The sequence below is a fragment of the Catenulispora yoronensis genome (genome assembly GCF_039531695.1).
GTDB lineage: Bacteria > Actinomycetota > Actinomycetes > Streptomycetales > Catenulisporaceae > Catenulispora > Catenulispora yoronensis.
This window is the reverse complement of sequence record NZ_BAAAQN010000009.1, coordinates 55,228-112,379: the sequence shown is the minus strand read 5'-3', so window position 1 is coordinate 112,379 and position 57,152 is coordinate 55,228. Positions and strand designations below refer to the sequence as shown.

The window sequence follows — 57,152 nt, the reverse complement described above, 5'->3', positions numbered from 1 at the left end:
CGCCACCTCGCGCCGGGCAACACGACCACGCTGCCGACGTCGACCTGGCTGGAGACCTTCCCCTTCGGCGACCTGGACCATCCGACCGAGCGGCAGATCGCCCCGGACTTCGACTTCCTCCAGGCCCCCTCACCCAGCGGGCACTACATCGGCGTCTACGAAGGGCTGGCTCCGTCCGGACTGTTCGGGGTCCGGGTGGCGTTCGTCGCGACGCTCGACGCGCCGAACCATCCCTCCGACGTCTACACCGACGTGTTCGAGCCCTTTCACTGACCGCCGGAGCCGCGACTCAGGAGGCTGAATAACCCGTCTCGCGGACATGCGCGGGCAAGCTTTCGAGGTCTGCGAGCTGCTTGGTGAGCTTGGTCCGGATCTTGTCGATCGCCTCCGGACCAAGCGGCAGCCGCAGCGGCGAGGCCGGATCCTCGACCGCCAGGAAGATCTCCTCCGCGGCCCGGACCGGATCGTTGGGCTGATTGCCGTCCTGGGACGCGAACCGGCCACGCAACTGCCCGGCAGGTGAGTCGTGGTACGCGGGGATCGGCTCCGCGTACCGCATCGACCGCCCCGCGAAGTCCGTCCGGAACGGGCCGGGCTCGACGAGCGTCACGCGGATCCCCCACGGCGCCACTTCGGCGCTGAGCGATTCGGAGAGCCCTTCCAGCGCGAACTTGGCGGTCGCGTAGGCCGCGTGCCCGGGGTTCGCGACCTGGCCGCCGACCGAGGACATCTGCACGATGTGGCCCGAGCGCTGCTCACGCATGTGGGGCAGCACGGCGCGGGTGGCGCGCAGCACGCCGAAGACGTTGGTCTCCAGCACGGCGCGCAGGTCGGCGTCGGCCAATTCCTCGACCGCGCCGACGAGTCCGTGGCCGGCGTTGTTGACCAGCACGTCGATGCGTCCGTGCCGCCGGACCGCCTCCGCGACCGCGGCTTCGACGGAAGAGGGGTCGTGCACGTCCAGCACCAGCGCGTCGTCGAAGTCCTCGACGGCCTTCACGTCGCGCGCGGTGGCGACGACGGTGTGCCCTTGGCCCCGTGCGTGCTCGGCGATCGCCCGCCCCAGCCCCGCGCCCGCCCCCGTGATCATCCAGACCTTCGTCACCGGATCCACCTTCTCCCCATGATCGCCGCCGAGAATTTACCTCGAAGCTCAAGACAACTATACCTTGAGCCTCAAGGTAACCTCGTCGTATGGCACCTCCGGAACCGGACTCCGTGGCCCGCGAGCTCCCCGCCTGGCTGGCGCTGATGGTCGACGTCGACCCGTCGGTCGAGGCCGCGCGCCAGCGGATCGGGCGGCTCTCCCGGCTGTTCACCCGCATGCTCGACATGGTGGCGGCGGACCAGGACATGAGCCTCGGCGACTGGGAGGCGCTGTCCGTCGTGGTCCGCGCGGGCGGTCAGTGCACACCCACGCTGCTCGCGCAGGAGCTGGCACTGACCTCGGGAACCGTCAGCACCCGCCTGAACCGGCTGACGCAGGCGGGCCTGGTGACCGTCGTGGCGGACGCCGACGGGCGTTCCCGCCCGGTCCGGATCACGGCCGACGGTCATCGCCGATGGCAGGAAGCCACCGCGGCGCGGACGCGCGCCGAACGGGATCTGTTCCATGTACTGGAGCCCGATCAGCTGGACGCCTTCAACAGCACCTTGCAGACGCTGCTGGCGCACTACGAGACCGCCTTCGGCGAAGCCTCACGGCACGACCGCACAGGACGGAACAACTAGTCGGCCACGCCGGCCACCGCCGGCCGACAACCGACAACCGACAACCGACAACCGACAACCGACAACCGCGGGTCGCCCAGTTCGTTCATCAGCGCGGCATTCATAAGCGCGGCGTTCATCAGCGCGGCGGCCAGCTCAGGATCGTCGAGCTCCTCGTTCGAGCCAGCAGCTCCAGCGCGTGCGCCGCCGACCGCGGTTCCGGTACCGGCACCGAAGCCCTCGGCACCGCGGCCTCGGCCGGATCGACGCGGACCGGGCCGGCCTCGAACGGCCGGCACCGGACGACCGCCCGCCGGACCAGATAGTCGACGAGCCACTCCAGTGCGCGGCGCCGCTCCTCATCGGTTTCGTGCTCGGCGCACAAACGCGCGGCGCAGTCCCGTACGAGATCGTGCAGGTGATAGCGGCCCGGACTCGTCTCCAGCACGAGGTTGTCGTCGAACAACGACTCCAGGATCGCGCGCGCCCGGCCGGCCGACGTGGCGGACAGCACCGCCGCGTCCTCCGCGCCGAATTGCTGGCCGGGATACACGCCCAGCAAGCGGAAGACCCGAGCCTGCTCGTCCGAGAGATGCCGGTAGGACAACGCGAGCACCATGTGGACGCTGCCCTCGTCGGAGTCGAGGAACGAGGCCCGCCGCTCCTGATCGCTCATGAGCTCGCGCAGATGAGCGACCGACCAGCTGGTCCGTTCCCGGAACCGGGCGGCCGCGATCCTGACCGCCAGCGGCAGCCGACCGCAGAGTTCGACGATGGTCGCGACGCCGTCCGGGTCCTGCGCGGCCCGCTCGTGCCCGGCGATGCGGGCGAACAGCTCGACGGCGTCCCGCCGCGGCAGCGCGTCCAGTTGCAGGGTGACGATTCCCTCCAGCGCGGACAGCCGACGCCTGCTCGTGATCAGGACCAGCGAGGTCGGCGATCCGAGCAGCAACGGCCGCAGCTGGCGGGCGTCGACCGCGTTGTCGAGGATGATCAACGCGCGCTTGCCGGCCATCCGGCCCCGCCAGGCGGCGAGCCGGCCTTCGGCGTCCGGCGGGACCGCCTCGTCGGGCATGCCGCTCTGGATCAGGAGCGTGCGAAGCGCGGCCTCCGGCGCCAACGGCTCGATGCCGATCGCGAACCCGCATAGGTCGACGAAGTACTGTCCGTCCGGATAGGTGTCGGCGGCGAGATGAGCGAAGTGGACGGCCAGCGCCGTCTTGCCGACTCCGCCCATGCCGTTGATCGCGGAGATGGCGACAGCGGTGGACGTCGAGGACATGCTGTCGGCGAGAAGCCGGTCCAGTTCGGCGGCGCGCCCCGAGAACTCGCGTGGGTCGTGCGGGAGAAAGGACCCAGCTCGCGGCGTCCCGGCCGACGCATGGGACAGCGGCTGGGCGCCGCCCGAATCACTCGTATGCGGGCCCACCAGAATGCGCTCATGCAACGCCTTCAGCGAGTCGCTCGGATCAAGGCCGTGCTCCTCGGCGAGTAACCGCCGGCCCTGCTCGTAGACCGCCAGCGCGTCGGCCTGCCGCCCCGTGGCGTGCAACGCGGTCATGAGGCTGGCCCGCGAAGCCTCCCGCAGCGGATGGGAAGCGACCAGCTGGGTCAGCTCCCCGATCACCATCGCGCTGTCGCCCTGCCGGATCCGCAGAGCCATGAGCGCTTCGACAGCCGACAGCCGTTCCTCGTCCAACCTGGCGCGAGCCGTCTCGAAGTACGCCCCTTCGAGACCGGCCAAGGCCGTCCCCCGCCACAGCTGGAGCGCCTCGGTCAGCAGCCGCGAGGCGCCGACATCGCGGTGGGCGTCGCCGCTCCCGGCCGCGTTCACCAGCCGCTGAAAGCGGTGCACGTCAACAAGGTCCGCGTCGACGGCCAGCGTGTAGCCGGCCCCGCTGGTGACGATGTCGAGCGCCGTCAGCGTCCTGAGTCTGCTCCGCAGCAGCCCTATCGTGTTGTGGATCTGCTGCCGGGCCGACGCCGGCGCGGCCTCCCAGAGCAGGTCGATCAGCCACTCGGTGGCCACAGTCGCGTTGGCGTTCAGCGCCAACGCGGCCAGCACCCGGTGCGACCGCTGCCCGCCGAGGGGCACGTCCGCCCCCGAGCTCTCCAGCCTCAGCGGCCCCAACAGGCACAACTTGACGCCCACCCCGCGCCTCTCTCCTCGCGACGAAGGCGCCCAGCACGCGGCGCCTGTCGCACGATGATGGCGTATCAGGGTTCTGAGCAATACCTCTTATGACACGCCACGCGGCTGATTGGCGGCCGATCGGCGGCTGGTCGGCGGCGGGTCGGCGGCTGGTCGGCGGCTGATTAGCCACCGAGTAGCGTCCTGGTAGGGACCGGCCGCGGCAGTCCTCTATCGTCCCTCGTACCGGGCGAACCCGCCCACACGATGCGCGACGCCGTGCGAGCGTCCGAGGCTAGGAGACCGAACCACCTTGGTGCCCTTGGATTCAGCCCTGGACAAGTGCTGACCCATCCGGACCCTTTCGGCTCACCCGCCCGATCTCGCCGCCCCGGAATCCGCCGAGACCCGCAGACCCGACTCGTCGACCGCCTCGAAGTCGGCACCCGTGAGCGTGCCGAGCCGCTGGAGCTGGTCGTTGCTCCAGCGGTCGTCCGGCGTCCCGCTGATGTACCAGGCCGATCCGTTGTCCGCGACGATCGCGCCGTACGTCTTCAACGCCTGCGCGACCGCGCGCGCCTGCGGCGGGAGCGCGGAGATGTCGACCGACGCCTTCAGCCGTAGCCGCAGTCCCATCGGCGGGAGAGCCGGGTCCGAGCTGTTCGAGGCCTGATGCCGTGCGGGCCATATGTAGGCGTTCCGTGAGCGGGGAACCGTGATCCGCAGTGCGTGGTCGATGGCGCCGGCCGAGGCCTCGTCGAAGCGGGCGAGGCCGGGCAGGATCGGCAGGCCCGCGGCGTCGGCGGAGGTCCAGCCGGCGGGGCGCAGGGTGTCGGAGCGGAGCGCGAAGACGGCTCCCGAGCCGGCCGTCCAGGCGCCGGCGTGCGGCTGGGCGTCGTAGAGCTCGTAGTCGGTGCAGGTGCGGGGATCGAGCGCGATGACGTGGCGGTCGCCGGACGCCTGCGGTCCGCCTTCCACCGCGGCGTTCGCCGGGATCGGGTAGGGGCCCTTGTCGCTCTCGTCGGTGCTGTCGAAGGTGACGCGGGTCGCCGGGGTGCCACCGGGCACCAGGGTGATCGGGATGCCGATCGGGCCGCCGTCCCAGAGTCCCGCGCCGAAATCGGCGTGGACGTGTTGCGTGCTGCCGATGCTCGCGATGTAGGCCGCCGAGTGGGCGTCGACCGGGAGGCGGTCAACACGGGCCCGCCAGACGCTGTCGGGCGGTGCGACGGAGCAGCCGCCGAGTCCGGTGGCGCCGGTGTCGGCGTGCGGGGCCGAGGTTGTGGCCGAGGCCGAGGCCGATGTTTTAGCAGGAGTCTTGGCGGTCGCCGGGGTGGACGGCGACGTCGCGGCCGTCTTCGCCGCGGTGCTCGTTGTCGCGTCCGCAGCCGTCCCGGAGACCTGCGTCGCTGAGGTCTGCGACGCCGACGAGGCGCCCGAGGTACCCGCCGGGGCCGACGCCGCGTCCTTCCCGGACGGCGGCGACGAGGAGCAGGCCGCCGCCAACAACAGCAACGCCGTTCCCGCAGCAGCGGTGCGGACCGTTCGCCGGATTCCGAGCCGTCCTTCAGACATGGCGCCGAGCGTAGGTCCCAGCGTCCGGCGGCGCCAAGGCTTCGGCTAAACTCCGGTCCCCCTCTGGAGCAGCCCGGCGAGTTCTGACCGCTGGCGGACTCCGAGCTTGTCGAATACCTGCTCCAGGTAGCGGTCCACAGTCTGCGGCGCGATCCCCAGCGCCTCGGAGATCTGGCCGTTCGTCGCGCCCTCCGCCGCCAGCCGCATGACGCGCCGCTCCTGACCCGCCAACCGGGCCCCGGACAGCTCCACCGGAAGCGCCAGCAAGTCCAGCTCGGTCTCGGCCTCCTCCAGCCACGCGTCGGCGCCCATCCCGGTGAACGCCGTCACCGCCGCCGTCAGCAGCCGGTCGGCCGCGTCGCGTTCGCCGTCCTCGCGCAGGAACCGGCCGTAGGCGAGCTGGGTCCGGGCCTGCTCGAAGGCGTCGACGGAGACCGCGTGCGCCGCCATCGCCCGATCGAACCAGGGCCTTGCTTCGCAGGGCGACAGCACCTGCGCCTGACACCGGTAGACGACCGCGAGCGCGGCCTGCAAGCCGCCGGCCTCCGCCCGCGGCAGCTCCTCGGCCACCTCGGCGCGGGCCCGGTCGTCGGCGCCGATCCGGGTCAGCGCCTCGATGTAGTCGCCGAACGTCGGCATGAACAAGCTGTGCTCGACCATGCCGCCGGCGAGCAGGCGCTCGCGGACCCCGGACAGGACCGACACAGCTTCCTGATACCGGCCCTGGGCCAGGTCCGCGGAGCCCACCGCGGTGTTCGCGATGTCCCGGTAGAAACTGGCGCCTGTGGCCTCGGTCAGCTGTTCGGTCGTGGTCGCCAGGTCCCGGGCGCGGGTGAAGTTGCCGCGGACCACGGCCAGCCGCGCGGCCAGGGCCACGGCGAGCGGGGCGACCTGGCGCTGCCCGAGTTCGCCGCCGAGCCGCCGGGACTCCTCGGCCGCCTCGTGCGCGGCGGTCAGCTCGCCCTTGCGAATGGACAGCAGGACCTGCGGGATCAGCAACAGGGGCAGGTGTTCCTCGGCGCCGGCCTGACGCAGCAGGCGCGCGGTCCGGGTGACGTACTCCCCGGCCTGCCCGATCAGGCCCAGCCAGATCAGCACCATTCCGGTGCAGCCGACGGTCTCGAAGCTCTGCCGCCACGGATCGGCCTCGCGGAAGGCCGGGAAATAGTCGGCGATCACGGCCGCCGACTCCGCGGCCCGGCCGGTGCTGACGAGTCCGAAGGCGCTGATGGTGCGCGCGGCCGCGGCGCCGGTGCCGACGCCCGAAGGGGTCAGGGCGACGCCCTTCGCGCTGAGCCGGACGGTGTCGTGCAGGCGGGTCGCGGTGATCGCGGTGGCTCCCGCCGCGCCGAGGTAGGACGCGGCCAGGTCGGACTCGTGCTCGGCCAGCGCGTCGGCGTCGGCCTCGAACAGCTCCAGCACCTCCTCGGCCCCGGCCCGGGCCAAGGTGATCTGGTGCAGGACCCGGTTGGCCGCGTTGGTCACGTCCGGCGACTGCGCGTACCGCAATGCCTCGCGCGCCAAGACCTGCGCGGTCTCCACGTCGCCGGACACCTGCGCGCACTCGGCGGCGCCCAGCGACATCGCGGCCCTGGTCCCGGGTTCGGCGCTGAGCTCTCGGGTGCGCAGGTAGGCGCGGCGGGCCGCGGCCAGGGCCCCGCGCGAGCGGGCGGCGTCGGCGGCCTCGGCCAGCAGCGTGGCGGCCTCCTCGTCGCCGGGCAGCGCCGCCGCGGCCGCGTGCCAGGCCCGCTGGTCGGCCAGGAACGTCCCGCCGACCCCGCCGCCGTTGTCGGCCAGCCAGTCGGCGAACGCCCGGTGTGCCCGGCGCCGCTCGGCGATCGGATAGTGCTGGTAGGCGACGGAGCGGAACACGGGATGCCGCATCTGCCAGCGGTCCTCCTCCTCCCACACCAGATGCTCCATGCGGGCGAGGTCCAGGTCGAACTCCGAGATCCCGAGGCGCTCCATGGCGCCGGCGGTCTCCGCCAGCCCGCCGGTGTAGCTGGTCGCCACCACCATCAGAGCCCTGGTACAGCGTTCCGGCAGCCGCTTGAGCCGGGTGGCGAAGGCGTGCTCCAGCCGCGACCCGGACGGCACCACCTGATCGTCGTCCGGGTCCAGCCGGCCGCTCAGCGCCGCGTCGGCCAGTTCCAGCAGGGCCAGCGGGTTCCCCTGGCCGGCGCGGTGGATGTGCTCGGCCATCCGCGGCCCGACGCGCCGCGCCGCCTCCGCCCCGATCAGCGCCTCGGCCGCGGTCCGCTCCAGCGGCGAGAGCTCCACCGAGGGCACGTCCAAACCGTCGAACACGCTCGGCTCGCCGTTGCGCAGCGTGATGAGCACGGCGGTCGCGGCGTCCCCGAGGCGCCGCGCCGCGAACGCCAGCGCGTAGGCGGAGGCCTCGTCGGCCCAGTGGCCGTCGTCGAGGGCGATGAGCACCGGCTGGTGCGCGGCGACGTTCTGGAGCAGGACGGTCAACGCCCGCCCGACGGCGAACGCGCTGCTGCCCTCGCCGCTGCTCGCCGCCGCCCCGGTCGCCGTCAGCAGCGCCTCGCGCAACAGCTCCGGCAGCTCGTCGATCTCGTCGCCCAACGGCCGGCACAGGTCGGCCAGCACGCTGTACCCGATCTCGGCCTCGGTCTCGAACCCGCGGGCCTGCAACACCAGCATGCGCTCCGCGGCCCGTTCGACGGTCCGCGCCAGCAGCACGCTTTTCCCGATGCCCGGATCTCCGCGCAACAACAGGATCTCGCCGCTCCCCGAGCACGCCCGATCCAACGCCTCCTCGACGCGCGCGGACTCCCGATCACGACCCAAAAGCACTGCCCGCGCCCTCCCAGCACCACCCTCGCAAATCCTGGCAAACCAGGGTGCTCCCTAGCCTGGCATCCGCACCGACAACTTGCCAGGCTTCATCCGAACTCTTACCCGTCATGGGGCAATCACCCAGTGGGCGAGTGTGCCAGTCCTCAAAAAGTCCTCTTTGCCGAAGCAGTGCGAGTCGGCCCCGGACCACCGGCTTCCCCGGCCCGGTCCGCGCGCGGTCAAATGGCTGGTCACAAGCCCGAGCGGTATAATAAGTGACCGTCGTCACATTGCTTGAGGCTCGACGAAGCAGCGGTGAAGGTCAGGCGGTGAACCTCATGGTTCAACCGGCAGGGCATGACAAACGTGGAAAAGCCAAATGGCTCGCGCTTGTTCCTTTCGTCGTCGCGCTGCTGGTGATCGTCGCGGGCTCGCTGATGTTCGTTGTGGCGTCGGCCGAACCCTCCAGTACCGGCGCCTCGGCCAGCACCAATTGGGACCGCTTCTACGCCGCGCACGTCGGGACGGCCTATCGCTTCCTTGGCGCGTCCCTGGTCCTGGGCGTCGCGTTGTCGGTGGCAAGCGGCCTGGTCAGCGGCCTGCTGGTCAAGCCCGACGCTCCTGAGTGGAACGCGGCGTCGCTCCGCTACACCAAGTGCCTCGGCGTCGCCATCATTCTCCTGTCCGCGTTCGGCCTGCCCGGCTATGCGATGCTCAAGAACTTCACTCCGCTGAATACCGTCAGCGCGTGGGCCTGGCTGATCGTCATGGCCCTGATTCTCGCGACCTTCGGACTTTTCGCCTGGTCGCAGGACTTTCAGAGTGCCGATTGGTACCGGGGCAGCGACTGGCAGGTGTTCCGTCGCTGTCTCACCGCGCTCGGCATCGTGGTCCTGGTCGTCGGCTCCGGCGCCAAGGTCCCCAGCCTGGAGCACCCGACGCCGCAGTTGGTCGTCTGCTACGCGGCCATGTGCGTGCTGGGCGTCATCGTCACCGCGGTGTCGTTCGGCCAGAACCTCAAGGCTCAAGTCGAAGTCCGGGCCGGCGACGGGAAGCGCGACGAGGCCGCCACCGAGTACCTGCTCGCGCGCCTGACCACCCTGGGCCTCGAACAACAGCGGGATGTCAGTCCGGGCCTGCCTTCGAAGGCGCTCGGGGCGCTGGTCAACAGCGACCTCAGCGCCACCCCGGCGGGCCAGCTGGTGGGGACGATCGCGCACGTCGTCTTCGCCGTGCGGCCGGGCCTCACGTGGCGTCTGGCGGTGGCGTTCGTCGACGACGGCCGGCTGGCGATGACCCTGTCCCGCAACGGCCGGCTCGCCGACGTCGACGTCTTCGGCCGCCAGGACGTCGAGCTGGCGCGGATCGACCGGGCCGATCCGGACGCCGTCGACCGGGCCCGCGCCCAGCTGCTCACCGGTGCGGGCGCGTTCATCCTCCACCACCTCAGCCTCGTCTATCCGAAGTCGAGGGCGGGACTGGGCGGCGCCACCAAGTGGCGGAGCACCACCCTGCAAGTGATCGCCAGCAGCAAGTCGCTGACCAGCGGCGGGGAGAAGCCGCTCCAGATGCTGAGGCTCGCGACCAACATGGATCCCCGGAATGCGAACGCCCGGTACGAATATCTCAGAGCCCTCATCAAGCAGCGGCCCGGGAGCCGGTACGCGGCAGACCTCGCCACCCGGCTGGACGAACTGCGCGACGAGATCATCCCGGAGGACCCGGCGGCCGAGGTGACCTTGCAGTACCAGCGGCTGGCGCCGCAGATCCTGTACCGCAGCGCCTTCACCTGGCTCGCGATCGCGACCCACCATGCGCACGAGCACGGCAGCGACCCGGCACCCGACCTGGCGCGGGCCATGGCCTCGATCGACACGTTCAACCAGCGTTACCCGGCAGGAGAGACCACGGAGGACGAAGCCGTGGAGCCGCTGAGGCGGTACATCGCCAACCTGAAGTTGTGCGTGGAGGCCTTCGACGGCGAACCGCCCAGGCGGCAGCCGGACACGGTCAACGTGGCGTCGCCGTCGTTGGCCTACAACTACGCGTGCTTTGAGGCGCAGGCGCTGAACAACCGTCCCGCCAAGACTCGCGAAGCGGCGCTCACCAGGCTGTTCCGCGACTTGGCCTTCGCCATGAGCACCGAGACCGTGAAGGACATGGCCCGGCGCGACCTGTGCTTCCGGGACCTGCGGGAGGATCCCCGCTTCGTCATCCTCACCAGCCCTCCGCCGCCCCAGGACTTCTTGGGGCTGCCGCCGTTCGCGTCGTTCGCCGCACCTTTGGCAAAGGCCTGTCTCACCACGCCGTCGCTGGTCGAGGCCGCGACTCGTCGACCGGAGCAGCGGGCCGACCTGGCGACGTTCCTGAAGGTGCCGACCGCGACCGTCGATCGTATGGCGGGCATCGCCGGCATCGGGGCGGTCCACCAGGATCTCGCCGATGCCAAGATGCTCTATCTGTTGCAGCACACGGGTATCGAGTCGTTCTCGAACCTGCGGATGGCCGTGGTCCAGAACCGCATCGACTTCCTGGTGCGGCTGAGGCAGCTGGCCGAGCCGGCCGGTCTCACCGATCTACCCGGGCTGGTCGCGCCCGCGCAGTGGCTGCGAGCCGTGATCGACCGTCCCATCGCCGTGGACGAGCCGTCGTCAACGGGACCGGAGCACTGGTTGCTGGCGTAGGGCGCCGGAAGCTTGGCTATAGCCAGCCGCGCTCCCGCGCCACCCGGGCGGCGGTATGCCGCGACGAGCCGCCGGTCTTCTGCATCGCAGAGGACAGATAGTTGCGTACCGTGCCGGACGCGAGATGCAGCCGCGCACTGATCTCGCGGACGCTGAGCCCTTCCGTGGTGAGCCGCAGCGCGTCGAGCTCCCGCTCGGTGAGCGGGCAGTCGTCCATCATCGCGGCGGCCGACACCTCGGCGTCGATCCAGCGCTTGCCGGCGGCGACATGGAGGATGACCCGCTCCAGCTCGCCGGGATCGACCGACTTCAGCAGGAAGCCGCGGACTCCGGCGGCCAGCGCCATCCGCAGCACTCCGGCGCGGCCGTGCCTGGTGAGCAGGACGACGGCCTGGCCCGGCCGCGCCGCGAGGATGCGCCGGGCGGCCTCGATGCCGTCGATGCCGGGCATCTCCAGGTCGAGCACGACGACGTCCGGGGCGCGGGTCGCGGCGAGCGCCACGGCTTCGAGGCCGTCGGCGGCCTGCGCCACGACCTCGATGCGGCCGGAGAGACTCAGGAGGCTGACGAGGGCGGTGCGCAGGAGGGTCTCGTCGTCGGCGAGAAGGACGCGGATCGGGGTGTCGCTCGCGACGTCGTTGGTGGGACTGTTCGTGAGCCTGTGCGTGGGGCTGTTCGTGGCGCTGTTGCTAGCGTTGGTCATGGCGCCGTCTCCGTGGAGGCGGTCAGGTCGAGCCCGGCCCGCGCCGCCGTCGTGAACGTCTCCCCGGCCCGCGACGTCGTCAGCGTTCCGCCCGCCGCCGCGAACCGCTCACCGAGCCGTGCCAGACCGCTCAGGGCCCGCGCGTCCTCCGTGGCTCCGTCGTTGACGATCCGTACCGAGTCCGCCCCGATGGTGATCACGACCTGCTCGGCCTGCGCGTGCCGCAGCAGGTTCGTCGTCGCTTCGCGAACGACGAGACCGAACAGCTCATCGAGCCGGTGGCCGACCGGAACCGTCCCCGCGACGTCGAGCTCGATCCCGGCCGCCCGGATGAGCGACTCTGAGTTCGCCAACTCCCCAGCGAACGTGAGACGTCGCTGCCCATAGGCCAGCCGTCGCGTCTCGGCGATCGCGTCCGCAATGAGCTGCTCGGCTTCCCGCACCTGCGCCCGAGCCAGCCCGGGGTCGTCGGCCAGCAGCTGGTCGGCCAACCGCAGTTTCAGACGGCTGACATGCAGGGCCTGCCCCTGAATGTCGTGCAGGTCGGCGGCGATGCGATAACGCTCGCGGACGACCGCGAGCTCGGCCGTCGTCCGGCGGGCCTGGTCGATCTCCAAGTAGAGGCCGAACCCGAACCGGTTGACCCGGAACATGGCCACCGAGCCCGCGATCATCGCCACCACGAGGGCAATGTAGCCGCCGTCCGCACGGATCAGCACCGCGGGAAGTACCGCGAGAGCGACCCCGAGCAAGGTCCAGGACCACTGTGCGAACGCCGGCGAGCTCACCACGAGCCCGACCGACAGCGCGAAGGCGACTCCGCCGATCGGGCTGGCGTGGTTGCCGACGACGACGCAGTACATGGCGTAGGAGACGGCCAACGTCGCCACGGCAAGAACCCTCGGCGCGCCGTGCTCCCAGTACAGGCACTGCCAGCAGACCATGGCGCCGACTCCGAGCATCGCCGCCAGACTCCACAGCGAACGACTCTGCCCCGCGACGAGAAACACGTAGCCCGCGACGATGCCGACCAGAGCCCAGGTCGTGTAGCGACGCATTCGGGCAAGCGCCGGCACGTCGGCGTCAGCCTCGGCATCCGGACCGCCCGGACCGCCCGGACCGCCCGGACTGCCTCCCGCTCCCACGATCTCCGGCGTCACCAGGCCACTCTATGGTGACGGGACTGATCGCGAACCCCCTGGAATGTCACTGTCCGGCCTGACAAATGTCAGGTCAGGCGGTGTGTCCACGACACTACGCGGCGCTCGCCGCGACACCGATCGTGGACGTCATGAAGCCATCCACCCAGGACACCGTCATCGAGGCCCGTGGCGTGAGCTTCGCGTACCAGGCGAGGTCCGGCTCCGCGAAGACTCCGCATGTCGCGGTCCGAGACGTCGACCTGACCGTGCGCCGAGGCGAGCTCTACGCGTTGCTGGGCACCAACGGCGCGGGCAAGACCACCATGCTCGAAGTGCTTGAAGGCCACCGACCCGCGATGGCAGGCCGAATCAGCGTCCTGGGTGGCGATCCATCCGACCGGCGTCACGTCCGGCCCCGTATGGGGATCATGCTCCAGGATTCCGGGCTCGCCGCCGACCTCACCGTACGAGAGACGGTGGCCCTGGCCGGGGCGATCTCGGGCCGGCGGGACGACGTCGACAAGGTTCTGGAGCACGTCGGTATCAGTCATCGAAGTCGGACACGTGCCGCGCAGCTGTCCGGCGGCGAGAAGCGCCGCGTCGACTTCGCCATGGCGATCTGGGGCCGCCCGGAGCTGGTGTTCCTCGACGAGCCGACGACCGGCCTGGACCCCGCGTCGCGGGAAGCCCTGTGGTCGGTGGTCGACGAGCTCAAGAGCGACGGCACCGCCTTTCTCCTGACGACGCACTACCTGGAGGAGGCCGAGAAGCACGCCGACCGGGTCGGCCTGATGCACGCGGGCTCGATCCGGCGCCAGGGCACGCTCGGCGAGCTCACCGAAGGGGGTGTCAGCACGATCCGCTTCGTGCCGCCGGAGGCGGTCCAGGGCCTCCCGCTGCCCTTGGCAGGGACGGAGAACGGACTCGCGGTCATCGAGACGCGGGACGTCCAGCGGGACGTGGCCGCTCTGTTGGCGTGGGCTGCCGGCCACGGTCATGTGCTGCGGCGGTTCAGCGTCCGGGAGTCAGGGCTCGACGACATATTCCGGACACTCGGACGCAGGCCCGAGGGCCAAGAAGGGAAGAACAAGTGAACGCCATCGCCGTAGCCGAAGCGAAGATGCTCCTGAGGAACCGGCTGGTCACCAGCTGCGCAATCCTCTTCCCGCTCGCCTTCGGAGTGTTCCTCTTCGCGAGCAGGGACCCGCACAAGCCGAGCGGGGATATCGCCGGCGTGCAGGCGGTTCTGATGATCGCCATGGGCACCTACGTAACCGCGACGACCACCCTCGCCGCTCGGCGCCAGACCCTCTTCCTGAAGCGGATGCGCGGCGGAACCGCCTCCGACCTAGAGATCATCGCCGGCATCCTGCTGCCGGTGGTTCTAGTGAGCATGGCGCAGATCGGTGTGGTGTTCGGCGTGCTCGGCTCCTCGGACCCGCCTGCGAACCCGCTGCTCCTGATCGTGGCGATCCTGCTCTCCGAGGCCATGTTCGCGAGCCTGGCCCTCACCACCGCCGGCTTCTCGAACTCGCCGGAGCACGCGCAGTACACGACAGCGCCGATCTTCCTGGTGTCGACGGGCGCCGCTGTGTGGTTCCAGGCAAAGAGCCTCGGCGGGCCGAATGCCGTCCGGCGAGCGCTGCCCGGCGGCGCGATGGCGGAGCTGGTCTCGACAGCGTGGAACGGGAACGGCGGAAGCCTTGTCTCCGTACTGTCACTGCTGGCGCCGAGTCTGGCATGGACTCTCGCAGGCGTGCTTACCGCGCGCGCCTGCTTTCGCTGGGAACCTCGCCGCTAACTGCGTGAAAAGAACATAACCTGGGGATAACCTACATGTCGGACCTGACGTCTTCGAGACCGTCAGCTTCCTCATTCAATAGCTTTCGGTCGTAATCCGTCAGGAACATTTGCAGAGCTCCGCAATCCCGACAACCACGGCCGAGCACGAACCGGTACGTCGGACGCGGGCTGAAGAACTTGGGGCGATAGAACCGCAAGATGGGAACATCGCCCCAGTCTTTGCCGGTCCGTACCTCACCCAGCGGACTCAACCGCTCGGAGCCACACACCGCACATCGCATGGCGACACCTTACGACTGCTCGGTGACTTCGGAAGAGACCAGCGAATGCCCTGCCCTGGACACGATCTCTTGGAGTGCGAGCACGTGCCCTTCGAAGGCCGCACGCCCTTCCGCGGTGAGCCGGGCCGACGTCCGTGGCCGCTTGCCGACGAAGCTCTTGCGGATCTCGACGTAGCCGGCGTCGGCAAGCGTGGTGAGCTGCTTCGACAGCGCCGAGTCGGACAACGTGAGGCTGTCGCGCAGCACTGCGAAGTCCGCCCACGAGGTCGCGGCGAGGAAGGCGACCAGTGACAGCCGGGTCGGCGCGTGAATCAGCTCGTCGAACATAGGCGTCATCATCCCCGGCCGGCAGACCGGCGGACCAGGACCGCTTGCTCAAGCCGGACGAGCAGCTGCCCGCCGACGGCGAAGGCCACCGCCGCGACGGCGGCCGCGATCGTCACCGGATGCGGCACCTTGGCCGCCATCAGACCGAACGCGGTCGCCACCGCCACCCCGCCCAGACCCGCCACGAAGGCCACCAGGCCGACGAGCGTCCGCCATGCCATCCCGGGCCCGGCCAGGCTGCGGTGCGGCGCGGCAGCCCGAGCGGCGCGGGAGACGGGCAGGTCGACGGCGAGCGAGCAGACCACGAACAGGCCGACGCCGGACCACATGAGCACGGGCCGCCCCGACTCGAAAGCCGCTGTCTGCACGACGATCAAGGCGGCGTGGGTCCACCAGTTCCACGCCGGGATGACCTTCCGCCGGAGCACCTGCTCGCGCCGCCGGTCGATCTCGGTCAAGGCGCGCGCGGCGTCCGCCGGGTCGATCGGACCCACGGGACCTGTCGAATCGTTCGGACCGTCTGGACCGTTCAAGCTGTTCAAACCGTTCGGATCGCTCGGATCGTTCAAGCCGTTGGGATCGTTCATGTTTCCCCCTTGGAACTACTTTCCTAACAGGAAAGTACATCAGGGGTCGTGGAGCCGCAAGGACCTCAGAACTCACCCGCGAGCCCTGCCCGGATCACCTCGGCAGCCTGCCTCCGCCGCATCACGACGAAGTCGTGCCGGCCGTCGATGATCCGGATCCGGAACGGCCCGATGCTCAGCTCGCGCCACAACGCCAGATCGATCGGCAGCACGTCGTCGTCGGCCCCGACCAGGACGGTCAGCCGGCAGGACAGCGGTGGTCCGTCGACGTACTTGTAGCTCTCACAGAGTTGGAAGTCCGCTTGGAGCGCCGGCGGCAGCAAGAGGCCGTTGAGGGACTCCATGGCCCGCTCGACGTCCGACTCCGGCAGGCTGCTGACATACCTGCCCCGGCACGGTGCGTGCGGTGCGCCGTGCGCGGAGACGAACAGATGCTGTGGAGGTGGGGCCCCCAGAGCGACCAAACGGCGCGCCGTCTCGAAGGCGATCAGAGCGCCCAGACTGTGACCGAACAACGCGTACGGCCCGTCCAGGGCGTCGGCCATCACCGGCACCAGCTCGTCGAGCAGAGCGTCCATATCGCTGTGGACCGGCTCCTGGACACGGTCCTCGCGGCCCGGCAGCTGCACGACGGTCACCTGGGCCCCCGGCCCCAGTAGTTCCGACCAACCGCGGAACGCCGATGCCCCGCCGCCGGCCGGCGGGAGGCAGAACAACCGGACCCCGTCGGCCCGTCGGCCCTGGCTCCGGAGCCAGCGGGTCTTCGCAGTTTCGAGGACGGTGGTCATGGTCACCGGATCCGTCCGATGGCAGGGCTGATAAAAGCAAGGGCGGAGCACATCATTACATCCAGTGGCTGATTACCGGGGGGTATGGCCGACGCCTGCGGCGGTCGCGCATTCAGTGAAGAACGGATCGGTCCGTTGCGCATCGGTACAAATACTGGTGCCGACTCCGGCTCCACCCTACGTAATTATGCGAATCACCCTGATATGGCTACACGTCCGCTCTGAGCGAAATGGGTTCCGAGCTGGCACAACCGACCGCGACGCAAGTCATTTGGCTAAGGCTGCTGATATATGGTGATCGGTGAATCGGTGGACTGCATTCCCTGTAGATCACTCCAGGAGGCTCCCATGCCGACAACCCAGGACCACGACGTTCCGGCCGACCGCACCCGGCACCTGGTCGGCAGGGCCGCGGAGGTCAGGGCCTGGGACCGGGCCCTGGCGCGGCTGCGCTCGGGACGTGGCCGGACGATCGCGCTGGCCGGGGAGCCGGGCATCGGCAAAAGCGCGCTGATCATCCACCTCGCCGCCCGGGCCCGCGCGAGCGGCGTCCCGGTACTGAACCCGGTCTTTGACGACGGCCCGAACCCGGCGACGGGTTTTGAACGCCAGTGGACGCCCGCCGCATCGGGCAATGCCCTGGTCGTCGTCGCCGACGAGCTGCACCGGATCGATCCCGCGCAGCTCCCGGCCGTCGAGCGTCTCATCCGGTCGGCGGCCGACGCGCCGATGCTGTTGCTCCTCGCCTACCGCCGCCGCCAACTCGCCCCCGCGGTCGCCGCGGCCGTCTCCCGTGCGGTGGCCGCGGATCTGGCCGACGTGTGGGAACTGGGGCCGCTGTCCCGCGACGAGGCCCGCGAACTCGTCGGCGACCGGCCGGACCTGGACGCCGTCCACGAGACGGCCGACGGCAACCCGCAGTACCTCAGAATCCTGAGCGTCGACGGCGACCCGCACACGGACGCCGCGCGCGCCGTCGTCGGCGAACTCGCCGATCTGGATCCGAACGCCATGGCGACGGTGCAGGCCTTGGCGGTGCTTGGCGAACCAGCCCATCCCCAGCTGATCGCGACGGTCGCCGGGCTGTCGACCGCCGAGGCCCTGGACGCCCTGGATTCGTTGACGCGGCTGGACATCGTGCGGCCCACCGGCACGATCGCGCAGTTCGCCGTGCGCCATCCGACGGTCGGCGAAGTGATCTACCGGCACACCGACGCCGGGGTGCGCATAGCCACACACCTGCGTGCCGAGCGCGCGTTGTCGGACCAGGCCGCCCCGATCGCCAGGCGCGCCCACCACCTCATGCGCGCCGCCGACCCCAGCCGGCCCGAGCACACCGCGACGCTGATGGCCGCGGCGCGCCTCACGATTCACACCGCTCCGGCCGACGCGGCGCGCTACCTCCAGGCGGCGTTGCAGCATCTCCAGGCGGACTCGCCCACGCGGCGCGAGGCGCAGGTCCTGCTCGCCCGCGCGTGTCTGCTGACCGGGCAGGCGTCCGAAGGCCGTACCCTCGTCCACACGCTGCCGGCCATGGTGGACCATCCGACCGGCGACCTGACCGCCGTCGCCGTCGCCGGGCGCCTCGAACGCCAACTCGGACGGCTCTCCGAGTCCGCGGCCATTGTGCGATCGGGTCTCGCGGCCCTGCCCGACGATGACACGGAAGCCGTCGCGCTGCACAGCATGCAAGCCGACAATGCTCTGGACCAGGGTGACTATGCGCGGGCGCAGCAGCATGCTGACACCGCGGTCGCCTTGGCCCGTCGCAGCCTCGACCCGGTCGGGGAGTCGCTGGCCCAGGCCCAGGCGGCGCTCGCGCACTTGGCGTCCAACGATCTGGTGGCCGCGGAGACAGCCCTTGCCCAGGCGGCCGAACTCGTGGACGCCGCCTCGGACGCCGCGCTGCTGACGAACCTTGAAGCCGTCTATCAACTCGGCCTGAGCGAATCCACGTTGTTCCGGCTGGCCGACGCCGAACGCCATCTCGTCCGTGGCGCCTCACTCGCGCGGCGCAGCGGGCAGACGTATGTCCTGCCGATGATCCTGAAATCCTTGGCGGACACCCAATCCCGGGCCGGCACCGTCAAACGGGCCCTGGCCACCCTCGACGAGGCCGACCCCTACTTCGAGAGCGCCGCCAATCCGGCGACCAGGGCCATTCTGGCCATTGTCCGCGCCGCCGCGCTGGTGTGGACGAGCGAGCCGGACGCGGCACGGCAGGCACTGGCCTGGGCCGACCGGGCGGTGGCCTGGACCGAGGGCCACACCACGGTGTGGTCGATCGTGGTCCGGTGCCGCCGGGCGGAGATCGTCCTGCTCACCGGGGATCCGGTCCGCGCTGGAAGGCTGCTCCTTGAAGCCGCTGGCGGCCCCGATCTGCCCAACCTGGTTCCCGCGCGCAGAAGCCGTTCCTGCGACACGCTGGCGGAGGTGGCGATGCACGACAACGACCCCGCCGCCGCCGAGCACTGGGCCGACGTCGCCGAAGCTGCCCTGGAGCAGCTCCCGTCGGCGAGCAGCCGTGCTCTTGCCGCTCGCGCGCGTATGCGGGCCCAGGCGCTGCGTGGCGACCTCCACGCCGCGCTTGAGAGCGCTCAGCAGGCCATCGAGAACTTCACCACGAGCGGCGAGCGCATCGAGCTCTGCCGGACGCTGGCCGTGGCGGCGACGTTGTCCTCGGCTTTGGGCAACCACAGGCAGGCGCGAGACTGGCGTGAGCGGGTCTCGGCTATCGCAGAGCATTGTGAGGCGGTACTTCCGTTGACGGAGGCGGCGGTCTGGCAGCCCGTCGGCTTCGCTGAGAAGACGATCGAGCTGACGCCGTCCAGCGTCCTCACGGCTCTCACCACTCGCGAGCGGGAGATCGCATCGCTGGCCAGCACCGGCGTCACCAGCATCCAGATCGCCGAGAAGCTTTTCCTGAGCCGGCGAACCGTCGATGCCCACCTCGGACAGATCTATCGGAAGCTGGGCGTCTCCAGCCGGGCAGCACTGATCCGTACTGTGCTGGACGCCGAGGCGCGAGGCTGAACGCAGTAATGGATCAGAGCCCGACCACGACAGCTTCGACCTTGTCGCGTTTCGCAAAGAGCTGCCACACCGTCTCGGCGATCCCGGCGGGATCCAACGTCGGGACCTGGTCACCGCGATGCGCGCGAACCGCCGCGTGGATGTCACCGCCTTCGATCAGGCCGCCGATGGTTACGATGCCCGCGTACACGCCGCTGTCGACCAACGCCTCGTTGAGAGTGGTCACGTAGGTGCGCAGCGCCGCCGACGACAGGGCCAGCGCACCCATCATCGGCATCGGACGGACAGCGCTGAGGCCGCCGGCGAACAACAGTCCGCCGCTGCCGCGCTCCAGCATGGCCGGCAGCACCCCCGCCACCACGTCGAGCGCCGGGTACACCGACTCCATCGCGGTCCGCGCGCTGTCCGCGTCCGCGTGCTCGATCGACGTCGGCATCTTCGCGGGATCGAAGATCGCCGGTCCGTAGTAGAGCACGTCTATGGCCCCGAAGCGCTCTCGGATCCGGTCCAGGACGGCGGCGACCGAGCCGCGATCGGTCACGTCCGCGACGTATGCCTCCGCCACGATGCCGACGGACGCGAGCGACGCGAGGTAGTCCGGATGCCGCCGGTCCGAGCGCGAGACGAGCGCGACGGCATAGCCCTCGTCGCCGAAGCGGCGCGCGACCGACAGTCCGAGCCCCGGTCCGGCCCCGATCACCACGGCGGTGCCGCGCGTGGACCCGGGAAGCGGTTCAGCCAGTGTTTCCGCCATGCGAGCACTCCATTCTGGACACCGATCCAGCTAACTTGAGGTGACCCTCAATTTAGCGTCACCCTAGCATACTAACTTGAGGTCGCCCTCGACTTAGTAGAATGGAGTCCGTGACCACCCCCGGACCCGCCGCCGGCGAGCCCACCGCCGCGACGCCACCGGCCGTGACCCCACCGGCTGCGACCCCACGGGCCGCGGCCTCCCGCCCGCGCCGCGCCGATGCCTCCCGCAACCGCGCCAAACTCCTCGAAGCCGCCGACCACGTCTTCGCCGAACACGGCCTGGACGCGCCGCTGGAAGAGATCGCGCGCCGAGCCGGCACCAGCATCGGCACGCTCTACAACCACTTCCCGACCCGCACCGCGCTCTACGACGCCGTCCTGCCAGCCCGCGTCTCCCGCCTGGACCAGATCGGCGCGCGCGCCATGGCCGAGCCGGACGCGTGGACGGCCTTCGCCTCGTACCTGACCGGCTTGTTCGACGTCCTGGCCCAGGACCGGGCCTTGAACGAGACGCTCGCCCGAAGCGACCTCCTCACCGAATCGGTCGCCGCCGCCTGCAAGGAAGGCTTGGTGCAGGTGGAGGAACTGGTCCGCCGGGCCAAGGCCGCGGGCACCCTGCGCCCCGACTTCGAGCGCTCGGACCTGACCGCCTTCATCCCGGCGCTCTCCCACGCCATCCGCGAGATGCCCACGTCCGACGCCTGGCGCCGCTGCCTGGGCTACTTCCTGGACGGGTTGCACGTGCCGGGCGGGCCGCAGGCGGGGCGGCCCTGAGCTGCGGGGACGCTCAGTGCGCTGCTTCCCTTATCAACCTTGGCCGCGGTCAATCAGCGCGCGCAGGCGCGGAAACGCCGTGAGGTCCGGAAGCACCGCGTTGGCCCCGGCATCGCGAAGCTGAGCTTCGGTGTACTTTCCGGTGGCGACGCCCACCACGTAGACGCCGTTGGCTTGGCCAGCAGCAACGTCCTTCGGTGTGTCGCCGACGATCACTGTGTTCAGCGGCCCGAAGGCGTGCCCGAAAGCCGCTTTCGCCCGCTGCCAGGCCACTCTGACGAGTGCCGCGCGATCGGAGTCGTCGCTGCCGAAGGCTCCACAGTCGAGATTGAGGTAGCTGTCCAGCCCGAAGATCTGAAGCTTCGCGATCGCCGACTCGCGCGGATTGCCGGTGAGCACGCTCGACACCACGTCCGCCCGAACGCTGTAGCCCTCCAATGCCTCAACGACACCGGGCAGAACCTGGCCTTGGCTCCGCAGGTCCTCGGCGCGCTCCCGGTACCCGTCCGCCTGCAACCGCTCGAACCGGGCAAAGAGCCCATCCTGATCGACAAGCCCGTGAAGCTCCAGGGCCCGCTGAAAGATGACCGGCTCGGTGAGGCCGCCGGGCTCCGGCATCTCCTTCAGGGCCAGGCCTGTTACCTGCTCGAACGCCTGCGCGAACACCTCGCGACCCACGCCGCCGGTCATGATCAGTGTGCGGTCGATGTCCCAGAGGACCAAAAGACTGGAGTTCATCAGCGCGATCAGTCCTCAGACGCGAAATCGGTCACGGTCCGACTCCCGGCAACAGCTGGTCGGAGGCGTTCTCTGTCTATCACGGGCTTCGGCCTGGCCGTAGCACCGCGGCTCTGACGGAATCGGCGGCGTCTGCGGCGTCTGCGGCGGCGGGGCGGGCGTCGGCAGCGTCGGGGCGGGCGGCCGCGTCGGGGCGGGCGTCGGCGTCGGCGCACGACTTCCCGGTCCAGACCGCCGACAACGAGTACTGTCGCAGGACATAGTCTGTCAGCCCCGCGCTGAGAGAGGCAGGGCAGCATCGTGGCTGGACGCATCGAGGACTACGCCCTCATCGGCGACCTTCAGACCGCCGCCCTCGTCGGCCGGAACGGGTCGATCGACTGGCTCTGTTTTCCTCGGTTCGACTCGCCCAGCTGCTTCGGCGCGCTGCTCGGCACCGAGGAGCACGGCCGCTGGTTGCTGGCGCCGGTGGGCGCGACAGAGTGCACGAGTCGCTCCTACAACGGCGACAACCTGGTGCTGGAGACCCTCTGGGAGACCCCGACCGGCACGGTCAAGGTCATCGACTTCATGCCGCAGCGGGACGCGACGCCCGACGTGATCCGTATTGTCGAGGGCGTCTCGGGATCCGTCGAAATGCGCGGCGAAATCCAACTGCGCTTTGACTACGGCCGCGTGGTGCCGTGGGTACGGCGGACGGATCACCACCGGGTAGCGGTGGCCGGCCCGGACTCGGTGTGGATCCGTGAACACCCCTCGATCCGCTCCTACGGCAAGGACTTCACCACCGTCGCCGAGTTCACCGTGCACGCCGGCGACCGCATCCCGACAGTGCTCAGCTGGCTGCCGTCGCACTACACGGCGCCGCCGCGACAGGACGCTGAGAAGTCCTTGAAGGAGACGCTGGACGGCTGGCACGAATGGGCCGCCAAGATCCGTTACCAAGGCCCGTACCGGGACCTGGTAACCCGGTCGATGATCGTACTGAAAGCCCTGACTTACCAGCCGACCGGCGGCATCGTCGCCGCCGTGACCTCGTCGCTTCCTGAAGAGATCGGCGGCGTACGCAACTGGGACTACCGCTTCTGCTGGCTCCGCGACTCCACCATGACGCTCTCAGCGCTCGTCCGGGGCGGCTGCATCGAAGAAGCCGCCGCCTGGCGCCTCTGGCTCCTGCGCGCCGTCGCCGGCGACCCCGCCGACCTCCAGATCATGTACGGCGTCGGGGGCGAGCGTCGTCTCGCCGAACAGATCGCCGATTGGCTTCCCGGCTATGAGGACTCCACCCCGGTCCGGTTCGGCAACGCCGCCGTGGCCCAACTCCAGCTGGACGTCTACGGCGAAGTCGTCGACACGCTCCACACCGCGCTACAAGCCGGTATCCCGATGGAACGCGCGGCCTGGGGTTTGGTCAAAGCCCTGATGTCGTTCCTCGAAGACCACTGGCACGAGCCCGACGAAGGTCTCTGGGAGGTTCGGGGCAGGCGCCGCCACTTCGTCCACTCGAAAATCATGTGCTGGGTTGCCTTCGACCGTGCTCTCAAGATGGCTGAGACCACAGGGCTCCCCGCCCCTCTGGACCGCTGGCGCACAATCCGAGACACCATCCACAAAGACATCTGCACCAAGGGCTACAACTCTGCGCTGGGTACCTTCACCCAGTACTACGGCGGCAAGACGCTCGATGCGGCGACTTTGTTCGTGGCCACCACCGGCTTCCTGCCGCCTGACGACCCGCGGGTGGTCGGCACCGTCGAAGCTGTCCGAGATCACCTGGTCCACAACGGCTTCGTGCACCGCTACTCGACGGCGGCAGCAGACGGTGCCAAGGCCGCTGTCGACGGGCTGACCGGCCGGGAAGGCGCGTTCCTGGCCTGCTCCTTCTGGCTTGCCGACGCGCTGGTGGCCATCGGCCGCGAGGCCGAGGCTTGTGCTCTGTTCGAGCAGGTAGCCGCGATTTCCAACGACCTCGGGCTGATTTCGGAGGAATGGGATCCGGAAGCCAAGCGCCAGCTGGGAAACACTCCGCAGGCTTTTACTCATGTGGCACTCGTCAATACGGCGTTCCTACTCGCCCAGGGGCAAGGCTAACGCCGGTCTGGTCGACGAACCTGGCTGGGACTTCACTGCTTCACGGCTTCACGTGGTTCACTGCCTGGTACAGGGCCAACATCCGCTCCACCTGCGTTTCCCACGTGAACTGTGTCGCGTCCGATCCGGTGGCCTCATAGGCGTGGGTGTAGCGCTTCCGGTCGTCGAAGACCTTCCGCAGTGCTTCTGCTGCGCTCTGGGCGTCGCCTGCCGCGAAGACTTCGCCGTTCCCCATCTCCGCAACGATGGCCGACATGGCCTTCACGTCGCTCACCACGATCGGGAGCCGGGCGTTCAGGTACGACCAGAATTTCGTCGTCACGGTGAGTTCCTGATGCGGAGTGTGCAGGAACGGCTCCACGCCGACTGTCGCAGTAGCCAGATATGCCGTCAGTTCCTGGACCGGCACATAGTCGAGCAGGTGCAGACGCTCCCCGCAGCCCAGCGATTCCGCCAGCCGTACCAGGTCGGCCACGTATCCCTGGCGTGAGCCGACCAGCATTGCGAAGTGCGCGTGACTCAGTGCCGGGTCGGCCAGTGCTCGCACGATGGTGTCCAAGCCGCGGACTGGCGCGACCATGCCCGCGTGGACGATCAGGGGCACGTCAGGGTCCAGTTTCAGGTCGCCGCGGACCCCCGAAGTCGCATCGACGGTCCCGACGAGCGTCGAGCGTTCGGGCATGTTGTTGACGACGGTCGGCACCGTCGACAGGTGGTAGCAGTCGGCCATCGCTGCGGCGATGCGGTCCGCTGCCGCACAGACGCCGTCGACCAGCGGGAGATAGCGGCGCTCCTCGCCGGCCATGACGACATGCCAGCTCGCGTCGCCATGACGAATCTCGCCGGGAAAGAACTCGTGGGCGTCGTAGATCAGCTTGACGTCGCGGCCCTTCGCTCGGGCCCGGATCAAGGCGCGGGCGGCGACGCCGAGAGTGTCCGCGTCGTTGGCGTGGATGATGTCCGGTTCCAACTCGTCGATGAGGGGGCCGAAGGAATCCTCGAAGTCGACGAGGCGCGGCTGCGCGTCCCAGGCCGGGGAGTCGCCGCCGATGCGGGCCAACAGCAGGCGCAGTCCGCTGTTCGGGTCGGCTTTGCTGCGCGCGACGTTGCGATCGAATGCCTGCTTGCGGGCCGCCACCCAGTAGCCGAGGCCGCGAGTCGCGACTGCGCGGACTGCGAAGTCGGAGCGCAGCGCGGCCGCGACGACCGGGTTGATCGAACCGGATTCCAGTTGCCGGCCCAGACGCATCCGCTCGATCGCGCTGTTCTCCTGGCGCATGCGTTGGCGTCGGTGCTTCACCTTGCTGACTTCCCGCGACCGGTAGGCGATGACTCCGCTGAGACCCCGCCGTGGATGGGAGGAGCGGTATCGCGTCGCGGTCATCACCTCGGCGGCGCGAATGACGGTCGCCTGGCCCAGCGGATACTCCTCGCGCTGCCCGCTGGGCGACCGCCCGACCAGGAACGTCTGCCAGCCCGCGGCCGCCGCTGAGCGGGCCTGCTTCTGCACTCGCGAATCGCCGTCTATGAAGTTTCCGACGAGCATGACGACGCGGCCCAAGCTGTTGCCGGAGGGCTCCTCGCCTGCAAACTCCTGTGACACTCGATCTCCTGACACACCAGTTGCACGGAACGGGTTTATGCCATGCACGCGTTCGAGGGGCACTTGGTTACATCGCTCGGGTACTTGATCGCTCTGGCGCTCTGGCGCTCTGGCGCTCGGGCGCTCGGGCGCTCGGGCGCTCGGGCGCTCGGGCACGTGGTCGCTTGGTCGCTTGGTCGCTTGGTCGCCGGCTCTGGTGATCGAAAATGGTGCCGATCCGATGCAACCTCGCTGGGCCCGAACGCGTGCAGTATCTGAGGGCATCTTGGGAGGGGACGGGGATTGGCGACGAGTTTCGACGACGTCTACGCCGCCACCGCGCCGCGACTGATCGGGCAGTTGTACCTGGTGACCGGCGATCTCGCCGAGGCCCAGGACTGCGTTCAGGAGGCGTACGCGCGGGCGTGGACGAGGTGGGACAAGCTCACTCGGGACGGCGGGGATCCGGTCGGGTGGGTGCGGACCACGGCGTACCGTTTCGCCGTCTCCCGGTGGCGGCACCACACGGCCGGGTTGCGGGCGTACATGAGGCACGGGGCGCCGGGTGAGATAGCGCCGCCGTCCGCGGACACAATCGCCGTCCGCGACGCCTTGGCGGAACTACCGACCGGGCTGCGCGCCGCGCTGGTCATGTACTACCTCGGCGGTATGCAGGTCTCCGAGGTCGCCACGGCGCTGGATGTTCCACAGGGCACTGTCAAGGCGCGCCTGTCCCGAGGACGCAGAGCGATGGCTGCCCTGCTCACCGACACGAACGACTTCGGCGACGACGCTGTGGAGGTGTCCCATGCCTGATGAGCAGAGGGAAAGAGGCAGCATCCGTGCCGCGGTCGACAGCACCGACTGGACTCACTACGCGGGGCCGGCCTCGGCTATGAAGCGACGCGGGGAGCGCCGCAGGCGCAGGCTCCAGGCGAGTGCGGCGCTCGGGACCACCATCGCCGTCGTCGGCGTCGCGGTCACCATGAACATGAACGGGCTGGACGGACGGGACGGCCTGAACAAGGAGTCGGCGACACCGCAGGAGGCGACCTCGTCACCCGCCCACCCATCACCGGCCACCACCACCCCGGGCACCTCGAACACCTCTGCCCCGCCCACAAGCTACCCCTCCTTCCCGGCGAAACTGCCGACCACGCCGATCTTCCCCGCGGATCCGGGCAAGGTCCTGGACTCCGGCGTCATCGGCGCGGGCACCGTCTCCGGCCACCAGTGGCAGATCTCCTACCGCATCATCCCCAGCGGCTCAGCGATGAACAGCCAACCGCAGGTGAACCAGGTGGACCTCAGCCTCGACGGAAAGACCGCCAGCATCGGCGGCGGCGAGGGAACCGTCCTCAGCGAACACGGCTACGAGGCCTTCGACCAACAGTTCCAGGCCAGCGGCATCCCGAATCCAATGGTCGTGGCCTCCGGCACCCCCTCCCCCAGCGTCACCGCGGTCGACCTGAGATGGAAGAACGGCACCGTGGTCCACGTCCCGATCGTGACAGTGACCGGAACCCGATTCGCATCCTTCGCCTGGGACCCCGCGAACCCCCCAGAAGCCGTGGAACAGATAGGCCCCGCCGGCGTCCAAAGCATCAGAATCACCCACGACAAATCAGCCACCTGGACCAACGCCAAGGAACCAAAGGACTCACTAGTCCAAGCCGCACCCCCACCCATCACCACCCCAACAGGCACCCCCAACCTGTCCCAAACCCCACAAGTAAACCCCATCTCCTCAGGCATCCTCGGCGCAGGCACAGTCTCCGGCCACCAATGGCAACTCGCCTACGAGATCATCCCCAGCGGCTCAGCCGCCAACAGCTCCAACGAAGTCTTCTGCACCGACACAACCATCGACACAACAACAACCCAAGGCGGCTGCACCAGCAGCCAACCCTTCGCCACCCCCGGCATCAACTTCACCTACTCCACCAGCCACACCCAATCCCCCCTCACCACCACCTACGGCGCCGCCGAAGCAGGCACCACCGCAGTAGGCCTGGAATGGCCCAACGGCACAAAAACAGCAACCCCCATCCACCTCGTAACAGGCATCCCCATGGCCGCCCTAGCCTTCGACCCCGACAACGCCCCATCCCACCTACTAGAATTCGGCCCCTACGGCGAATACCGCATCCCCCTAACCGGCCACGTTTACTACAACTGGACTTTCAACTGGCCGAGCCGGTAGTTGGCGAGGCCGCTGCGTATGGGAGTCAACGATCATCTGCGGGTCGGTCGTGGGAACCGTCGCCCACGACTTCTGATCGCCGAGACCGCCGGGTCCTGACGCCAGCGACACGTTGGGAAAGTCAGCACCGTCGCAGCCGTGCTTCAGCCCCTTCGCTCGTACTCGGCCGTCCGCTGATGGGCTGTTGATGGGCTGTCGTGCGCAGCTTCGATGCCACGAGATGCGCAGCGAATTGCTAGTGGGTGCTGGGATGAGGAGGCTCGCCTCTTAGCGCGCCGGCGTTTCCATCGCCGCGTATCGGTGGCCACCATGCTGTTCCCGTTGTTGTCGAACAACGAGGCGTATATAAGCAACCCGTTCTGTACGGCAGAGCGCGACGCGAGGAAGAAAATACTCGATCTGCTTGAGTTGATGAACGAGACCAGGAAGCGCCAGCAGCGACTGAGCCTGAATCATCAGCTGCCCTGGACACCACCGCGCCCCGGCTCCAAGGCCGGCATTGCGCCCAACGTCGGAACCGACCTGTGGCCGATCAACGGCCTGCGACTGCCAGCGAAGAACTCCACTCTCGATCGCGCCAGGCTACGCCGATATCCGCAAGGATCGGACCCTGCTCGCGACTTGATCAATTGGCACTGTGGCAACCGCGCACGACGTGGACGGCCGAGGATGGGGCGCGCACTGATGGCGTAACGCACGGCGGTGGTGGGGTGCAGGCCGAACAGCGTCGTGAGGTGTAGGACGCCGGCGCCCTTGGTCAGCGCTTCGTGCAGGCACCTGCTGCACAGACACCAAACACGAGTGTGGTCGCGAATGGAGCACTTAGCCCAGCCGGATAATGGACGCGATACGGATAGTTCCGGCTGAGTCGTATCCGCCAGAAGATGAGACTCTGGAGGCCGGGTACATGGCGCATTCCTCGATCGCAGCGGAAGCACGGGCAAAAACGGACGTCGCCGTGGAGGTCGCCATCGTCGCGCCGAAACATCACGCCGGTTGGATGCGGCCCGCCAAGTGCCGCACCCAACCGACGTTGCATTTGTGTAGGCGAGATCCTGATTGATCTCCATTCGACGACGCCGCCGACGGCCAGGCCTCAAATGTGCTGACTTGCTACAGCGGCGAGACCACCCGCTACGCCAGAAGACAAGTATTCAGGCTATTGCCCAACCGCTCGCGAAGTGGCCCGCAAGGTGCGTTGCCTTCGATAACGCACAGGTCAGCCCGACACCGACTTGAAGGACCCGCGGACCGTACAGAGGAGCAAAAGTACAAGGGAAGCGCCGCCGGATGTCATACAACTTCCCCGAGCAGGTCGGAGGAGGCCAGCAACTGCCTAAGCTCCTCATCCAAATCGCCGTAGTAAACCTCATACACACCATCGTCGACGTCATGATCTTCCTGACACTCCTGCGCCTTGACGTCGGCAGCCCTGAGCTGAATATGCAGCGAGGACTGCCACCAGGCACGGTATCGATCAGCGATACCTCGGTATGCCGACGCCGGATCGTTCGCTCCAGATTCGACGTGAACTGTCCGGTCATGACTCGAGCCGACGAACCAGTCCGTAAGCGGCACCGGCTGGACACCGCCGCACCTCATCTGCTGGTGCAACCCCCAACACACGTCTTCGGCATGAAGGCCTTGAGAGGCAACGAGATCGAACCAACTGTCCAAGGGCGCCGCCGGCGCAGATCCGACCGCCATCTCCAGCCGACCTTGCCTTTGCTGCGCGACCGGCGCGGAAGCAAGGCAACCGTCCATAACGAGCAGTCCAGGCATTCGGTCTTCTCGCTCGGCCAATTGGCTCAGCGCCGCGCGCAGAAGTCGCTCTCCATGCCTGCTTGCCCATCCGTCAGCCGGGTCACGGCCGATAGCCAAAAGCAGGTAGCGCTCATCGCTGGCACGCACCACCGCCAGCATGTCCCGCATCTCCCGCCCAGCCGCGACGGCAACAAGCAGATCCATCAGCTGCCTGGGCACCAAGTCTGCGGCGGCCAACTGATCGAAAGCACGCCTGCGTACACGACGCTTTAGATCCTGCAGGCCCATCTGCGAATCTGCGGTCCGCATGATCTGCCGGATCTCGCCGGCCTCGCACTTCAACAACTGAGTCAGTATGCTTGTATCGGTTGCGCTCATTGAGTTCCTCCCCCTCCTACGCCCCGGCGTACGGGGCGGTGATTCTGAGCGTGGAACACGATCAAAGCTCGGGCGAAGTCATCGCACATAGTCACTTTCCTTGTTCGGGGGCCGCCCCGCCCCTCCGGGGCAGCCCTTTCTCAACGTGCGGTCGGGGCCCGTCCCCCACCTCGCCGGGGATCCCGAGCTACCCCAGCGTCCGGCTTCGGCGGCGGCCTCTGGCCGGGGATCAATTGCGCCCGGCCCATGAGGTCCATCACGATCGGCCGCAGATTACGCAGACCCATATACAGGTTCGAGGACACCGTGTTCTTCTTCTTGCCCGTCTCCGTCACGATCTCCTCCAGATTCAGCTCCCGCAGGTAGCGCAGGAACACAATCTGATGCTGTGTGGGATGGGTCCCCGCCAGCTGATGCATCGCCGTACGGATCACGGTCCGGGTGTGGCCGGTCTGCGCGATCTCCTCCACCGGGGAATCCACCCCGCCGCGCAGTTCCTCCACCGAGACGGAGTCCACGTCCTGGAGCGCGACCTGAACTTCCTGACCGCGGCTCTTGTAGCGGGGTCGATGTTCCCGGTAGTAGTCGATCACCTTGCGGCGAGCTGTGGTGTTCAGATAGCCCTTCGCGGAAGGCTGGCGAACGTGGCCCCAGTTCTCCAGAACCGTCAGATACGACTCCTGCACCACGTCATCTCGCGCCGATGGATCATCGATCGCGCTAGCGACGTACCCCTTCGTCCCAGCGAACGTCTCGTCGTAGAAGACTTCGAAGGTGAACGGCAACGCGTCGTCCAAGGCGTAACCGACCAGACCCGTCGCCACTTCGGCAAGGTCCCCTTCCATCCGAAGCAGCGCTTCGACGTCAACGACCAGTTGTTGCGGCGACCCCATCAGGCTTCCTCCCGGCTGCTGCGCGGCGCGCAACCGGGGGCGGGAATCCGGACAGTCAACACCCGCCCGTGCGGATCACGGTCGGTGATCACAGCGCCAGCGACCCCGTCCTTTATCAAGGCACTCAGCGTAGCTCGCCTTTCCCGCTCGGTAGCCACCAACGTGGCCCGTCGCTCCTGTTCGGCGGCGACCAAGGTCGCCCGGTTCTGCTGCTCCATCCGGACCGCTATGCGGCCCCGGACAAGCTCGGTGATCGGGCCAGACTGGCCACTGCGGGCCAGCATCGAACGTGCCAGCACGGCAGCGCCGGTGGGGTCGGCCATCGATGTCCCCCTTTGACTGGGTTAGCTAATACTTCGATACATGGGCACGTCGGGACATCGAGTGGCCCAGAACGCTGAGGATCCGTCCCGGTCGTACTGGCGGGACTTCACCGTTAAAGACGGAGAACCCTCTGAAAACTTCAATGGCCGCCGAAACGAGTGGCTGACCAGCCACTACGCCAGACATTCGGTCAGGTACCCAGGACATGGCGCCCGCCGCAGCCCAAGCCTCCCGGCATCCATCCCCGCTGTCCGCTACGGCGCAGTAATCGTCGGGATCATCGCTACCGCCGTCACCGTGGCGCAGGAGCCGCAGGCCGCGCAGCAGAGCTGCTAGCTGTCGGAATTTCCCTCCCCGGCGCCTTAGGGGCGCCCGAAAGAGCGTCCGGCACAGACGCCCGCCGTCACCAGCTTGTCTCCGTCGTTTCAGACGCTCTGGAGGCTCGTTCCTCAACAATAGGGAGAAGAACTCTGGGTCTACTTGCGAACTGTGATGTTCCAAGATTGCGGGGCACGATTGCGGCACAGCCGGGGCACAGCCTGGCCTACGCCGTTGCGCCGTGCCCTACACCTAGACACGAAAAAGGCCCTTCACGCAGGTGAAGGGCCCAGAGTGCCTGTTAAACGTATGTGCCCCCGGTAGGATTCGAACCTACGCACCCGCCTCCGGAGGGCGGTGCTCTATCCCCTGAGCTACGGGGGCTCGGGACGTAGGAAACGATATCAGGTCCGCAGCAGCTGTTGCGCCACGGTTTACCCGCGCGCAGTGCGCCGGTCCGTACCGCATGGAGTCACCCGAGGATCGCGTACACAGTGGTGGCCTGTGCGGCGGGTGGGCCCAGTGGGGTGCCTGTGGTCGGAGCTGGTGTCATGACGATGTCCGTGAATGCCAGTGTGCGGCCGAGTTTGGTGATGCTGGCCGTGATCAAGACATCCGTCTCCTGGACAGGTCTCTGGAACGTGGTGTTCTGCTGAACTGTCGTCATCGGGCAGAAGCCGCCGCGGGCTGCGCTGATGGCCAGTACTGTCGTTGTGTCTGCGGCGGCCATGAGTGCCTGTCCGCATAGGGTGCCGCCCTCTCGGGCGAGTGTGGGCGACCAGGGCAGGCGGGTTGTCACGCTGGTCGGGGACGTCTGCTCGACGCTCAGGTTGAGGGTGAGGATCCAGGGGGCGAAGTTCTCGTGGAGGATCTGAGCTGTTGCTTCGGGGGTGAGGGGGGCAGGGGGCTGATTGGTGGTCACCCTCACACCATATGGGTGGGGTTACCGGTGGGGCTTGTGCTGGGGCGGGGGGTGTGGGCGTGGGTTCCGGGGGTTCGGTGTGGGGTGTTCCCTGAAGTCAGACATCTGAGCGTGGGCTCTGGGAACAGCTCTTGGCGGTCGGTCCGGTTACGGTAACCTAAGCGCTCACTACTCGGCCGCACGTCGGGTTCCGGAGCATCGATCCCGGGCCGTCGCGGCCGTCCCTCTACCGCGTTCGAGGACACATCACAATGGGACAGACTCTGCAGGAGAGCCTCCTCAACCCGACCAACCGCCCGCAGGTCGTGACCGACTGCGAGCAGCTCATCGATGAGCAGGTCCGGGACTCGGGGCTGATGGTGAAGGGCGCCTACAAGGTCGTCACCGCTTTCAAGTCCGACATCATCCACGACGCCGTGGACACCCTGGTGGACGACTTCGTGGCCCGCCTGGAGCCGTTCCACGCGGACTTCGTCACCGCCGGCGGCGGTTCGTTCGGGGACTACCTCGCCGCCCGCGGGCCCGAGGTGGCCAACGCGCTGCTCGGTGTCACCGACGAGCGGGCCGCGCAGTCCGACCGTGCCACGCTGCGCAAGGCGTACGAGCAGGTCCGCCCGAAGGGCGCCGAGAACATCGAGAAGGCGCTGCCGAAGCTGGGCAAGATCGTGGAGAAGTACACCAGCTGAACCCGGCCGGCTGATTCGGTAGGGCTTCTGGATCTGCGTCAGGGGGCACGGAGCGCTGCCTCGCCGGACGCGGAACCGTCACGGCGGCTGTCCCGGGCGTCCCCGGGGCAGCCGCCGCTTTTACCTGGTGGCCGGCCCGCTGTCCCCTGCGGTCCACCACTGACACCGGCACGGTGTCCCACATCGCCGTCACCGGCCGCGCGCATGAGCGTGGTGGCGCGCTGACCGGCTCGCGATCCGCGCCGGTGATACGTGCGGTTCAACGACCGAGCGACCCGGCGGTTACGGGCGTCACTCAGGTTCGTGGGCGTTCGGCGAATTGGGGGAAAGCGCCTGGGAAGCGCTACCCGATCCCCGCGCTCAGACCCTCCCCCGGCACAGTTCCAGCACCGCCATGGCGACCGTCACGCCGGGCCGCCCCAGCGACTCCCGGTACCTGGCGATGATCTCCGTCTCCCGCTTGAGGTCCAGCCGACGACCGCCCTCGGCGATGCGCGCGGCCTGAATCGTGGCGGCGGTCTGCACCCGCTCCGCGATCAACGCGAGGATCCGGGAGTCGAGGTCGTCGATCTGCGCCCGCCCGGACAGGACGCCGGTCGGCGTCGGCTGCCCGACCGACGTCGGCTGCCCGACGGACTCGACAGAACCGACCGACTCGACAGAACCGACGGACTCCACGGTCTCCACGGACAAGCTCCGAGGCACACTCACGGGCACGACGGCGACGCCGTCCGGCCCGACCGGCTCAGGCTGTGCGGCAGGGGTGGCGGTGGCACTGGGGGTCATGGCTGGGGCTCCTCCGGCTGGGCCCGTCCCCCGCCGCACCCGGCGCGCTCGCGGAAAAACCGAACGCCCCGGACCGGAAGGGGTCCGAGGCGCTCGTTGGCTTGTCCTGCTCAGCTGCCGACGATGGCTAGGGACCGTTGTCCATAGCCATAAAAGAATCGGCGGTTTGCGAGCATAACGCCATCGTGCCACGCGTTCCGCTCCCCGGTCCAGCCGATCTCGTGATGCGGACCTGGGGAAACCTCAACGCCACTCAGGCGTCGCCCGCGAGCCACCAGACCTGCTCGCTCCAGGCCCCGTCACGCCCACACATTGATGTTCGCCCGCTCCGCATCCCCGTACTGCTGCTGAGCGACCTCCAGCACCTTCCCGATCTGCTGAAGCACCTCGTTCAAATCCGCCTGCGCCTGATCCCACTGGTGCTGCCGCGCCTGATAGTCGGCAGCGGCCTGCCCGCTCCAGGTCTGCGTCAGCGGCGTCAGCAGCGACCGCAGATCGTGCAGCTTGCTGTTCAGCTCGTTGTGCGCCGCCACCACGTTCTGCGACGCCGCGGACAGCGTCTCGGCGTGGACAAGCAGCTCGCCTCCGTACGTCATGGCGGCTCCCTCCCTCAGCCGATCAAGCCGGCGACGCGGTTGACGGCGGTCGTGTTCGACTCCTCGGCCGCCGAGTACCGGCGGTGGGTCCCGCCCAGCGACTCCGCGATCCCGCCCAGCGCCGCGTTCAGCTTGCGGGCATCGGCGTTCCACCGCTGATGCAGCTGCTGGAACGCCGAGGACGCCGCGCCCTTCCAGGTGGCGGCGATCGGCTCCAGCTGCGCCAGCAGCGTCGAGAGCAGGGCGGCGATCTCCTCGTTGACCGTGCCGACGTGCACGGCGGCCTGCGCCATCACGTCCAGCGTCGCGCCGAACTGCGCCGCGCCGCCTGGCGCGGCGGGCACGGACGCCATACCGGACGCCATACCGGACGCCGACGCCGGCATCGACGTCGGCATCGACGCGGGCATCGACGCCGGGCCGCCGGGCGCCGGGACGAACGCGGCCGAGGCGGGCTCCGTCATGCGGATCACCATCCCCTCATGTGCTGTGCGGTGACGCCATAAAGGAGTTGGTCGGTGACCTGGAGTGACGTCGAGTCACCACGGTAGCCCCGGGTACCGACAATCGGAACCTTTCGGTCGCCGCGTCACCCGTTTTGAGGAACGCCCCGCCGCCCCGGCCTCACTTCATCCGCAGCGTCTTGAGCAGCTTCAACGAGCGCAGCATCAACGCGCCCCACCGCTGGTCGGACATCCCGAACCAGGGCGCGATCGGCAGCAGCCGCTCCTGCGCCGTGGTCTGCGCCTCGGTGAACCGCAGGATGCCCTCGGCCCCGTGCCGGCGCCCGAGCCCGGACTGCCGCATCCCGCCCATCGGCGCCGCCACCGAACCCCACGCCGCGGCGTAGGCCTCGTTGACGTTCACAGTGCCGGTGTGCAGCTTGACGGCGATCTCCCGAGCCCGCTTGTTGTCGCGCGTCCACACCGAGGCGTTCAGCCCGTACTTCGTATTGTTCGCCTCGGCGACGACTTCGCTCTCGCTCTTGAACGAGTACACGGACACCACCGGCCCGAACGTCTCATCGCCGTGGACCCGCATGATGTCCTTGACGTCCCCGAGCACCGTCGGCTCGTAGAACAGCGGACCGATGTCCGCGCGGCGACGCCCGCCAGACAGCACCTTGGCGCCCTTCGCCTTGGCGTCCTCGACGTGCAGGGTCACGTTCTCCAACTGCTTGGTGTTGGTCAGCGATCCCATGTCGGCGGTGTAGTCGAGCCCAGAGCCCAAACGCATAGCGCGAACTTCAGTAAGGAAGCGCGCCAGGAAGTCGTCGTATTTGGTGTAGTGAACGTATATACGCTCAATAGAGATACAAAGCTGTCCCGCCGAAGAGAAGCACCCGCGCACCGCGCCGGACACCGCCTTCTCGATGTCGGCATCGTCGAGCACCAGCATCGCGTTCTTACCGCCGAGCTCCAGCGAGCACCCGACGAGCCGCGCCGCCGCGGCCTGCGCCACGCTGCGCCCTGTAGCCGTCGATCCGGTGAACGCGATGTAGTCAGCATTGTCGATCACCGCCGGACCGACGACCGGACCATCGCCGACCACGACCTGCCACAGGTCCTCCGGCAATCCGGCCTGCACCGCGAGCTCCCGCAGCCGCAGCCCGGTGAGCGCGGTCTGTGTGTCCGGCTTGTGCACCACCGCGTTACCGGCGATCAGCGCAGGTATGACATCCGACACGGACAGTGCCAGCGGGTAGTTCCACGGCGTGATGATCCCCACGACGCCCTTAGGAACGCGGGCCTCGGTCACCTTGGTCAACACCGGCAGGACACCGCGTCGCCGCTTCGGCCGTATGTAGCCGCGCGAGGCGTACGCATAGTGCCGCGTGGCAGCGGCGGCCGACAGCACCTCGTCCAGAGCGTGCTTACGGGCCTTGCCGGTCTCGATCTGCACCAGATCCAGCAGCTGCTCCGAACGCTCCAGCAACAGGTCATGCAGGCGCCGCGCGACCTTGGCCCGCTGCGACAGCGGCGTCGTGGCCCACGTCTGCTGTGCCCGCCGCGCCGTCTCGAACGCCGCGCGCACATCCTGCGGCGCGCTCGCCGGATAATCCGCGATCAGCTCGCCGGTGAGCGGGCTGTAGGACTGCGTCCGACCGCCTACCGCGCCATGGATCGATACCTTGCCGACAAGGCGCTCTACCAGGTCGGCGGACAGGCGCGTATGGATCGTCTCAAGGCGCGAGGCCTCTCCGTGGCCGGTCCCGGCCGGAGTGCTCTGCGCATCCTCCGATATGCCGTTGCCAGGATCGATGGTGTCGGCGGTCATGGCGACGAGCCTCCCAGAAAAACCCGGCGGTGTCAGCCGTCGGTAGCAACCTGTGAAGACGTCGAGAGCGTCTTCTTGCGTGCGTTTCGCACAGCGTACGTCGCTACCTTTGCCGGCGCCTTCTGCGCCCCGAGACGATCAGGCAGGATGAGCCGTACCGCAGCTCAGTGAACGTTGATAGGCGCGTTCTTGATCCCGTCGATCACCTGGCGCGTCCCGAGCGGCGCGACAAGCTTCACCGAAGCCTCGCCGTTGCGCGCGATGTCCGGGCACATGACGCCGATGCGCGCGTGAGAGGTCTCCTTCAGCTCCACGACCACCTTCGAGGCGTCCTGGCTCATGACGACCAGCTGCGGCTGGTCACTGCAACCGCCCCAGGTGACCTCGGCGATCAGCGTGACACCGTCGGAAGCCAGAGTGACACCCTGCGGCGAGACGTACTTCACCTGCGCGGACGGGTCGGGCTTGGCGGGGCTGCTCGACGAGGAGCCGCCAGGCGAGCTGGGAGCGATCGGCTGGCTGCCGCTGCTGGTTCCCGTGGTGGGGCCGCCGGGGGCCGCGGACGGCGGCTCCGAGTTCTCCGTGCTCGTGGTTCCGCCGGGGGACGTGGACGATGTCACGTCGCTTCCCGGGCCGGCCGCCGCCGAATGCGAGTCCCCCGAGCTGCGGGAGGCGCAACCGGCCAGCGTCACCAGCACAACGGCGGTGCTCGCCACGGTCTTCACCAGAAGCTTCATTTCGCTCCATCTCCTCGCGGTCACTGCTTCTGGGACTTGGACGCGGTGGCTCTCGCCCGGGTTCCCACGCGTTTCCCGAATTTTCGAGCGTCATGTCCTGCCACAGATCAATACGCCCGCTGGTCGGCCCAATTCTCGACCAAATGGCCGACGGGCCGGTCAGTCTTCCCGCGAGTTAGCGTAATAACTCCTCATAGCCCACGCCGGTCGCGGCTACAGACTGCTCCCATAGCGCGGCAGCCACAGTCTCGTCCTGCGCGATGGCGCTCATGAAGGCCAAGGTGGGAGCGCCGCGCATTTCCCCAGGACCGCGCGGTCCGATGTACTCACCGCCGAAGAGATCCACATGTGTGGCCGCGTATAGCGAGGGCCACGCGCCGGTGGCAGCGCTCTGACCGGTCGCCCGGGTAACCAGCTGTGCGAGTCCGGAGACAACTCGATTGTGGCGGCTGAACGAGGTCTTGGTGAACAGTCCTGTCGCCGCATAGCCGGGATGCGCGGCGACACTCGCTAAGGCGAACCGCACGCGCTTGGCTCTGCGATCAAGTTCCTTAGCGAACAGCAGATTAGCGAGCTTGGAGCGTCCGTATCCGGCCACGCGGCGGTGGCTGTCTGATTCGGCGGTGCCGCCGGACCTGGCGCTGGTGAAGCGAGCGCTGCCGGATGGTCCACCGTCACCCACGCCGTCTTCGTGCTCCGCCTCACCCAGCTTCGCACCTTCCGATAGGGATCCGGAGCTGGCTTCATCATGGGCCGTGGCCTCAACGCCTACCGGCACAAAATCCCAGATCGGCTTCGCGTGGCGATGGGTCAGGCTGGAGACGGTGACCACCCGGGGCGCCTCCGCGGCCAGCAGCAACGGCAGCAGGCGGCCGGTAAGCGCGAAGTGCCCCAGGTGGTTGGTCCCGAACTGCAACTCGAAGCCGTCGGCGGTGGTGTGGCCGTCCGGGACCATGACGCCCGCGTTGTTCACCAGGATGTCCACCGCCGCGGTCCGGTCGGCCAGGTCGGCGGCGGCGTCCTCGACCGAGTCCAGGCTCGCCAGGTCGACCGGGACGACCTCGACCAGGCCCCGCGCGGAGGGGACCACCGAAGTGATCCTCTCCAGCGCGTGCGTTCCCCTGACCGGATCGCGGACGGCGAGCAGGGTACGGGCCCCATGACGCGCGAGTTCCAATGCCGTCTGGAACCCGATCCCGCTGCTGGCCCCCGTGACCATGGCGACTCGCCCCGTCAGATCCGGGATTTCTTCCGGAGTCCAATGCGGCATAGCGCCATCCTGGCGTGATCAGCCGCGCGTGTCACTATGCGGGAAGCGCGGCCTCGATGGCTTCGACCACTTCGGAGGCCTCAGGCTCGGTGCGCGGGCGGAATCGCTTAAGCACCGTTCCGTCCGCACCAATAAGGAACTTTTCAAAGTTCCACGTGATATCCCCGGCGTTGCCCTCGGCATCGGTCGTCTTCGTGAGTTCCTGGTACAGCGGGTGCCGGTTCTCGCCGTTGACCTCGATCTTCTCCAGCAGCGGGAAGGTCACACCGTAGGTCGCGGAGCAGAACTCCTGGATCTCGTCCGAGGTACCCGGCTCCTGCGCGCCGAACTGGTTGCAGGGGACACCGACGACGGTGAACCCCCGTTCGGCGTAACGCTCGTGGATCCGCTCAAGGCCCTCGTACTGCGGAGTGAGGCCGCAGCGGGAGGCCACGTTGACCAGCAGGACGGCTTTGCCCGCGTAGTCGTTCAGGGAGGCCGGCTTTCCGTCGAGTGTGTTGATCGGGATGTCGTAAAGACTCATGTCCGCCATCAAAGCACGGGACCGCTACATAACCGGCACAACGTCAGGCGCGCCGAGCCGGGCGGCGTCGGCCGTGGCGTCGTCTGGCTGCTCTTGGGATTCGCGTTCAGCGGCGATGCGCGCGGCATAGTGCTCAACCTCACGCTTGACCTGTTCCTCGGTCCAGCCGAGCACCGGGGCGATCAGTCGCGCGGTGGGTTCGGCCGCGCTGACGCCGCGGTCGAACGTCTCGATGGAGACGCGGAGGCGGCGCGACAGGACGTCGTCCAGGTGCAGGGCGCCTTCGAACTGGGCCGCATACACGACCTCGGCCTTAAGGTAATCCTCCGCGCCGGGCAGGGGCTCCGAAAGCTCGTGCTGCTCGGACATCAAGTCCAGCACTTCGTCGATCAACGAGCCGTAGCGGCGCAGCAGGTGTTCCACTCGGGCGACGTGCAGTCCGCTCCGTGCGGCGATGCGCGAACGGTTGTTCCACAGCGCTTGGTAGCCGTCCGCGCCGAGCAACGGGACGTTCTCGGTGACGGACGCCGGGATGCCGCCACCAAGGCCGTGGACCGCCGCGTCGACGGCGTCCTGGGCCATCACCCGATAGGTCGTGTACTTGCCGCCTGCGACGACCACCAGGCCCGGCACGACGTGCGCCACGATGTGCTCGCGGGAGAGTTTGGAGGTCTCGTCGGACTCGCCGGCCAGCAGGGGGCGCAGCCCGGCGTAGACGCCTTCGACATCAGCTCGGGACAGTGGGACGTTCAGAACCTCATTGACATGATCCAGCAAGTATTGGATGTCAGTTTTGGACGCTGCGGGATGCGCCTTGTCCAGAGTCCACTCGGTGTCAGTGGTCCCGATGATCCAGTGCCGGCCCCAGGGGATGACGAACAGCACAGACTTCTCTGTACGCAGGATCAGTCCGGAAGAGGAGTGGATGCGGTCCTTGGGGACGACCAGGTGGATCCCCTTAGAGGCGCGCACATGGAATCGTCCGCGCTCCCCCACCAGAGCCTGCGTGTCATCCGTCCACACGCCGGTAGCGTTCACCACCTGCTTGGCGCGGATCTCCTGAGTCTTGCCGGTCTCCAGGTCCCGCACGATGACGCCGGTGACGCGTTCGCCTTCGCGCAGGAAGCCCGAGACACGTGCGCGGGACGCTACATGCGCGCCATAGCTTGCGGCGGTGCGCGCGAGGAAGGTGACGTACCGCGCGTCGTCCACCTGCGCGTCGTAGTACTGGATCGCTCCTACTAGCGAAGAACGCTTAAGCGCCGGCGCGATACGCAGGGCACCGCGGCGCGTCAGCTGACGATGCAGCGGGAGCCCTCTGCCGTGGCTGGAGGACGTCGCCATACCGTCGTAGAGCGCGACGCCGGAACCCGCATATACGCGTTCCCAAGCACGTCCCGTCAACGGATACAGAAACGGCACCGGCCGCACCAGGTGCGGTGCCAGGCGCTGCAACAGCAGCCCCCGTTCCTTAAGCGCTTCCCGGACCAGCCCGAAGTCGAGCATCTCCAGGTAACGCAGACCGCCGTGGATGAGTTTGGAGGAGCGGGAGGACGTCCCCGACGCCCAGTCCCGCGCCTCCAACAAACCCACGGACAGGCCCCGGGTCGCGGCGTCCAACGCCGTCCCGGTGCCGACCACACCGCCGCCGACCACCACGACGTCGAGCTCTCGCTCGGCCATCGCAGCCAGCGCCTTCTCCCGCTCCGCCGGTCCCAGCCGCACACTACGCACGACTCAAGCCTGCCCTAAGCGCGGGCCCCACACGCGACCGGGGACGCCACGTCACCCGTGAAGCCGATCACAGGGTGCGCCGACACCAGGAAGGGGTAGCGGGACGGCGAACGGTTCGGGGTTTCGCGGCGAACCGTTCGCGTCTCAAGCGTTCCGCTTCAGGAGCGGAGCGCTCAGGTGGCGACGGTGACCTCGACCCGCTGGAAGCCCTTGAGCTCGGTGTACCCGCAAGTGCCCATGGCACGGCGCAGCGCGCCCGCGAGGTTCATGGTGCCGTCCGGCGAGGAGGAAGGACCGACGAGGATCTCCTCCAGCGTTCCCACTGTGCCGACCGCTGTGCGGTGGCCGCGCGGGACGGAAGCGTGGTGCGCCTCGTTGCCCCAGTGGTAGCCGCGGCCGGGCGCCTCGGCGGCGCGGGCGAGCGGGGAGCCGATCATTACTGCGTCGGCGCCGCAGGCAATCGCCTTGGTGATGTCGCCGGAAACGCCCATAGCGCCGTCCGCGACGACGTGCACATAGCGGCCGCCGGACTCGTCCAGGTAGTCGCGCCGCGCGGCGGCGACGTCGGACACGGCCGAGGCCATGGGGACCGCGATGCCCAGGACGTCACGCGTCGTCTGCGTCGACCCGCCGCCGAAGCCGACGAGGATGCCCGCGGCGCCGGCGCGCATCAGGTGCAGCGCCGCCTGATAGGTGGCGCAACCGCCGACAACCACGGGGATCTCAAGGTCGTAGATGAACTGCTTGAGGTTCAGCGGCTCGGCGTTCGCGGAGACGTGCTCGGCCGACACGGTCGTACCGCGGATGACGAGCATGTCCAGGCCCGCCGATACGGCGACGGAGTGAAACTCCGCTGTGCGCTGCGGCGACAGTGCGCCGGCCACAGTGACACCCGCCGCGCGGACCTCCTTGATACGCGCGGAGATGAGTTCGGCCTGGACCGGCGCGCTGTAGATCTCCTGAAGACGCTTGGTGACGGCGTCCTCGGAGAGTGTGGCGATCTCCTGGAGGAGCGGCTCGGGGTTCTCGTAGCGAGTCCACAGGCCTTCGAGGTTCAGGACGCCGACGCCGCCGAGCTTGCCGATCCGGATCGCGGTGGCCGGAGACACCACGGAGTCCATCGGCGCGACCATGAAGGGCGTGTCGAACCGGTAAGCGTCGATCTGCCAGGCGATGGAGACCTCTTCGGGGTCCCGGGTGCGGCGCGACGGCACTACCGCCACATCGTCGAACCCGTAGGCGCGGCGGCCACGCTTGGCCCGGCCGATCTCGACCTCGGTCACCTGGTCTACCTCAACTTTCGATGGACGTACTTACGGCCCGACGCTATCGCGCCGGGCCGTTGAGTGCTCTATGTGTTCAGCTCTAAGAGTTCAGCGCCACGAATAGCCCGTGTTCAGCGCTTCGAGTAGTTCGGCGCCTCGACGGTCATCTGGACGTCGTGCGGGTGGCTCTCGCGCAGACCCGCCGCGGTGATCCGCACCAGCTGCGCGTCCTGCAACTGCGGGATGGTGTGCGAGCCGCAGTACAGCATCGACTGGCGCAGGCCGCCGATCAGCTGCAACGCGACCGAGGCCAGCGGGCCGCGGTAGGGTACCTGGCCCTCGACACCCTCGGCGATCAGCTTCTCGTCCGAGTCGACCTCGCCCTGGAAGTAGCGGTCCTTCGAGTAGGACTTGTTCTCGCCGCGCGACTGCATCGCGCCCAGGGAACCCATGCCGCGGTAGGACTTGAACTGCTTGCCGTTGATGAACAGCAGCTCGCCGGGCGACTCCTCACAGCCGGCCAGCAGCGAGCCGAGCATCACCGAGTCGGCGCCGGCGGCGATCGCCTTGCCGATGTCGCCGGAGTACTGCAAACCGCCGTCGGCGATCACCGGTACGCCGTGCTCCTTGGCCACCTGCGCCACCTCATACACAGCGGTCACCTGCGGCGCACCGACCCCGGCCACTACGCGCGTAGTGCAGATGGAGCCGGGACCCACGCCGACCTTGACGCCGTCGGCACCGGCCGTGATCAAGTCGTGCGCGCCGGGACCGGTGACCACGTTGCCGCCGATCACGTCGATGTGCGGCGCCTCGGCCTTGACCTTGGCGATCATGTCCAGCTCGACCTTGGAATGGCCGTGCGCGGTGTCCACCACGAGGAAGTCGACACCGGCCGCCACCAGGGCCTGGGCCCGCTCGAAGGAGTCGCCGAGGATGCCGATCGCCGCGCCCACGCGCAGCCGGCCGTTCGCGTCCTTGGTGGCCAGCGGATACTTCTCGCTCTTGTCGAAGTCCTTGACCGTGATCAGGCCGGACAGCCTGCCGTCCGGGGTGACCAGCGGAAGCTTCTCGATCTTGTGCCGGGCCAGGAGTTTCATGGCGTCCTCGCCGCTTATCCCGGCCGGGCCGGTCACCAGCGGCATCGGGGTCATGACCTCGGCCACCCGGCGCGTCTTGTCGACCTCGAACCGCAGGTCGCGGTTGGTGATGATGCCCAGCAGCGTGCCGTCGGGGCCGGTCACCGGCAGGCCGGAGATGCGGTACTTCGCACACAGCGCGTCGACCTCGGCCAGGCTGGCCTCCGGGGCGACCGTCACCGGCTGGGTGACCATGCCCGACTCGGAGCGCTTGACCAGGTCCACCTGCGCCGCCTGGTCGGCGATCGACAGGTTGCGGTGCAGGACGCCCACGCCGCCCTGGCGGGCCATCGCGATGGCCATCCGGGCCTCGGTCACAGTGTCCATCGCGGCGCTGATCAGCGGGATGTTCAGGCGGATGTTGCGCGACAGCCGGGTGCCGGTGTCCACCTCGCTGGGCACCACCTCGGAGTAGGCCGGGACCAGCAGGACGTCGTCGTAGGTGAGGCCGAGGTTCGCGAACTTGGCGGGGAGGCCGGCGTCAGACATGTCACCATCCGAATGTCAAGGGGGACCGATAAGCAATCTTCCCCCAGGAATCCGGCCCGACCAAACCGATCAGTGGATGATCGCCCGGCGCGTGGCCAGGATCACAACGACACAGCACCCCGTACCCCGCGGCCGCCCCCTCGGCACCGCGGCCGCCCCCCGGTCCGCCGTCAGCGGACCAGGCCCCACCGGAACCCGAGCGCGACGGCGTGCGCCCGGTCGGAAGCGCCGAGCTTCTTGAACAGCCTGCGCGCATGGGTCTTCACCGTGTCTTCCGAAAGGAACAGGTCGCGCCCGATCTCGGCGTTGGAGCGGCCGTGGCTCATCCCCTCCAGCACCTGGATCTCCCGGGCGGTCAACGTGGGCACGGCCCCGATCTCGGCCGGCCGCAGCCGCCGCGGCGCCAGCCGCCACGTCGGGTCGGCCAGCGCCTGGCTGACCGTGGCCCGCAGCTCCGCCCGCGAGGCGTCCTTGTGCAGGTAGCCCCGGGCCCCGGTGGCCACCGCGAGCGCCACCCCGTCCAGGTCCTCGGCCATGGTCAGCATGATGACCCGGGCGTTGGGATCGTTGGACAGCAGCCGGCGCACCGTCTCCACCCCGCCCAGCCCCGGCATCCGGACGTCCATCAGGACCAGGTCCGAGCGGTCGGCCGTCCACCGGCGCAGCACCTCCTCGCCACTGTTGGCGGTGGTGACCTTGTCGACGCCGGGCACGGTCGCCACGGCGCGTCGCAGCGTCTCCCGCGCCAGCGGGGAGTCGTCGCAGACTAGGATGGACGTCATTGGTCAAGCCTCCACATTCGTGAGGTTGTGACACCTATTGAGCTTATGGCGGACAGGTCCCCGTAGTCGATGGTTCGCACCGCTTCGCCACCCCTTTAGCAGGCCGCGCCGCGAAGCGCCTCCCCTGCTGGGAAGGCGGGCGGGCGGCGGGCGGGGGCGCTCGCCATCGTCACTCCGAGATGGAAAACGAGCTTCACCCGAAAGCGTTACGCGCTGCGCGATGTTTTTTTCAGACGGCGCTGAGTCGGGATCAAGCCCCGCTCGACGGACTTCGCCTGACGCGGAATCGGGGTCCACGGGCGATCTTCGGGATGGCCTGTGAAGTCGTCGGAGGCCTGGTCGCGGGGGTCGGTGCCGCCTCGCTTGGCTCGGCTCGCGGTGGTGGGGGCTTCCCGGGACGGGTTGCGGTCGGGGGCGGGACCGGTGCTCGGTCCGTTGGTCCGGCCATTCGTCCGGCCATTCGTCGACGCGTTGGCCGGCCCGGTGCCGGGGCCGGTGCCTGGGCCGGCGTTGCCGGGGCTTGCCGGGGCCGCTTTGCCGCCGTCGGCCGCGCCGGCCGCTTTGGCGGCGCCGGCGCTGCCGCCACTGCTTGTGGCGCCCCCACCGCCGCTGCCGCGGCCGTCCCGGTCGGCTCGTGCGCCCCGTCGGCTTCCGCCGCCGCCGCTCTCGTGCGGCCGGCCGGCGTCCAGCGCCCGCACCCACCCCTCATCCGCCCAGCCGTCATCTTCGGGAAACCCGATCACGCTGCCCGCGCCTTTCCTGCCGTCGTCGGATCCGGCCGACGCCCGCCGCCGCCGAGACCCGTGCCATTGCTCACACTCCGTGATCGATTGCGACAACTCAGTGACAATCGACCACGGTTCGGGGCATGATCGGAATGACCGTCCACAGGATCAGGTATTGGACAACTAACACCTGGTTCACCACGAGGTACGGCCGCCGTCGCGGCGCCGATGCAAGTTCCCGACTCTCTCTCAACGGGATCATGCACCCGCCGCGGCGTCGGCCAACACGATGTCGCCGAAGACCACTCCATCTAGCGACTCGCCGTCGGTCGTCCGACAACAGGACGACTGACCTGCGGATTCGCCGGTTTGATGGTCGAGCGAGGAAGGGCTTGCCATGGCCGACGTATCCCGTCTCCCGGGCCCCAACGCGGACTTCTGGGACTGGCAGTTGCGCGGCTCCTGCCGCGGTACCGACAGCGACCTGTTCTTCCACCCAGAGGGCGAGCGCGGACAAGCGCGCACCTCTCGCGAAGAGGCCGCGAAGGAGGTGTGCCTGCACTGCCCGGTATGCAAGCCGTGCCAGGAGCATGCGTTGAAGGTGCACGAGCCTTACGGCGTCTGGGGCGGGATGACCGAGGAGGAGCGCGAGGAGTACTACGCACGTGAGAAGTCGGCGGCGCGGGCGGCGAAGCTCGCGGCACTGGCCGGAGCGAAGAACGGCAAGCCGGTGCGCAAGCCCGCGACGAAGCTGCCGATGAAGGTACAGGTGAAGGCCTCCGGCGCACCGGCTACGGCACCCAGCAACGGGATGACGATGACGCGGCCGGCGAATGCCGCGTCGGCGGCCGGGGCGCGGGCGAAGGCTAAGGCGAAGCAGTAGCGCGGTTGCGCGGCGGCGCGGCAGTGCAGCGGCGTAGTAGCGCGGCGGCGTAGAACCGCAACGGCGCAGTAGCGCGTGCCGGGTGCCTTCGACCGACGAGTCGTCTCCTACGGGTCGTCTGCGTAGTCAGCGAACGCTAAAGGGCGGTCGTATACGGAGAGTTCCGTATACGACCGCCCTTGGCTTCGCCTAAGGGACTTCTCCTAGCGAGAGCCCTTAGCAGCCGCCGACCGTGATGCCTTAGTGGCTGTGGCCGTGGCCGTGCGAGTGGCCGTGGCCCTCGTCTTCCTTCGGCGCCGGCTTCTCGACGACCAGGGTCTCGGTCGTGAGCAGCATCGAGGCGATGGAGGCGGCGTTGGCCAGCGCGGAGCGGGTGACCTTGACCGGGTCGATGACACCGGCGGCGACCAGGTCGACGTACTCGCCGGTGGCGGCGTTCAGGCCGGAGCCGACCGGGAGGTTCGAGACCTTGTCGGTGACGACGTAGCCCTCAAGGCCCGCGTTCTCGGCGATCCAGCGCAGCGGCTCGACGGCCGCGCGGCGCACGACGCGCACGCCGGTCGCCTCGTCGCCGATCAGGCCCAGGTCGCCCTCCAGGACGGAGACCGCGTGCACCAGCGCGGAGCCACCACCGGAGACGATGCCCTCCTCGACCGCGGCGCGGGTCGCGGAGATGGCGTCCTCCAGACGGTGCTTCTTCTCCTTGAGCTCGACCTCGGTGGCCGCGCCGACGCGGATCACGCACACGCCGCCGGCCAGCTTCGCCAGACGCTCCTGGAGCTTCTCGCGGTCCCAGTCCGAGTCGGTGCCGTCGATGGCGGCCTTGATCTGCTTCACGCGGTCGGCCACGGCCGAGCCGTCGCCCGCGCCGTCGACGATCGTGGTGTCGTCCTTGGTGACGGTGACGCGGCGGGCGGTGCCCAGCACCTCGACGCCGACCTGGTCCAGCTTCAGACCGACCTCGGGCGCCACGACCTGCGCACCGGTCAGGATCGCCAGGTCCTCCAGGATCGCCTTGCGGCGGTCGCCGAACGCCGGGGCCTTGACCGCGACGGAGGTGAAGGTGCCGCGGATCTTGTTCACCACCAGGGTGGACAGCGCCTCGCCGTCGACGTCCTCGGCGATGATCAGCAGCGGCTTGCGCGACTGCGCGACCTTCTCCAGCAGCGGCAGCAGCTCGTTCAGGGAGCTGATCTTGCCCTGGTTGATCAGGATGTAGGGGTCCTCCAGGATCGCTTCCATGCGCTCCTGGTCGGTGACCATGTAGGGCGACAGGTAGCCCTTGTCGAACTGCATGCCCTCGGTGAACTCGAGCTCCAGGCCCATGGTGTTCGACTCTTCGACGGTGATGACACCGTCCTTGCCGACCTTGTCCATGGCCTCGGCGATCAGGTCGCCGATCGCCTTGTCCTGCGCCGAGATGGCACCGACCTGGGCGATGGACTCCTTGGTCTCCACCTGCTTGGCGGTGGCCAGCAGCTCCTCGGCCACGGCCTTGACCGCCGCGTCGATACCGCGCTTCAGCGCGATCGGCTGCGCGCCGGCCGCCACGTTGCGCAGGCCCTCGCGCACCATGGCCTGGGCCAGCACGGTGGCGGTGGTCGTGCCGTCGCCGGCGATGTCGTTGGTCTTGGTGGCGACTTCCTTCGCCAGCTGCGCGCCGAGGTTCTCGTAGGGGTCCTCGAGCTCCACCTCACGGGCGATGGTCACGCCGTCGTTGGTGATGGTGGGGGCGCCGAACTTCTTGTCGATGACGACGTTGCGGCCCTTGGGACCGATGGTCACCTTGACCGCGTCCGCCAGCGCGTTGACGCCGCGCTCCAGCTTGCGGCGGGCGTCCTCGTCGAATTCGAGCATCTTCGCCATGAGCGAGTACGTTCCTTGTCTTTAAGAGAAAATCCGCCCCGGCGTCACAGGCCGGGTCCCCGGCCGCCCGGGGCGGATGCAGCTTTGAGGCTGTGCGGCGCGTCGCACCCCCACCTGGGGCGGTGGCCGGGCGACGAGCGGTGTTACTTGTTGACGATCGCGAGCAGGTCGCGCGCCGACAGGACGAGGTACTCCTCGTTGTTGTACTTCACCTCGGTGCCGCCGTACTTGCTGTAGAGGACGATGTCGCCCTCCTTCACGTCGAGCTCGACGCGCTTGCCGTCCTCCCAGCGGCCCGGGCCCACGGCCAGGACGACGCCCTCCTGCGGCTTCTCCTTGGCGGTGTCCGGGATGACCAGACCCGAAGCGGTGGTCTGCTCGGCGTCGAGCGGCTTGACGACGACGCGGTCCTCGAGCGGCTTGATGGCAACGGTAGCCACGGTATGTGACCTTTCGTTCGCGTGACGGATCGGCGATGGGAACTGATTGCGGAACCTGTCGTCGCGGGTGCCAGGGTCCGGCCCGTATCGCGCTGGCACTCTCGGTGCGAGGGTGCCAAAGCGAGATTAGGCGGGGCATTAGCACTCGGTCAAGTGGAGTGCCAAGCGGGCGGGTCGGGCGTGGCGCGGGTGGGATCGGCGGGGCGGTGGCGCGGGCGGCGGTGGGGTGGCGCGGGGTCAGACGTAGTCCTCAAGGCGGGCGAAGGTGTAGCCCTGGTCTTGGACGATGCGGAAGAGGTTGGTCATTAGTTCGTGCATTTCGGGCCAGCCTTTGCCGTTGGCTTTGGGGCCACGGAAGTGGGCTAGCAGGATGTCGCCGGGGCGGAGTTTTTTGTCGGCCGCCTGCCATTGGAAGCCTTGCTTTTGGAAGGAGGCTCGCCAGTAGCAGATGGCTTTGAGGTTGTTTTGTTTGCAGGCTTCTTGGGTGGCCTTGTTGCTGTTGCCGAAGGGGGCTCGAAAAAGGTATGGGGTAGTTTTGTAGGTTTTTTCGAGTTTTTGTTGTTGGCCGGTGATCTCGGCCAGCTGGCGTTGGGGGGTCAGGGTCACCATGTTGGGGTGAGTGAGGGTGTGGTTCTGGATGGTGCAGTAGCCAGTGTCGCGGAGTTTGGCGAAGTATTCGTAGTCGGTGTGGATGAAGGTGTCGGCCAGGAACATGGTGAAGGGGATGCGGAAGTCTTTGACCATTTCGATGAAGGCGGGGTCTTTTTCGGCGCCGTCGTCGATGGTGAGGAAGCAGATTTTCTGGTCGGTGGGGATGTGGTCGATCACCGGGGGGAGGGGGACGTCGGTGTTGACGGGTTTGGTGGCGGGGGGTGGTGGGGCCGGGGCGAAGGGCTTGAGCCCGCCGTATTTGGCCGCGAGGAGGGCGGCGTCGGCGGTTTCGGGGCCTGGCGGGCGGCCGCCGGGGGTGGTCGGGGGTGGGGTGAAGGTCTGCGTCGGGTTGCCGGGCAGTGGGGTCGATGTGTTCGGGGAGGGGGTGTCGCCCTCGCCGTTGTTCTTCTGGGTCGACGGGGAGGAGGAGCCGCAGGCCGCGGCCAGGAGGGCGGGGGCGGCGGTCGCGAAGGCGGCGGCTGTGCGGAGGAAGCGGCGGCGGGAGGGAGCGGGAACCGACAACCCGTGATCTTCGCAGCCACAGCCGATGGGCCGGTCCGGCGCAGAAGCAGGCGCAGGCCCACACTCAGGCCCAAGCCCGGATTCACCCGCCCGCCCCACCGAACTCCCCCGCCGACCCCACCCACCACGCCCATCAAGCCCACCTGGCCGGACCTGCTCCTCGTACGTCACGCGTGTTCCCCAGTCAGTCGCCGTGGGGGTCCGATGCCTGTGCATTCCCCTGAATGAGGACGTCATCACCGGCGTGACAGTTGCCTAATCGGTGGGTGGGGCGAAAGTCATACGTCCAGGCGTTGGAAGATCCAGGTGTGGCCCGGGCGGGTGATGAGGTGGGGCGGGGGTTCGGCGGTGAGGGTGGTGGGGGCCGAGCCCAGGTAGTCGATGATCAGTACTACGCGTTCTTCTTCGGGGGTCTGGGTGCTGTAGGCGTTGTAGGAGGCCACGGCTTCGTCTTGCCAGAGGGGCGGGACGATGATGGCTCGGATCCATTCCTCGACCGCGGGGGCTTTGCCGGGGTGGCAGCGGACTTCCCACATCAGGGTTTGGTTCTTGGTGGTCATCGGGTCACCACGTCCACTACTGGTTGGGAGGAGTCGGCCGGGAAGGTGAGGGGGGAGGGGGTGCGGTCGCGGCGGAGGAGTTCGGAGCCGAGGGCGGCGACCATGGCGCCGTTGTCGGTGCAGAGATGGGGGCGGGGGACCCGGACCTGGATGCCGGCTTTGGCGGCGCGTTCTTCGGCCAGGACTCGGAGGCGGGTGTTGGCCGCTACGCCGCCGCCGATGAGGAGGTGGTCGGCTCCGCGTTCCTTGCAGGCCAGGATGGCTTTGCGGGTGAGGACGTCGACGACTGCTTCCTGGAAGGAGGCTGCCACGTCGGCCACGGGGATCTTGTCGCCGGCGCGTTCGCGGTGTTCGATCCAGCGGGCCACGGCGGTCTTCAGACCGGAGAAGGAGAAGTCGAGGGGGGCGTCGCGGGGGCCGGTGAGGCCGCGAGGGAAGGCGATGGCGTCCGGGTTGCCTTCGCGGGCGGCTTTGTCGATCAAGGGACCGCCGGGGAAGCCGAGGCCGAGGACGCGCGCCACTTTGTCGAAGGCCTCGCCGGCGGCGTCGTCGATGGTCTGGCCCAGGGGTTGGATGTCCTGGGTGACGTCGGGGACGAACAGCAGGGAGGAGTGGCCGCCGGAGACCAGCATGGCGACGCAGCCTTCGGGGAGCGGTCCGTGTTCGAGCTGGTCCACGCAGATGTGGGCGGCCAGGTGGTTCACGCCGTAGATGGGCTTGTCGAGCGCGAGGGCGTAGGCCTTGGCGGCGGCGACGCCGACCAGGAGGGCGCCGGCGAGGCCGGGTCCGGCGGTGACGGCGATGGCGTCGACGTCCTGGAGGGCGACCCCGGCGTCCTTCAGCGCCCGCCGCACGGTCGGCACCATGGCCTCCAAGTGCGCCCGGCTGGCCACTTCGGGCACGACTCCGCCGAACCGCGCGTGCTCGTCGACGCTGGAGGCGACCGCGTCGGCCAGCAGCGTGTTGCCGCGCACGATCCCGACGCCGGTCTCGTCGCAGGAGGTCTCGAAGCCGAGGACCAGGGGTTCGTCCTTCAGAGCGGTCACGCCATTGCCTTCCTCATGATCAGCGCGTCGTGGTTGCCCGGCTGGTAGTAGCCGCGGCGGATCCCGGCGCCTTCGAAGCCGTAGCGGGTGTAGAGGCGCTGCGCGGAGTCGTTGTCGGTGCGCACTTCGAGCCAGACCTCTGTGCATTTCCTGCGTGCGGCCTCCTCCAGGAGGGCTTCGAGCAGGAACGCTCCGAGTCCTTTGCCTTGGTGCGCGCGGTCGACCGCGATGTTCTGTACCCAGCCCTCCGTGGTGTGTGGCGCGGCGCCTGGCTGGGACATCAGGCCCGCGTAGCCCGCGATGTGGCCGTCGACCTCGGCGACTACATAGAAGCGGGAGTGCGGGATGTCCGCGAGTTCGGACCAGAACATCTCCACGGACCATGGGTCCTCGGGGAAGAGGTCCATCTCTATGCGCCGTACCGCCTCGATGTCCCACCAGCGGAAGGGCCGGAGCGTAGCCGTCGTCATTGCCGTCCCCACGCGTCAGCCTGTGGAGACGCGCTTGCGAGTGCTTGGTTCGACGGCGTCCGGACGGCGCAGGTACAGCGGCTCGGGGAAGAGTAGCGAGTCGGGGTCGCTCTTGAGGCGCAGCACTACGAGTTCCGCCAGGGCCGCCGCGGAGGGGTGCCGCGGTTCGATCGCTTGGGGGAACGCCTCTGAATAGAGGACAGCCCCCTCCCCTGCCACTGGCAGGCCGCTCAAGCGATCGGCGATCAGGGCGGGGTGGGCCACGTCCGGCTCTGTGGAGCGGGTCAGGTAGTCGGCGTACTGCGCGTAATAGACCTCTCTGCGCCGCGCATCAGTGGCGACGGCGAAGGGCTCCGCGCTGCGAGCCTGATAGGCGACCACGTCGAGGGTGCAGACCCCGTGCACCGGGATGCCCAGCGAGTCGCCGAGGGCGCGCGCCGTGACCAGGCCGACGCGCAGTCCGGTGAACGGTCCGGGTCCGACGCCCACGGCGATGCCGGTGAGTTCGCCGGGTTTGTGTCCGGCGGCGTCGAGGACGGCGGTGATGCCGGGCGCGAGGAGCTCGCCGGTGCGCCGGGCGTCCACGGTGGTGGACTCGGCGAGGACGGCGGCTCCGTCGTGCAGCGCGACGGTGATGGCCGGGGTGGCGGTGTCGAACGCGAGCAGGAGCACCCGCACAGCCTATCTTTCTGGCACCATACGACCCATGACCAGCCAGCAGCAGAACAGCCCGCGGTCACCGGCGCGGGTGAACCGCTCCCGTGTGAACCCCATGGCCTCGGTCGCGCTGATCACGGCCGCGGCGCTGGTCGGGGTGGGGGTGTTGGCGGTTCAGGCGAACGGGTCGGCGCCGAACAAGAGCGCCACGACGACCATCGACAAGCAGCAGCCGGCGCAGCAGCAGCCGACGGCTCCGTCGACGAACCAGGCGGGGCAGACGGTGACGCCGCCGCCGGATCCGACGGCGCTGCCGGACGACAGCGGCAAGGGCAAGCGGATCGTGTACAGCTTGGCCAAGTCGCGGGTGTGGCTGGTCGGCGCGGACGACAAGCTGCAGATGTCGGCGGCCGCGGTGCCGGGCACGGTGTCGCCGACGCCGGGGACGTACGCGGTGTCGAAGTGGAAGGCCACGGCCAAGGGTGCCGACGGGGCGTCGGTGCAGTACCAGGTGTTGTGGGGGCCCGCGTCGGCGAACACGAAGTTCGCGTTCGACGCGATCGCGTCGTTGGGCGGGGACCAGGTGCCGCAGAAGCCGGCGGCCGGGACGACGACCGGTGGTGTGCGGTTGACGCAGAACGACGCGTTGGCGGTGTGGCAGTTCGCGACGGCCAAGGGGACGCCGACCCAGATCGTGGTGGTGTCGTAGTAACGGCCGGGCAGCCGAGCAGCTGGTCCGCTGGGCCGCTGAACATCGGGCTCGCTGGGCGATCAAGCCTTGAGCGCCGGTAGGTATTAATTACCTACCGGCGCTTCGCTGTTGTCAGTCGACCAGGTCGGCGAGGTCGGCCTCGGTCCAGCGGGTGCCGATGCCTCGGATCGCGACCCAGCGGACGTCGGAATCGCCGGGCTCGTCGAGGTCTTCGGCGAATTCGCGGGCGATGACGATGTCGAGCCGGTCGTCGGTGAGCACTTCGGCTTTGCCCTCGCCCCATTCGACGACGGTGACGGACTCGGCGACGGAGGCGTCGAGGTCCAGGTCGTCGAGTTCGTCGAGGGTGCCGAGGCGGTAGGCGTCGACGTGGACCAGGGGGATGCCGCCGACGGCGATGGAGGGGTGGACGCGGGCGATCACGAATGTCGGTGAGGTGATCGGGCCGCGGACGGCGAGCCCTTCGCCGAGTCCCTGGGTGAGGGTGGTCTTGCCGGCGCCGAGGTCGCCGGTGAGCACGACGAGGTCGCCGGGACGCAGGCGGGCGCCGAGGCGGCGGCCGAGGTCGTGCATGGCGCTCGCGGTGGCGACGGGGGTTTCCAGGACGGGTCCGGGGAGTCCGGGGCCGGCCTGGTCAGGGATCACCGACATGGGTCCACCGTACCGGCCGACGGGGGCGGGGCCGGACAGTCAGGCGGGCAGGCGGGCAGGCGGGCAGGCAAGCGGGCAGGGCAAGCTGGCAGCCGATCGGGCAGCCAGAGCAGGCGGGCCGGACAGTCAGGCGGGCAAGCGGGCAGGCGGGGCAGGCAGCCAGTCCGGCGCACGCCCTGCCTCACACCGCCCGACCTCACGCCGCCCGGCCGGGAAACAGCCACCCCGTTCGGCGTAGCGACCGGAGCCCGGCGCGGACCGGCGGCACCCTGCCCCTGCCTCTGTCCCCGTCGCCCAGCAGCACCATATGCCACTTTTCGCCCCGGTTACCCACGTTCCACCCCGGGCATGATCGGCGCCGAGGACTCCCGCACCGGAGGTGAGCATGAGGGCCTCCGTCGGCATGGCGGCGGGGCTGCTGCTGGTGGGCTTGTCAGGTTACGTGTTCCTGGCGGTCACCGGCCATTCCTCGACGCCTTCGGACGCCGCGGCGTTGTCGTCGCTGTACTTCCTGGCGGGGCTGGTGACGCTGGGGGTGTTCGTCGGGCTGGAGCAGGAGACGTCGCGGGCGACGAGCCGGGCGGTGGCGCGGGGCCGGCGGTTGGGGCCGGTGGCGCGGACGGCGCGGCGGCACACGGTGTGGCTGCTCGGGCTGACCCTGGCAGTACTGGCGGTGCTGGCTCCGGTGCTGGTGTCGGGGCCGTTGCGGGGCCGGTGGGCGTTGTTCGGGGCGTTGGTGCTGGCGGCGGTGGTGGGGGCGGCTTGTTACTGGGTGCGGGGGTTGTTGGGCGGGCGGCAGCAGTTCTACGGGTACGCGGCGACGTTGGCGACGGAGGGGCTGGCGCGGCTGGTGCCGTGTGTGGCGGTGTTCGTGGCGACGGGGCGGGGCGGAGCGGCGTGGGTGTACGCGTTGGCGTTCGCGGCGGCGCAGGGGTTGGCGGCGGCGGCCGGGTGGTGGTGGCTGCGGGAGGGGTTCGACGACCGGGCCGAGGACGTGCTGGACGTCGAGATCTCGGAGTTCGAGTCCGGGGAGCGGTCAGCGGCCGGCGGGTTGGCGTTGCTGGTGACGGCGAGTCTGCTGACGCAGCTGGTGGCGAACCTGCCGCCGTTGGCGGCGAGCGCCCGGTTGACGCATTCGGACGCGGTGGCGGCGGCTTTCGGTCAGGCGTTCGTGCTGGTGCGGATTCCGTTGCTGTTGACGTCGCCGATCCAGGCGATGTTGTTGCCGGATCTGACGCGGTCGGCGGCGCGCGGGGACCATGCGGCGTTGCGGGGCCGGGTGCGGGTGGCGTTGGCGGCGGTGGCGGGGCTGGGGGTGGTGGGGACGGCGGTGTTGGCGGTGGCGGGGCCGTGGGTGCTGCGGGTGTTCTTCGGGACGAAGGCTGATCTGTCGCACGCGTTGCTGGCGGTGCTCGGAGTCGGGACGGTGTTCTTGATGGCGGCGGCGATCTTGCAGCCGACGTTGGTGGCGTTGGATCGGCATCGATTGGTGCCGATCGCTTGGGGGGTCGGGGCGGCGGTGTCGGTGGTGTTGGTGGAGATGCCGGTGGATCCGTTGCACGCGGCGGCGGCCGGGGGTGTCGGGGGGCCGGCGGCGGTGGTGATGGTGATGGGGGCCGGGTTGGTGCGGGCTTTGCGGCGGGTGGATGGGCAGCCGCCTGGTCGGCCGATAGTGGCCACATCGGTTGCCACATCGGTTGCCACGTCGGTAGCGGCATCGCCTGCCGCCGCATCGATCAGCCCATCGCACGGGCCACCGGTCAGCCCGATAGTGAACCCGCCGACTGAAGCCCCCCAATCACCGACCGAAAGGCGGCACGCCATGACCGGTCCCCAGCCGAGCTGGCGACGCGCCGCCTCCCGCGCCGTGGCCCGCGCCTGGCGCCCGGCGGCCGAGGTGGCGGCGGCGTTGGCGGGGGCGCTGGTCATGCCGTTCGCGGCGCGCTACATCGAGGTGGATCCGTTGGCGCGGACCGGGCAAGTCAGTGCCCTGGCGGCGTTGCAGTTGCGGTTCGCGGTGCTGGGCGTGGTGTTGGTGGCGGTGCTGCTGTTCGTGCATCGGCGGGGCGGCGGTGCCTATGACACCGCCAAGCGGATGGTGTGTGGGGCGGTGGCGGGGTTGGCTTCAGGGTTCTTGGCCGGGGGGATCGTGGTGGCGTTGCGGGGGACGCCGTGGCCGTTGTTCGGGTTGTCGGGGGACACAGGGCGGTTAGTGGAGTGGTCGGCGTCGATCGTGCACGGGCACGGGAATCCGAACCCGACATATCCGCCGTTGACGCTGCACGCGTTGGCGTGGTGGGCGCAGCTGTTCCATCACGGGGACACCGCGTCGGCGTTCCGGGATTTCGAGATCGGCGGGGCGGCGTTGACCGGGCCGGCCGCTTATGTGGCGTGGCGGTTCGTGCTGAGTCCGTTGTGGGCGTTGGTGGTGGGGGTGGTACCGGCGTACGCGATCATCGATCCGTACAAGCCGTACGGGGCGATCGTGATGATCGTGCTGTTGCCGGTGTTCGTGGTCTCGGTGCGGCACACGATGCGGGTCGGGGATCTGGGCTGGCGTCGGGTGGTCGTGAGCGCGGTCTTGTTCGGGTTGCTGTATTCAGTGCTGTTCTTGACCTATCCGGGTTCGTCGTTGTGGAGCGCGCCGGGGTTGGTGGCGGCGGTGTTGTTGCTTTTCCCGTGGTCGAGGGCCCGGGTCGGACGGTTGGCGGCGTTCGTCGGGGTGACGGTCGCGGTGTTCGCGGTGCTGTGCGGCTGGTACGTGCGGGATCTGGTGGGTCCGGGGAACGTCGATCGGGCGTATGGGTTCGATGCCTATACGGATCCGGCGTTTTTCTCGATGTGGCGCACGGACATGCCCGGTGATGTGGGGCAGTGGCCGCCGCCGGGCGAGTTGGCGGGAGTGGGGCTTTTCAGTGTGCTGACGTTTGCCGGGTTGGGGGTGGCGCTGTGGTTGGGGTGGCGGCGTCCGTTGGCGGTGACGGTGGCGTGTGTGTTCGCGGGGACGTGGTTGTGGCGGATGGAGGTGGCTTCGCGGATGTGGGCCACCGGGTCGGTGCAGTTGTGGCCGCGTACCGGTAATCAGCTGCTGTATTGCGTGTTGGTGCTGAGCGCGGCGGCGGCGTGTTTCGCGGCGTCGCGGGTGGCGGCGTGGCCGCCGTTGCCGTCGCGGGTGGGTGCTCATGTCGGCGGGCTAGTGGCGGTGTTGCTGGTGTTGGGGACGGCGGCGTCGTCAGTGTCGGACTACTGGATGCCGGCGAAGACCAACAGCTACAAGATCCTCGCCTACGTGTCGCAGACCATGCGCAAGCCAGATGGGAGTTGCCCGAAGTACGCGCCGAACCACGAGTGTTCGGACAAGGGCGATCAGTCCTGG

49 protein-coding genes, 1 tRNA gene and 1 pseudogene (2 of these 51 only partly in view) are annotated in these 57,152 nt (G+C 68.7%); 15 read left to right on the top strand and 36 right to left on the bottom strand.

Going from position 1 to position 57,152, the window contains the following annotated elements; genetic code table 11:
• A protein-coding gene (locus tag ABD481_RS10545; RefSeq protein ID WP_344665384.1) for a sialidase family protein crosses the window boundary here: on the top strand, nt 1-273 show its 3' portion. Its footprint begins 1,206 nt before the window's first position; only the last 273 of its 1,479 coding nucleotides appear in the window; its start codon lies beyond the left edge, outside the window; it ends in the stop codon at nt 271-273.
• A 16-nt stretch (nt 274-289) separates the two neighbouring features.
• On the opposite strand, the gene ABD481_RS10540 is transcribed toward ABD481_RS10545, so the two are convergent.
• Nucleotides 290-1,105, bottom strand: a complete 816-nt coding sequence (locus ABD481_RS10540) for an SDR family NAD(P)-dependent oxidoreductase (protein ID WP_344665383.1) — start codon at nt 1,103-1,105, stop codon at nt 290-292.
• Nucleotides 1,106-1,194: 89 nt separating this feature from the next.
• Here ABD481_RS10540 and ABD481_RS10535 point away from each other — a divergent pair, with 89 nt between their 5' ends.
• Nucleotides 1,195-1,731 carry a MarR family winged helix-turn-helix transcriptional regulator gene (locus ABD481_RS10535; RefSeq protein ID WP_344665382.1) on the top strand — a complete coding sequence of 179 codons (537 nt, stop codon included), beginning with the start codon at nt 1,195-1,197 and terminating at the stop codon, nt 1,729-1,731.
• Nucleotides 1,732-1,849: 118 nt separating this feature from the next.
• On the opposite strand, the gene ABD481_RS10530 is transcribed toward ABD481_RS10535, so the two are convergent.
• The 3 genes from ABD481_RS10530 to ABD481_RS10520 form a co-directional block, all read right to left on the bottom strand.
• A complete protein-coding gene (locus ABD481_RS10530) occupies nt 1,850-3,862 on the bottom strand; it encodes an AfsR/SARP family transcriptional regulator (protein WP_344665381.1) in 2,013 nt (670 codons plus the stop codon).
• A gap of 348 nt (nt 3,863-4,210) precedes the next feature.
• Nucleotides 4,211-5,416, bottom strand: a complete 1,206-nt coding sequence (locus ABD481_RS10525; RefSeq protein WP_344665380.1) for a hypothetical protein — start codon at nt 5,414-5,416, stop codon at nt 4,211-4,213.
• Nucleotides 5,417-5,461: 45 nt separating this feature from the next.
• Nucleotides 5,462-8,236, bottom strand: coding sequence for an AAA family ATPase (locus ABD481_RS10520; protein WP_344665379.1), 2,775 nt, complete (start codon nt 8,234-8,236; stop codon nt 5,462-5,464).
• 320 nt (nt 8,237-8,556) lie between these two features.
• On the opposite strand from ABD481_RS10520, the gene ABD481_RS10515 reads away from it, so the two are divergent.
• On the top strand, nt 8,557-10,902 hold the full coding sequence (locus ABD481_RS10515) for a hypothetical protein (protein WP_344665378.1): 2,346 nt from the start codon (nt 8,557-8,559) through the stop codon (nt 10,900-10,902).
• Nucleotides 10,903-10,918: 16 nt separating this feature from the next.
• Here the strand turns inward: ABD481_RS10515 and ABD481_RS10510 are convergent, their stop codons facing one another.
• Together ABD481_RS10510 and ABD481_RS10505 are read right to left on the bottom strand one after the other, a co-directional pair.
• Nucleotides 10,919-11,605, bottom strand: a complete 687-nt coding sequence (locus ABD481_RS10510; protein WP_344665377.1) for a response regulator transcription factor — start codon at nt 11,603-11,605, stop codon at nt 10,919-10,921.
• Nucleotides 11,602-12,765, bottom strand: a complete 1,164-nt coding sequence (locus ABD481_RS10505) for a sensor histidine kinase (RefSeq protein ID WP_344665376.1) — start codon at nt 12,763-12,765, stop codon at nt 11,602-11,604. Before ABD481_RS10505 ends, ABD481_RS10510 begins: the two co-directional genes overlap by 4 nt.
• 131 nt (nt 12,766-12,896) lie before the next feature.
• Between ABD481_RS10505 and ABD481_RS10500 the strand changes: the two genes are divergently transcribed.
• Together ABD481_RS10500 and ABD481_RS10495 are read left to right on the top strand one after the other, a co-directional pair.
• Nucleotides 12,897-13,841 (top strand): ABC transporter ATP-binding protein, encoded by a 945-nt coding sequence (locus ABD481_RS10500; RefSeq protein ID WP_344665375.1) that lies wholly within the window; start codon nt 12,897-12,899, stop codon nt 13,839-13,841.
• Nucleotides 13,838-14,548, top strand: coding sequence for an ABC transporter permease (locus tag ABD481_RS10495; protein ID WP_344665374.1), 711 nt, complete (start codon nt 13,838-13,840; stop codon nt 14,546-14,548). The genes ABD481_RS10500 and ABD481_RS10495 overlap by 4 nt, the downstream gene beginning before the upstream one ends.
• A 292-nt stretch (nt 14,549-14,840) precedes the next feature.
• Here ABD481_RS10495 and ABD481_RS10490 read toward each other — a convergent pair whose 3' ends face one another.
• From ABD481_RS10490 to ABD481_RS10480, 3 genes are all read right to left on the bottom strand, one after another.
• Nucleotides 14,841-15,170: a winged helix-turn-helix domain-containing protein gene (locus ABD481_RS10490; protein ID WP_344665373.1), complete on the bottom strand. Its 330-nt coding sequence runs from the start codon at nt 15,168-15,170 to the stop codon at nt 14,841-14,843.
• Nucleotides 15,167-15,652, bottom strand: a complete 486-nt coding sequence (locus ABD481_RS10485) for a hypothetical protein (protein WP_344665372.1) — start codon at nt 15,650-15,652, stop codon at nt 15,167-15,169. Before ABD481_RS10485 ends, ABD481_RS10490 begins: the two co-directional genes overlap by 4 nt.
• A 158-nt stretch (nt 15,653-15,810) precedes the next feature.
• Entirely contained in the window at nt 15,811-16,533 is a 723-nt protein-coding gene (locus ABD481_RS10480; RefSeq protein WP_344665371.1) for a thioesterase II family protein, read from the bottom strand.
• Between the two features lie 348 nt (nt 16,534-16,881).
• Between ABD481_RS10480 and ABD481_RS10475 the strand changes: the two genes are divergently transcribed.
• The gene (locus ABD481_RS10475; protein WP_344665370.1) at nt 16,882-19,566 is read left to right on the top strand and encodes a LuxR C-terminal-related transcriptional regulator; all 2,685 of its coding nucleotides are present in this window, start codon (nt 16,882-16,884) and stop codon (nt 19,564-19,566) included.
• Between the two features lie 13 nt (nt 19,567-19,579).
• On the opposite strand, the gene ABD481_RS10470 is transcribed toward ABD481_RS10475, so the two are convergent.
• A complete protein-coding gene (locus ABD481_RS10470; protein ID WP_344665369.1) occupies nt 19,580-20,320 on the bottom strand; it encodes an SDR family NAD(P)-dependent oxidoreductase in 741 nt (246 codons plus the stop codon).
• A 110-nt stretch (nt 20,321-20,430) separates the two neighbouring features.
• Here ABD481_RS10470 and ABD481_RS10465 point away from each other — a divergent pair, with 110 nt between their 5' ends.
• Entirely contained in the window at nt 20,431-21,096 is a 666-nt protein-coding gene (locus ABD481_RS10465; protein ID WP_344665368.1) for a TetR/AcrR family transcriptional regulator, read from the top strand.
• 33 nt (nt 21,097-21,129) lie between these two features.
• Here the strand turns inward: ABD481_RS10465 and ABD481_RS10460 are convergent, their stop codons facing one another.
• A complete protein-coding gene (locus tag ABD481_RS10460; RefSeq protein WP_344665367.1) occupies nt 21,130-21,834 on the bottom strand; it encodes a haloacid dehalogenase-like hydrolase in 705 nt (234 codons plus the stop codon).
• A gap of 300 nt (nt 21,835-22,134) precedes the next feature.
• Here ABD481_RS10460 and ABD481_RS10455 point away from each other — a divergent pair, with 300 nt between their 5' ends.
• On the top strand, nt 22,135-23,925 hold the full coding sequence (locus ABD481_RS10455; protein WP_344665366.1) for a glycoside hydrolase family 15 protein: 1,791 nt from the start codon (nt 22,135-22,137) through the stop codon (nt 23,923-23,925).
• A gap of 40 nt (nt 23,926-23,965) precedes the next feature.
• Here the strand turns inward: ABD481_RS10455 and ABD481_RS10450 are convergent, their stop codons facing one another.
• A complete protein-coding gene (locus ABD481_RS10450) occupies nt 23,966-25,591 on the bottom strand; it encodes a glycosyltransferase family 4 protein (RefSeq protein WP_344665365.1) in 1,626 nt (541 codons plus the stop codon).
• A 219-nt stretch (nt 25,592-25,810) separates the two neighbouring features.
• On the opposite strand from ABD481_RS10450, the gene ABD481_RS10445 reads away from it, so the two are divergent.
• The 3 genes from ABD481_RS10445 to ABD481_RS10435 all read left to right on the top strand — a co-directional run bounded on the left by ABD481_RS10445 (nt 25,811) and on the right by ABD481_RS10435 (nt 28,403).
• On the top strand, nt 25,811-26,323 hold the full coding sequence (locus ABD481_RS10445; protein WP_344665364.1) for a SigE family RNA polymerase sigma factor: 513 nt from the start codon (nt 25,811-25,813) through the stop codon (nt 26,321-26,323).
• Nucleotides 26,316-27,710, top strand: a complete 1,395-nt coding sequence (locus ABD481_RS10440; RefSeq protein WP_344665363.1) for a hypothetical protein — start codon at nt 26,316-26,318, stop codon at nt 27,708-27,710. Before ABD481_RS10445 ends, ABD481_RS10440 begins: the two co-directional genes overlap by 8 nt.
• 309 nt (nt 27,711-28,019) lie before the next feature.
• Complete coding sequence (locus ABD481_RS10435; RefSeq protein ID WP_344665362.1) at nt 28,020-28,403, top strand: hypothetical protein; 384 nt, start codon at nt 28,020-28,022, stop codon at nt 28,401-28,403.
• 600 nt (nt 28,404-29,003) lie between these two features.
• Here ABD481_RS10435 and ABD481_RS10430 read toward each other — a convergent pair.
• The 5 genes from ABD481_RS10430 to ABD481_RS10410 form a co-directional block, all read right to left on the bottom strand.
• A complete protein-coding gene (locus ABD481_RS10430; RefSeq protein ID WP_344665361.1) occupies nt 29,004-29,852 on the bottom strand; it encodes a hypothetical protein in 849 nt (282 codons plus the stop codon).
• Nucleotides 29,853-29,992: 140 nt separating this feature from the next.
• Entirely contained in the window at nt 29,993-30,745 is a 753-nt protein-coding gene (locus tag ABD481_RS10425; RefSeq protein WP_344665360.1) for an RNA polymerase sigma factor, read from the bottom strand.
• Nucleotides 30,745-31,068: a hypothetical protein gene (locus tag ABD481_RS10420; protein ID WP_344665359.1), complete on the bottom strand. Its 324-nt coding sequence runs from the start codon at nt 31,066-31,068 to the stop codon at nt 30,745-30,747. The genes ABD481_RS10425 and ABD481_RS10420 overlap by 1 nt, the downstream gene beginning before the upstream one ends.
• Before the next feature lie 631 nt (nt 31,069-31,699).
• Nucleotides 31,700-31,771, bottom strand: a tRNA-Arg gene (locus ABD481_RS10415).
• Nucleotides 31,772-31,859: 88 nt separating this feature from the next.
• A complete protein-coding gene (locus ABD481_RS10410; protein WP_344665358.1) occupies nt 31,860-32,315 on the bottom strand; it encodes a PaaI family thioesterase in 456 nt (151 codons plus the stop codon).
• A gap of 245 nt (nt 32,316-32,560) precedes the next feature.
• Here ABD481_RS10410 and ABD481_RS10405 point away from each other — a divergent pair, with 245 nt between their 5' ends.
• The gene (locus ABD481_RS10405) at nt 32,561-32,995 is read left to right on the top strand and encodes a DUF6918 family protein (RefSeq protein WP_344665357.1); all 435 of its coding nucleotides are present in this window, start codon (nt 32,561-32,563) and stop codon (nt 32,993-32,995) included.
• A 360-nt stretch (nt 32,996-33,355) separates the two neighbouring features.
• On the opposite strand, the gene ABD481_RS10400 is transcribed toward ABD481_RS10405, so the two are convergent.
• From ABD481_RS10400 to ABD481_RS10350, 11 genes are all read right to left on the bottom strand, one after another.
• Nucleotides 33,356-33,781, bottom strand: coding sequence for a chorismate mutase (locus ABD481_RS10400; protein ID WP_344665356.1), 426 nt, complete (start codon nt 33,779-33,781; stop codon nt 33,356-33,358).
• Nucleotides 33,782-34,080: 299 nt separating this feature from the next.
• A complete protein-coding gene (locus tag ABD481_RS10395) occupies nt 34,081-34,377 on the bottom strand; it encodes a WXG100 family type VII secretion target (RefSeq protein ID WP_344665355.1) in 297 nt (98 codons plus the stop codon).
• Between the two features lie 14 nt (nt 34,378-34,391).
• The gene (locus tag ABD481_RS10390; RefSeq protein WP_344665354.1) at nt 34,392-34,841 is read right to left on the bottom strand and encodes a WXG100 family type VII secretion target; all 450 of its coding nucleotides are present in this window, start codon (nt 34,839-34,841) and stop codon (nt 34,392-34,394) included.
• A 160-nt stretch (nt 34,842-35,001) separates the two neighbouring features.
• Nucleotides 35,002-36,654, bottom strand: a complete 1,653-nt coding sequence (locus ABD481_RS10385; RefSeq protein ID WP_344665353.1) for a succinic semialdehyde dehydrogenase — start codon at nt 36,652-36,654, stop codon at nt 35,002-35,004.
• A 164-nt stretch (nt 36,655-36,818) separates the two neighbouring features.
• Nucleotides 36,819-37,391 carry a hypothetical protein gene (locus ABD481_RS10380; protein ID WP_344665352.1) on the bottom strand — a complete coding sequence of 191 codons (573 nt, stop codon included), beginning with the start codon at nt 37,389-37,391 and terminating at the stop codon, nt 36,819-36,821.
• A 175-nt stretch (nt 37,392-37,566) separates the two neighbouring features.
• Complete coding sequence (locus ABD481_RS10375; RefSeq protein WP_344665351.1) at nt 37,567-38,661, bottom strand: SDR family NAD(P)-dependent oxidoreductase; 1,095 nt, start codon at nt 38,659-38,661, stop codon at nt 37,567-37,569.
• Nucleotides 38,662-38,695: 34 nt separating this feature from the next.
• Entirely contained in the window at nt 38,696-39,184 is a 489-nt protein-coding gene (locus ABD481_RS10370; RefSeq protein WP_344665350.1) for a glutathione peroxidase, read from the bottom strand.
• Between the two features lie 24 nt (nt 39,185-39,208).
• A complete protein-coding gene (locus ABD481_RS10365; protein WP_344665349.1) occupies nt 39,209-40,918 on the bottom strand; it encodes a glycerol-3-phosphate dehydrogenase/oxidase in 1,710 nt (569 codons plus the stop codon).
• Between the two features lie 173 nt (nt 40,919-41,091).
• Nucleotides 41,092-42,201 (bottom strand): GuaB3 family IMP dehydrogenase-related protein, encoded by a 1,110-nt coding sequence (locus tag ABD481_RS10360; protein ID WP_344665348.1) that lies wholly within the window; start codon nt 42,199-42,201, stop codon nt 41,092-41,094.
• A gap of 113 nt (nt 42,202-42,314) precedes the next feature.
• Nucleotides 42,315-43,811, bottom strand: coding sequence for an IMP dehydrogenase (gene guaB, locus ABD481_RS10355; protein WP_344665347.1), 1,497 nt, complete (start codon nt 43,809-43,811; stop codon nt 42,315-42,317).
• Between the two features lie 170 nt (nt 43,812-43,981).
• Nucleotides 43,982-44,593: a response regulator transcription factor gene (locus tag ABD481_RS10350; RefSeq protein WP_012785233.1), complete on the bottom strand. Its 612-nt coding sequence runs from the start codon at nt 44,591-44,593 to the stop codon at nt 43,982-43,984.
• 1,122 nt (nt 44,594-45,715) lie between these two features.
• Between ABD481_RS10350 and ABD481_RS10345 the strand changes: the two are divergent.
• Nucleotides 45,716-46,048, top strand: a pseudogene (locus ABD481_RS10345) (WhiB family transcriptional regulator); the annotation flags it as partial.
• A 393-nt stretch (nt 46,049-46,441) separates the two neighbouring features.
• On the opposite strand, the gene groL reads toward ABD481_RS10345, so the two are convergent.
• From groL to tsaB, 7 genes are all read right to left on the bottom strand, one after another.
• Complete coding sequence (groL, locus tag ABD481_RS10340) at nt 46,442-48,067, bottom strand: chaperonin GroEL (protein ID WP_344665346.1); 1,626 nt, start codon at nt 48,065-48,067, stop codon at nt 46,442-46,444.
• 143 nt (nt 48,068-48,210) lie between these two features.
• Complete coding sequence (gene groES / locus ABD481_RS10335) at nt 48,211-48,537, bottom strand: co-chaperone GroES (RefSeq protein ID WP_425559139.1); 327 nt, start codon at nt 48,535-48,537, stop codon at nt 48,211-48,213.
• A 207-nt stretch (nt 48,538-48,744) separates the two neighbouring features.
• Complete coding sequence (locus tag ABD481_RS10330) at nt 48,745-49,680, bottom strand: polysaccharide deacetylase family protein (RefSeq protein ID WP_344665345.1); 936 nt, start codon at nt 49,678-49,680, stop codon at nt 48,745-48,747.
• Nucleotides 49,681-49,958: 278 nt separating this feature from the next.
• Complete coding sequence (locus tag ABD481_RS10325) at nt 49,959-50,240, bottom strand: hypothetical protein (RefSeq protein WP_344665344.1); 282 nt, start codon at nt 50,238-50,240, stop codon at nt 49,959-49,961.
• Nucleotides 50,237-51,277: a tRNA (adenosine(37)-N6)-threonylcarbamoyltransferase complex transferase subunit TsaD gene (gene tsaD, locus ABD481_RS10320; RefSeq protein ID WP_344665466.1), complete on the bottom strand. Its 1,041-nt coding sequence runs from the start codon at nt 51,275-51,277 to the stop codon at nt 50,237-50,239. Before tsaD ends, ABD481_RS10325 begins: the two co-directional genes overlap by 4 nt.
• Nucleotides 51,278-51,282: 5 nt before the next feature.
• Complete coding sequence (gene rimI, locus ABD481_RS10315; RefSeq protein ID WP_344665343.1) at nt 51,283-51,756, bottom strand: ribosomal protein S18-alanine N-acetyltransferase; 474 nt, start codon at nt 51,754-51,756, stop codon at nt 51,283-51,285.
• Between the two features lie 15 nt (nt 51,757-51,771).
• Nucleotides 51,772-52,428, bottom strand: a complete 657-nt coding sequence (tsaB, locus tag ABD481_RS10310; protein WP_344665342.1) for a tRNA (adenosine(37)-N6)-threonylcarbamoyltransferase complex dimerization subunit type 1 TsaB — start codon at nt 52,426-52,428, stop codon at nt 51,772-51,774.
• Between the two features lie 34 nt (nt 52,429-52,462).
• Between tsaB and ABD481_RS10305 the strand changes: the two genes are divergently transcribed.
• A complete protein-coding gene (locus tag ABD481_RS10305) occupies nt 52,463-53,122 on the top strand; it encodes a hypothetical protein (RefSeq protein ID WP_344665341.1) in 660 nt (219 codons plus the stop codon).
• Between the two features lie 114 nt (nt 53,123-53,236).
• Here ABD481_RS10305 and tsaE read toward each other — a convergent pair whose 3' ends face one another.
• On the bottom strand, nt 53,237-53,776 hold the full coding sequence (tsaE, locus tag ABD481_RS10300) for a tRNA (adenosine(37)-N6)-threonylcarbamoyltransferase complex ATPase subunit type 1 TsaE (RefSeq protein ID WP_425559137.1): 540 nt from the start codon (nt 53,774-53,776) through the stop codon (nt 53,237-53,239).
• A 385-nt stretch (nt 53,777-54,161) separates the two neighbouring features.
• Here tsaE and ABD481_RS10295 point away from each other — a divergent pair, with 385 nt between their 5' ends.
• A protein-coding gene (locus tag ABD481_RS10295) for a lipopolysaccharide biosynthesis protein (RefSeq protein ID WP_344665340.1) crosses the window boundary here: on the top strand, nt 54,162-57,152 show its 5' portion. 33 nt of this gene lie beyond the right edge of the window; the window shows 2,991 of its 3,024 coding nt (coding positions 1-2,991); its start codon is at nt 54,162-54,164; its stop codon lies beyond the right edge, outside the window.

What these genes read in the sequence shown, in the direction of transcription:
- ABD481_RS10535 (WP_344665382.1), top strand. Translation starts at nt 1,195, where the DNA reads ATGGCACCTCCGGAACCGGACTCCGTGGCCCGCGAGCTCCCCGCCTGG.
- ABD481_RS10525 (WP_344665380.1), bottom strand. Translation starts at nt 5,416, where the DNA reads ATGTCTGAAGGACGGCTCGGAATCCGGCGAACGGTCCGCACCGCTGCT.
- ABD481_RS10515 (WP_344665378.1), top strand. Translation starts at nt 8,557, where the DNA reads ATGGTTCAACCGGCAGGGCATGACAAACGTGGAAAAGCCAAATGGCTC.
- ABD481_RS10510 (WP_344665377.1), bottom strand. Translation starts at nt 11,605, where the DNA reads ATGACCAACGCTAGCAACAGCGCCACGAACAGCCCCACGCACAGGCTC.
- ABD481_RS10500 (WP_344665375.1), top strand. Translation starts at nt 12,897, where the DNA reads ATGAAGCCATCCACCCAGGACACCGTCATCGAGGCCCGTGGCGTGAGC.
- ABD481_RS10490 (WP_344665373.1), bottom strand. Translation starts at nt 15,170, where the DNA reads ATGATGACGCCTATGTTCGACGAGCTGATTCACGCGCCGACCCGGCTG.
- ABD481_RS10480 (WP_344665371.1), bottom strand. Translation starts at nt 16,533, where the DNA reads ATGACCACCGTCCTCGAAACTGCGAAGACCCGCTGGCTCCGGAGCCAG.
- ABD481_RS10475 (WP_344665370.1), top strand. Translation starts at nt 16,882, where the DNA reads ATGCCGACAACCCAGGACCACGACGTTCCGGCCGACCGCACCCGGCAC.
- ABD481_RS10470 (WP_344665369.1), bottom strand. Translation starts at nt 20,320, where the DNA reads ATGGCGGAAACACTGGCTGAACCGCTTCCCGGGTCCACGCGCGGCACC.
- ABD481_RS10460 (WP_344665367.1), bottom strand. Translation starts at nt 21,834, where the DNA reads ATGAACTCCAGTCTTTTGGTCCTCTGGGACATCGACCGCACACTGATC.
- ABD481_RS10440 (WP_344665363.1), top strand. Translation starts at nt 26,316, where the DNA reads ATGCCTGATGAGCAGAGGGAAAGAGGCAGCATCCGTGCCGCGGTCGAC.
- ABD481_RS10435 (WP_344665362.1), top strand. Translation starts at nt 28,020, where the DNA reads ATGCTGTTCCCGTTGTTGTCGAACAACGAGGCGTATATAAGCAACCCG.
- ABD481_RS10430 (WP_344665361.1), bottom strand. Translation starts at nt 29,852, where the DNA reads ATGAGCGCAACCGATACAAGCATACTGACTCAGTTGTTGAAGTGCGAG.
- ABD481_RS10425 (WP_344665360.1), bottom strand. Translation starts at nt 30,745, where the DNA reads ATGGGGTCGCCGCAACAACTGGTCGTTGACGTCGAAGCGCTGCTTCGG.
- ABD481_RS10420 (WP_344665359.1), bottom strand. Translation starts at nt 31,068, where the DNA reads ATGGCCGACCCCACCGGCGCTGCCGTGCTGGCACGTTCGATGCTGGCC.
- ABD481_RS10405 (WP_344665357.1), top strand. Translation starts at nt 32,561, where the DNA reads ATGGGACAGACTCTGCAGGAGAGCCTCCTCAACCCGACCAACCGCCCG.
- ABD481_RS10400 (WP_344665356.1), bottom strand. Translation starts at nt 33,781, where the DNA reads ATGACCCCCAGTGCCACCGCCACCCCTGCCGCACAGCCTGAGCCGGTC.
- ABD481_RS10395 (WP_344665355.1), bottom strand. Translation starts at nt 34,377, where the DNA reads ATGACGTACGGAGGCGAGCTGCTTGTCCACGCCGAGACGCTGTCCGCG.
- ABD481_RS10390 (WP_344665354.1), bottom strand. Translation starts at nt 34,841, where the DNA reads ATGACGGAGCCCGCCTCGGCCGCGTTCGTCCCGGCGCCCGGCGGCCCG.
- ABD481_RS10385 (WP_344665353.1), bottom strand. Translation starts at nt 36,654, where the DNA reads ATGACCGCCGACACCATCGATCCTGGCAACGGCATATCGGAGGATGCG.
- ABD481_RS10380 (WP_344665352.1), bottom strand. Translation starts at nt 37,391, where the DNA reads ATGAAGCTTCTGGTGAAGACCGTGGCGAGCACCGCCGTTGTGCTGGTG.
- ABD481_RS10375 (WP_344665351.1), bottom strand. Translation starts at nt 38,661, where the DNA reads ATGCCGCATTGGACTCCGGAAGAAATCCCGGATCTGACGGGGCGAGTC.
- ABD481_RS10370 (WP_344665350.1), bottom strand. Translation starts at nt 39,184, where the DNA reads ATGAGTCTTTACGACATCCCGATCAACACACTCGACGGAAAGCCGGCC.
- guaB (WP_344665347.1), bottom strand. Translation starts at nt 43,811, where the DNA reads ATGTCTGACGCCGGCCTCCCCGCCAAGTTCGCGAACCTCGGCCTCACC.
- ABD481_RS10350 (WP_012785233.1), bottom strand. Translation starts at nt 44,593, where the DNA reads ATGACGTCCATCCTAGTCTGCGACGACTCCCCGCTGGCGCGGGAGACG.
- groL (WP_344665346.1), bottom strand. Translation starts at nt 48,067, where the DNA reads ATGGCGAAGATGCTCGAATTCGACGAGGACGCCCGCCGCAAGCTGGAG.
- ABD481_RS10325 (WP_344665344.1), bottom strand. Translation starts at nt 50,240, where the DNA reads ATGACCACCAAGAACCAAACCCTGATGTGGGAAGTCCGCTGCCACCCC.
- rimI (WP_344665343.1), bottom strand. Translation starts at nt 51,756, where the DNA reads ATGACGACGGCTACGCTCCGGCCCTTCCGCTGGTGGGACATCGAGGCG.
- ABD481_RS10305 (WP_344665341.1), top strand. Translation starts at nt 52,463, where the DNA reads ATGACCAGCCAGCAGCAGAACAGCCCGCGGTCACCGGCGCGGGTGAAC.
- tsaE (WP_425559137.1), bottom strand. Translation starts at nt 53,776, where the DNA reads ATGTCGGTGATCCCTGACCAGGCCGGCCCCGGACTCCCCGGACCCGTC.